The following is a 50,466-nucleotide window of genomic DNA, read 5'->3' as shown; positions in this document are numbered from 1 at the left end:
ACCCCCCCCCCCAAACGTGTCGCCGCGCGGTTCCCCCATATCTTTAAAAAAAAAAAAAGATCGCGAGCAAGCTCGCTCCTACAGGGGTTTACAGCTCTAGCCGTTAAGCAACGCCTTGAACTCGGCCTGCTGCGCCGGGGCGATGCAGATCTTGATCAAATGCTCGATTTGCCGGGCGGTTGCGTGCTTTTGCTGCAGCAACTCAATCGCCCTGACCCACAGGGCTTTGCGGCAATAAGGCTGCAGATACTCCGCCGTGGCCACTTTTTGCCCCTGAATCATCAATTTGGCCGCTGGCCTGAACGCTTTGTTGACAGCGATCAGGCGCGGTTGCGCCTTGACCTTGGCAAGCAAGGACGGCTTGGGGAAGTGCACCGGCACCGAGGCTGCCAGGGTCGGCAGGTCGGCGTGGTAGCGTTCACCGTGATGCTCGAAGAACCCTTGGTTCATCGTGTGGTGATAGCGTTTTTTGGAGTAGTAGTGGTGGATGCAGTCATTGGCGGTCACCACGTTCGTGCCGGCCATGGCAAAGGACACGGCGATCTGCTCGATGGTGTGCAGCTTGGCGTAATGCTGGTTCCATTCATCGATCAGCGCGATGGCCTTGTCCAGCAACCCGGCATTGGCGCGGGTCATGCCGCAAATGCCGCTGTTATACAGCTTGAGGCTGTCGGCAGGGGCTTTGCCGTTGGCGATCAGCTCATCTGAAAACGCCACGTAGTCGGCGCGCAACTTGGCCTCAGCCCACTCCCACTCAAATTCATCCATTAAGTACTGCTGATCGCTGATGCGTTCAAACAGCAGGGCCGGGTCTTTGAAAAACACCGTGTCGGTGTCGACGAAGATGGTTTTGTCCGCGAGTTTGGCCCCAGCGGCGATAGCGCAGGCTTTGCGGCGATGGGTGTAGCCGTAGGCGCCTTTCCACTGTGCCAGTGTCTCGGTGCTCAGGGCGATGACTGTGACGGGCCAGCCTTCAAAGGTCTGGGGCTCGTCGGTCATTAACGTGATGGTGAAACTGTCGGGCACGCGGCGTTCGCGCAGGGCCGACAGAATGCTGAGTTTGGCTTCTTGGCGGTAAACGGCATTACCGCCGTACAGCAGATACAACAGGTGGGAGGAATCCATACATCCATGCTTTTTAGTGTGCGTTAGCCCAAGGTCGGGTTGTCCAGCGGTGCACATTATGCCGTAAACGTGCAGGGCTCGATAACCCGCCAGCCGCTGCCCCGGGGCGGCGGCTGGCAGGACTTGATCAGGCGCCGATCAGCTCAACGCGCTCAGGAACGCGGTTCATCAGCACCTTACCGGCGCGGATCGAGACGCGAGCCTTGGCCTGGCGGCGCAACACTTCGTAATCATTTTCTGCGTCGAGGATCACCAGATTGGCCGGACGGCCGACGGCAATGCCATAGCCTTCGCCCAGGTTGAGGGTGCGCGCGCTGTTGTCGGTGACCAGGTCCAGGCAGCGCTTGAGGTCTTCAAAGCCCATCATGTGGCAGATGTGCAAACCGGCATCCAGCACGCGCAGGATGTTGCCGTTGCCCAGCGGGTACCACGGGTCTTTGATCGAGTCCTGGCCCAGGCAGACGTTCATGCCGGCGCGGTCCAGTTCGGCCACGCGGGTCACGCCGCGGCGTTTGGGGAAGGTGTCGAAACGGCCCTGCAAGTGGATGCTTTCGGTCGGGCACGAGACAAAGTTGATGCCCGAGGCCTTGAGCAGGCGAAACAGCTTGGAGCAGTAAGCGTTGTCGTAAGAACCCATGGCGGTGGTGTGGCTGGCCGTGACCCGGCTGCCCATGCCGCGCACGCGAGCTTCTTCGGCCAGCACTTCGAGAAAGCGCGAGTGCGGGTCGTCGGTTTCGTCACAGTGCACGTCCACCAGGCAACCGGTGCGCTCGGCCAGGTCCATCAAAAACTTGATCGAGCTGACGCCCTGGTCGCGGGTGTTTTCAAAGTGCGGAATCCCGCCCACCACGTCTGCGCCCATCTCCACGGCGCGGGTCATCAGTTCGCGGCCATTGGCGTACGACTCGATCCCTTCCTGGGGGAAGGCCACGATTTGCAGGTCGATCAGGTGGCGCGCTTCTTCACGCACTTCGAGCATGGCCTTGAGCGCTGCGAGTGTCGGGTCGGTGACGTCGACGTGGGTGCGCACGTGCTGAATGCCGTTTTCGGCCAGCATGCGAATGGTGGTGTGGGCGCGCTGCTTGGTGTCTTCGTGGGTGATGGTTTCTTTGCGCTGGGCCCAACGCTCGATGCCTTCGAACAGCGTACCGCTGAGGTTCCATTCGGGTTGGCCGGCGGTGAGCGCTGCATCCAGATGGATATGCGGCTCAACCAGCGGTGCGATCACCAATTGGCCTTGAGCGTCGATATCGCCGGGTTGTGCCGCGACGCTGCCGGTTTGCAGGGTGATGGCGCTGATGCGCTCGCCTTCACAGCTGACCGTGTACAGGCCTGGTGTTTTGCGCAAGGTGGCGTTGATGATGTTCATGGTCGGTCCTGTCGTTGGGCTTCGGTCATGCGCCATACCAGCAGGGCGACCGAAGCGTTCATTCTAAAAAGTGGATCATCGAGCGATTGCCCGCTGAGCTGCTCGATACGTTGAATCCGTTGGTTCAGGGTGTTGCGGTGGATGGTTAAACGCTGCGCGGCCTTGAGGGCGTTGCCGTTTTCCTGGAGCAGGGCGTCCAGGGTGTCGATCAAACTGTTGGGCTGTTTGCGGCGGCTTTCGATCATTCGCCCGAGGGTTTGCTTGACGAACAGGTCGATCACCGAGCGATCGCCAATGGCCTGCAGCAAGCGCAGCACGCCCAGTTCGTTGAAGTCGCACAGGCCGGTGGCCGGGCGCAGGTTCTCGGCAACGTCCAGCGCCTGACGGGCCTGATTGAGGGCTTGAGGGTAGTGCTCACAGGCGTCGACCTTGCTTGCCAGCCCCATAAACAGCGCCAGGTCGCCGATCACCGGTTGCAACTGCTGAGAGAGGCGGGCCAGGTCGGCGCGAACGTTGTCGTGGTCTGCCAGCAGCAAGATAAACAGATCGCCTTGCACCACCACTGGCAGCGCATCCGGCAGGGCACGACTCCAGGCGTCGAGGTGGTCCTGGACGCCCTGACGAATCAGTTGCAGCAAGCGCTCGGCTTCATCCGGGGCGTGGCTGTCAAACAGCGTAGCAACCGCCGACAGGCGCAACGCTACCAGGCGTCGCGGGCTGTCCAGCGGCAGCTTTAAATGCGCGGCACGTTGGCGGGCGGTGGCGAGGCTCGGGTAATCGCCGCTGAGCAACTGCGCCAGAATGTCATGGCGCGAGCGCTTGGCCTGGGTCATTTGCACAAGCGCCGTGCCGATCAGGTGCGTGACGATGACCATCTTCAGCAGGTACGGCTGCTCAATCAGTGGCAAGCCATAGTGCTCGGCCAGTTCTACAACGGCCTGGGGGATGCGCCGGATAAACGCCTCGCCGGTCAGAATCACCAGCCCGGCGATGCCGCTGGCATCACCTTCGTGCACCAAGCGCAGCAGGTTGGCTTCATCGCGGGGGTGGTTGATCCCCGTGACAAACACCAACTCGCCGCCCATCACCCATTCGCCAATGCCTTCGTTCTCGGCCACGTACGACCAGCGCACGGTGCGATGCAGGTTACGGGCGCCTGCCCGGACGGCCATTTCTTCAAGGCCGGGCAGCGCCAGAATTTCTTCAACGGTGAGGCTCAAACCGCCTCCTGCGTGCGGTGTTTGCCAATCTCAAGCAGCACCACGTAGCACAGGGCCGAGGCGGCAATGCCCACCAGCGGCGCGATCCAGGGTGATGAGTAGGCCAGCACGGCGCCCACGGCATACGACACCAGACCCCGCAGGTTGTAGCGTGGCAGGCTGACCGAGGCCAGTTGCGGGTACTTGCCGTGATGGCGATACCAGAAGTCGGCCATGATCACGCCGCCGATGGGCGGGATCACCGAGCCGAGCAGCACCAGAAACGGAATCAGCATTTCATACATGCCGCCGATGGCCAGCACCACGCCGATGGCGGCGGCAATCAGGGTCATGGTGCGGCGACGTTCAGTGCGCACCAAGTGGCAGGCAGCGGCCGACACGTTGTAAATGGTCGGGCCCTGAATGGTCCACAAATTGAGGCACAGCATAATCACCGCGGCGAATGACAAGCCTTGCAGCATCATCACTTCAACGATATCGGCCTGTTGGTAAACGATGGCGCACCAGGCACCGGCGACCACCATCAGGCCGTTGCCGAGCAGAAAGCTGACCACGCTGGCGATGACTGCAACCCGCCCGGTGCGCGACAGGCGCGTCCAGTTGGTGGCTTGCGTCGCGCCGCTGGCGAAGGTGCCGAAGACCATGGTGATCGCGGCCGAGAAGGTCATGGTTTCATGCGGGATCACCGCTGCCAGCGCCTTGAAGCCGCCGACGTGCTGGGTGGCGAGGGCCATCGAGACAATCATCAGCACCAGCATCAACGGCACTGAAATGCGCGACAGCACATCCAGCCCTTTAAAGCCGATGATGGCGGTGATGCTGAAGCCAAAGCCAAACACGATCATCAGCGGGACGGTAAAGCCTTCGGCCAGGCCGAGCATTTTGACCAGCACAATCGCCACCGTCGCCGCGCCCCAGGCGTACCAGCCCAGTTCGGCGAACCCCAAGATAAAGTCCGAAAGACGGCTACCGGCCTCGCCAAAGCAAAAGCGCCCCATCAACACCGTATTCAGCCCGCTGCGCGATGCGATCAGCGCCAGCGCGGCGGCATACAGGGCTAGCAAACCATTGCCGATAGCGGCAATCCACAGCATGTCGACAAAATTGAACGCCATGCCCAACTTGCCGCCGGCGAACATGGTGCCGGTGAAAAAGGTAAAACTGAACAACACCATCGATATCGGTAGCAGGCCCTTGCGAGCAGTGCTGGGTGCTTCGCTCAACGCAAATTCACCGTGTGAACTCATGAGATTTTCTCCGCCTTTAGTGGGTTGGCCGTGGTCCGTGGCCTGGCTGGGCCAAAGCAATTACCGGGCCTAGTTTACTAGGTGGCAACATGCTGAATAAAAGCGGGCAGAAGTAATAATGATGGCTGTTCAAAGTGCACATACTGAGTTGTATTTTTATAAGGATGGTGTGCATTTTGCTTTATTTTGAAGCGCGCGTGCACTGTTTTAGGCGGGGGTAACATTCTGCATGAGGCCATGGACCTCAACGGTAGGAGCTGCCGAGGCACGAAGGCTGCGAGCTTTTAAGATCAAAAGATCGCAGCCTTCGGCAGCTCCTACAGAGGTGGCAGGGTTATGTGGCTCACGATTTTCCGGGATGTTTCGCACAGTTTTGCCAATTGCCGGGCTAAGGGGGCGACGCCTATAGTCGTTGCTCGCCGTTTGGCGACCGGGTTTGGCGACTTGGGAATGAACAATGGTTGCGTGTAGTTGTTGTGATATATGGCAGAGCGTGTATTTTGCATCGCGCTGCTTTATGGCAGCTGTGCGTGGGAGATCTTTGGATCTGCCGGTATTCCTTGTTCTACCGGTTCGCCAACCTGCGTACAGCTGCCACCTACCTTTGTTTGGCGACGAATGTGGATGGCTCCAATCAGCAACAAGGAGCTTTACTCATGACTGCATCCCCCTACATCCCGTTAACTGCTATCGACTGCACCATTCCCGCCTTACTGATTGACCGCAACGCGCCGCTGGATGTGTTGCATGCCAACGCCATGGCCCGTGTGCTGGCGGTTACCCAATTGATGGAAACCTTTTCCTGCCGCGAGATGGAGCAGGCCGACGCGGTCGACCTCAAACACCTGGCAACCACGGCCATGCTGTTGCTGCGTGATGGCTGCGACCTGATGAATGTGATGAGCTGGCGTTTGCAGCCTGCCTGAAACCGCTGTAGGAGCGAGCTTGCTCGCGATCTTTTGATCTTGGAAGCTCGCAGCCTTCGTGCCTCGTCAGCGACTACAGGGTTGAAGCGTTACATCGTGACAACCCCAAAAAACAAAACCCCCGCTAAACCCAACTGTATCCAGGGTTTAACGGGGGTTTTTAGTCAGGCGGTCAAGCCGCCTGGCCATTCAGCTTATTGGCAAGCTTCGCAATCCGGCTCATCAATCGCGCAGGCTTTTGGCACGGGGGCCGGGCCAGCAGGCGCTGCTGCTACGTCTTCACTGTTTTTGCCGCTCGATACTGCGTTGAGCTTGCCCGTGTTAACGGTGGACTTCTCGGTGCTGGTCGCCGCCAGGGCACGGAGGTAGTAGGTGGTTTTCAAACCACGGTACCAGGCCATGCGGTAGGTGACGTCGAGCTTCTTGCCCGATGCGCCGGCGATGTACAGGTTCAGCGACTGAGCCTGGTCGATCCACTTCTGACGACGGCTGGCTGCGTCAACGATCCACTTGGTGTCGACTTCAAACGCGGTGGCATACAGCTCTTTGAGCTCTTGCGGGATGCGTTCGATCTGCTGCACGGAACCGTCGTAGTACTTCAAGTCGTTGATCATGACCGAATCCCACAGACCGCGAGCCTTGAGGTCGCGAACCAGGTACGGGTTGATCACGGTGAATTCGCCCGACAGGTTGGATTTCACGTACAGGTTTTGATAGGTCGGTTCGATCGACTGTGACACGCCAGTGATGTTGGCGATGGTGGCGGTCGGTGCGATGGCCATGATGTTGGAGTTACGAATGCCTTTTTGTACACGGGCGCGAACCGGTGCCCAGTCCAGGGATTCGTTCAGGTCAACGTCGATGTACTTCTGGCCGCGCTGCTCGATCAGGATCTGTTGCGAATCCAGTGGCAACACGCCTTTGGACCACAGCGAACCCTGGAACGTCTCGTAAGCGCCACGCTCGTCAGCCAGGTCGCAGGACGCCTGGATCGCGTAGTAGCTGACCGCTTCCATCGACTTGTCGGCAAACTCAACAGCTGCTTGCGAGGCATAAGGGATGTGCTGCAGGTACAGCGCGTCCTGGAAGCCCATGATTCCCAAGCCTACCGGGCGGTGCTTGAAGTTCGAGTTGCGCGCTTGCGGCACCGAGTAGTAGTTGATGTCGATCACGTTGTCGAGCATGCGTACGGCGACGTCGATGGTGCGCTTGAGCTTGGCGGTGTCCAGCTTGCCGTCCACGATGTGGTTAGGCAGGTTGATCGAACCCAGGTTACATACAGCGATCTCGTCCTTGTTGGTGTTCAAGGTGATCTCGGTGCACAGGTTCGAGCTGTGAACCACGCCCACGTGCTGCTGCGGGCTGCGCAGGTTGCACGGGTCTTTGAAGGTCAGCCATGGGTGGCCGGTTTCAAACAGCATGGACAGCATTTTGCGCCACAGGTCTTTGGCCTGGATGGTCTTGAACAGTTTGACCTTGCCCGGGTACTCGGTCAGGGCTTCGTAGTACTCGTAACGCTCTTCGAAGGCCTTGCCGGTCAGGTCGTGCAGGTCCGGTACTTCGGACGGCGAGAACAGGGTCCACTTGCCGTCATCGAAGACGCGCTTCATGAACAGGTCAGGGATCCAGTTGGCGGTGTTCATGTCGTGGGTACGACGACGGTCATCACCGGTGTTTTTACGCAGCTCGATGAACTCTTCGATGTCCATGTGCCAGGTTTCCAGGTAGGCACAGACAGCGCCTTTACGCTTGCCACCCTGGTTGACGGCGACGGCGGTGTCGTTCACAACCTTGAGGAACGGAACTACGCCCTGGGACTTGCCGTTGGTGCCTTTGATCCACGAACCCAAAGCACGGACCGGGGTCCAGTCGTTGCCCAGGCCGCCCGCGAATTTGGACAACATGGCGTTGTCGTGGATCGCGTGGTAGATGCCCGACAGGTCGTCCGGCACGGTGGTCAGGTAGCAGCTGGACAGCTGAGGACGCTGAGTACCGGCGTTGAACAGGGTCGGGGTCGAGGCCATATAGTCGAACGACGACAACAGGTTGTAGAACTCGATCGCGCGGTCTTCTTTTTGCTTCTCTTCGATCGCCAGGCCCATGGCCACGCGCATGAAGAAGATCTGCGGCAGTTCGAAACGCACGCCATCCTTGTGGATGAAGTAACGGTCGTACAGGGTTTGCAGGCCCAGGTAGGTGAACTGCTGATCGCGCTCGTGGTTGATCGCCTTGCCCAGTTTTTCCAGGTCAAAGGTGGCCAGCACCGGGTTCAGCAGGTCGAATTCGATACCTTTGGCGATGTAAGCCGGCAGTGCCTTGGCGTACAGGTCGGCCATTTCGTGGTGGGTAGCGCTTTCGGCAACGTTCAGGAAGCCCAGGCCTTCACCGCGCAGGGTGTCCATCAGCAGGCGGGCGGTCACGAACGAGTAGTTGGGCTCACGCTCAACCAGGGTACGGGCGGTCATCACCAGGGCGGTGTTGACGTCGCTCAAGGCCACGCCGTCGTACAGGTTTTTCAGGGTTTCACGCTGGATCAGGTCGCCGTCGACTTCTGCCAGGCCTTCGCAGGCTTCGCTAACGATGGTGTTCAGGCGGGCCATGTCCAGCGGCGCGAACGTGCCGTCGGCGCGGGTGATGCGGATGGTCGGGTGAGCAACCACAGCGCTTTCGGCCGGGGCGCGAGTGGCGCGTTCTTTGGCGCGCGAGTCGCGGTAGATCACGTAGTCACGCGCGACTTTTTGCTCGCCGGCGCGCATCAGGGCCAGTTCAACCTGGTCCTGGATTTCTTCGATGTGGATGGTGCCACCCGATGGCATGCGACGCTTGAAGGTCGCGGTGACTTGTTCGGTCAGGCGCGCAACGGTGTCGTGGATTCGTGACGAGGCAGCGGCATTGCCACCTTCAACTGCGAGAAACGCTTTGGTGATGGCGACGGTGATCTTGTCGTCGGTGTAAGGAACCACGGTTCCGTTACGTTTGATCACGCGCAATTGGCCTGGCGCGGTCGCAGACAGATCCAGATTTGAATCGGAACCCTGCGAGTTCTCGCGAGCTGTGTCGGTTTGCATGGGGGGGTGTCTCCACATTCTCTATGTTTATTTGGGCTCCTTTTGGGGGCCCACCGTTCCGTCCTGAAGCACTACAACCGATCATGAACCGGGCATAACAACCTCGGGACGTACAGAAAGGGGGGGTTAAGCCGCTTCCGTGCCGAAGTCTTGGTCTGTGCGTGCAGCCTCAAACCGTATTCCTCGTGGGTGACAGTATTTTTACTGCAACACCCGGGCCGCTTTCCTGCTGTGGAGCCGGAAAACGGTTGCCATCCGCATGAGCGGTTTGGACTTTGAGAACTGCGTTTGGTTTAACCCGACAGGCGCGAGAAAAGGGCTTGAAATTCTCGTCTGAGTTGTGTTGGGTTATTGGCCTAAAACCCTATATGTAGGTGTTTTTGGCGCGACAGATACAAGATATGCGTTTTAGTGGCGCTGTGCAATGTACGACCTGTGGATAACTCTGTGCGTAAAGTGTGTATGAAGGGTTGATAAACCATGTAGGCCGCATAGGCGCTGGATTGAACCGCTTGTCACTGAATTTTGCAGCACCCAATCGAGCCGTCTGAATTTTGAGGGCGCGAACCCTACCACAAAAAACTGCCCTGTCCGAACGCATTTTCAGGCGTGCGCAAAGATCATAAAGGTCAAGCACAAAATGCTCGAAAGAGGGGCCGAAAAGGCCCTTGCAGACCTTTTCGGTTATTGCGCGTGGTTACAACAATTCGAAGCTGTTTTGCTGCACGTTTTGTGAGTCGAGGCCGATTTGCACGTCGAACTCGCCCGGCTCGGCGGCGTACTTCAATTGCGCGTTGTAAAACTTCAGGTCGTCTTCGCTGAGGGTGAAGCGCACCACTTTCTGCTCGCCTGCCTTGAGCATGACTTTTTCGAAGTTCTTCAGCTCCTTGACCGGGCGGGCCATGGAGGCGGTGACGTCACGCAGGTACAACTGCACCACCGTCTCGCCATCGCGCTTGCCGGTGTTTTTGACCGTGACGCTGGCGGTGAGGGTGCCCCCGGGCTTCAACATTTTCGACGACAGCGTGACTGGCGACAGGCTGAAGTCGGTGTAGCTCAGGCCATAGCCGAACGGGTACAGCGGTGAGTTCTCGGCGTCGAAGTACTGCGAGGTGTAGTTGCCCGGCTTGCCCGGCGTAAAGGGCCGTCCAATGCTCAGGTGGCTGTAGTAGCTAGGAATCTGGCCAACAGAGCGTGGGAAGGTGATCGGCAGCTTGCCAGACGGGTTGTAGTCACCGAACAGTACGTCGGCAATCGCATTGCCGCCTTCGGTGCCGCTGTACCAGGTTTCCAGCACGGCATCGGCGTGCGCCTGTTCTTGCTCGATCGACAGCGGGCGGCCGTTCATCAGTACCAGAACCAAAGGCTTGCCGGTGGTTTTGAGTGCGCTGATCAAGGCGCGCTGGCTGTCGGGAATGTCCAGCGAGGTGCGGCTAGATGACTCGTGGGACATGCCTCGCGACTCACCCACCACGGCGACGACCACATCAGCGTGCTGCGCGGCTTTGACCGCTTCGTCGATCATTGTTTGGGCCGGGCGTGGGTCGTCTTTGACGTCGATCCCGCCGGTGTTGATGTGGTTCAGGTACTCGGCGATTTTTGGATCGTCGGAGATGTTCGCGCCCCGCGCATAGGTGACCGAGCCTTGCTGGCCCATGGCCTTTTGCATGCCCTCATACACGGTCACCGATTGTGCAGGCACCCCGGCGCCGGACCAACTGCCCAGCATGTCGACCTTGGAGTTGGCCAGCGGGCCGACCAGGGCAATGCGTGTCTGCTTGTTGAGCGGCAGGGTCTGGTTGTTGTTTTTCAGCAACACCAGGCTTTTGCGTGCCACGTCGCGGGCCTCCTGGCGGTGCAGGCGGTTTTCGGCGTTGGTGTCGGCCGGGTCATCTTCGGCCTTGCCGATGCGCAGGTACGGGTCGGCAAACAGGCCCATGTCGTATTTGGCCCCGAGCACTTCACGTACGGCATTGTCCAGATCGCTCTGCGGCACTTCGCCCGACTTCAGCAGGCCCGGCAACTCTTCGCCGTAGGCCTTGTCGTTCATGCTCATGTCGATACCGGCCTTGATCGCCAGCTTGGCAGCTTCGCGGTTGTCTTTGGCCACGCCATGCTTGATCAGCTCGATAATCGCGCCGTGGTCGCTGATGGCCACGCCTTTAAAACCCCAGTCTTTGCGCAGCAGGTCTTGCATCAGCCACATGTTGGAGGTGGCCGGCACGCCGTTGATCGAGTTGAGCGCCACCATCACCCCGCCAGCCCCGGCTTTTATCGCGGCATGATAGGGCGGCAGGTAGTCCTGGAACATGCGTGTCGGGCTCATGTCGACGATGTTGTAGTCCCGTCCGCCTTCAATAGCGCCGTACAGTGCGAAGTGTTTAACGCTGGCCATGATGTTGCCGGGCAAGGCGGGGGAGAGGCCCTGATAAGCCTTGACCATGACGTCAGCGATGCGCGAGACCAGATAAGTGTCTTCGCCAAAACCTTCCGAGGTCCGGCCCCAGCGCGGGTCGCGGGCTATATCGACCATCGGCGCAAAGGTCATGTCGATGCCGTCTGCGCTGGCTTCCTGGGCAGAAACACGCCCGCTCTGGGCTATGGCGTCCATGTCCCAGCTGGCCGCCAGGCCCAGGCTGATCGGGAAAATCGTGCGATGGCCGTGAATCACGTCGTAGGCAAAAAACATCGGGATCTTCAGGCGGCTGCGCATGGCAGCGTCTTGCATGGGCCGGTTTTCGTCGCGGGTCACCGAGTTGAAGGTGCCGCCGATGTGCCCTGCAGCAATTTCCTTGCGAATCAGCTCGCGCGGCATGTCGGTGGCGATACTGATGAGGCGCAACTGGCCGATTTTTTCGGCTTCGGTCATTTGCTTCATCAGGTCTGCGACAAAAACGTCTTTGGGCGGGAGCGGCGCTGCCGGGGTTTGGGCCCATACCGAAGGACTGGCCAGGCTGATGGCCAGGCCCAGCAAACACAGGTTTCTCATGAGATTCTTCTACGCGGCCGCTCGGTGAACGCGAAGGGAGGCCCGCGCTTTCGTAGCGATATTGTTCTGGGAAAGGCGCATGAGCTACTCAACTTAAGGAAATATCCTATCGTTAAAGTGAGTATTCCTGCGCAGGATGCAGTCTTTTAGCTGATTCGCCGTGCGCAATCCAGTGGTGCCGGGAGATATTGGCGCGCGGTCCGGGAGTTTTAAGCGGGTTGGCGGGTCAATGAACGCAATGGAATTAAAACGGAGTGTCGATGCATGCACATACAGAGCGTAAAACGGATGGGCTGGAAGGTTGTCGCATTGCTGGCCCTCAGCAGCGTGCTGGCGGGGTGCGGGATCAATACCATCCCGACGCTGGATGAGCAGGTCAAGGCGGCCTGGTCGCAAGTGCAGAACCAGTACCAGCGGCGTGCCGACCTGATCCCCAACCTGGTCGAGACGGTCAAGGGCGCGGCCAAGCAAGAACAGGCGACCCTCACGGCAGTGATTGAGGCGCGGGCCAAGGCCACGTCGATTCAGGTCGATGCCAGCACCCTGGACAACCCGGAAAAACTCAAGCAGTTCCAGGACGCGCAGAACCAACTGACCGGGGCCTTGAGCCGTTTGATGGTGGTGTCTGAGCGTTACCCGGACCTCAAGTCCAACCAGAACTTCCTGTCGTTGCAGTCGCAACTTGAAGGCACTGAAAACCGCATCAGCGTGGCCCGTCGGGACTTTATTCTCGCGGTCGAGCGTTACAACACCGAGATCCGCACCTTCCCCGGTCGCCTGTGGCATGCGGTGATGTACAGCGACTTGCCGGTGCGTGCGACCTTCGAAGCCACCACCCCGAATGCCGACAAAGCCCCCGAGGTGAAGTTCTAACAGCTTATGCCTGTAGCCGCTGCCGCAGGCTGCGATGGGCTGCGTAGCAGTCCTGAAGGTCCTTCGGCCCTTATCGCAGCCTTCGGCAGCGGCTACAAAAGTTAACTATGAGGTGCTGATGCGCGTATCAAAACTGGGCGTGGGCCTGCTGCTTTGGCTATTAATAGCCAGCGCACAGGCGCTGACTTTTCCGACACTGAGCGGGCGGGTGGTGGACGATGGCCAAATGCTCGATCCCGCCACGCGTCAACAACTGACACAGACCCTCGAAGCTCACGAAAAAGCCACCGGCGAGCAAGTGGTGGTGGTCACGGTGCCGAACCTGCAAGGCGAACCCATTGAAGACTTCGGTTACCAATTGGGGCGCGCCTGGGGCATTGGCAAAAAGGATGAAAACAACGGCGCGTTGCTGATCGTCGCCCGGGATGACCGTAAACTGCGCATCGAAGTCGGCTACGGCCTGGAAGACCGCCTGACCGATGCGCAAGCGTCGGTCATCATCAACCAGGTGATCACCCCGGCGTTTAAAGCCGGACAGTTCAGCCAGGGCATCAGCGACGGCGTGGCGGCCATGCTTCAGGTGCTGGGCGGCGCGCCGTTGGCTGAGCCTGCCTACGCCAGCGGGCAGGGCGGTGGTGATGACTTTTTGGCTGAGCATCCCGGCGTGGTGCTGTTGTTGTTTCTAGCGTTTATCGTCGTGGTCGCGGCCTGCCAGTTCTATGGCATTTGCAACTCCGGGGGAGGCGGCGGCTCGCGTTCCGGTGGTTTTGGCGGCGGTGGTTTTGGACGTGGCGGTGGCGGCGGTGGTTTTCGTGGAGGCGGCGGCAGTTTTGGTGGCGGCGGCGCTTCGGGCGGCTGGTAATTCATTTTTAAACGGGCATCGACACTTATGGCTTTACTCACGCAAGAGCAAAAACGGCAGGTTGAAGAGGCCGTGACCCGCGCTGAACAGCGCACCGACGCCGAAATCGTCACCGTGCTCGCACCGCGCGCCGACGATTACAGCTACATCCCCTTACTCTGGGCCAGCTTGATCGCCTTGGTGGTACCGGCGCTGGTGCACTTTATAGACAGCGACATGACGATCTACACATTGCTCATGCTGCAATGGGCCACTTTTGTCTTCCTCAGTTTGATCTTTCGAATTCCGGTGCTGACCACGTTTATGATCCCGGCGCGGGTTCGCCACTGGCGGGCCAGCAACCTGGCGCGGCGCCAGTTTCTCGAACAAAAACTGCACCACACCCAAGACCGCACCGGGGTGCTGATTTTTGTCAGTGAAGCCGAGCGTTACGTCGAGATCATCGTCGACGAAGGCATTTCCCAGCGCCTGGACAACAGCGATTGGGGCAACATCGTCAGCGATTTTGTACGCCGCGTTGCACTGGGGCACACCGCAGAAGGCTTTATCGCCTGCATCGACGCCAGTGCCGAACTGCTTGAAAAACACGTGCCCAAAACCGCTACGCGTAATCAATTGCCGAATCGGTTAGTGGTGTTGTAACTGTTTGAAGGCGCCTGTACGGCGCCTTCATCACACTGACTGGACCGCCAGGAACAGTTTTTCTGCAAGCGCCAGAGAGATCTTGCTGCGGTAAATCTGAATCACATCGGAGGTTGAGCCCGCTTGGGCATACAAGGCCTGAGCACTCATAAAGCGTTGCGCCTCTGTTTTCAAATGCGCTGCCGTGAATGCCGTCGGCGCAGCCTGGGGTGAGTCGTAATGAAAATGTGCGTACCACAGCGCTTTGCCATCGCGACTGCGAATCTCGTATTCCTGCATGTAATCTTTACGCGGCCCGCTGAGTGGGCGGCGCCTGCCCCGGCGCGCAATATCCACCTGGCCCTGGTCCTTGAGGTAGTCGATATGCGCCGCGGTGGGAGGCAAGTCGGTAATCAGGCTGATACGCAGACGTTTACCCTCGGCGCGCAGCCGCACCGAGTTGAGCTCTAGCTGGGCAACCAACCCATTGGCTATGCCCCTTTGGCTGCGTGACAGAGGCTCGACATCCGGGCCTTCAGCGGACAGCAGGCCTTGCATTTGCTTCGCGGTTTCGTCCAGTGACTGGCTTTTGAATTCGAGGATTTCTTCGATTTCCACCGGGATTTTCGAGGTCTTGGCAAACGCGCGTGCTTGCTGAATGCTGGCCTCGACCCGATCCAGCAATTTGATGGCGTCAGCTTCCAGCCGGGAAAGGGATTTGGCATGAGAAACCGCAGAGGGCGTGGCGGGCCTGAGGTTTTCGATCTGCTCCCATTCATCGCTCGCACCACGCCGGTAAGAACTGACTTTCATCTGGCTGAAGGCATCGACCACATCGACAATTTCGGTTGGATCGTCAGGGCTGGGCTCGCGGACCACCCCCACCAGCACTTGTTTTTCTGTGGTCTTGAAGACTTTTTGCCGAAGGGCGCCGGCTTTTGGCTTGGTGGGCGGCAGTGCTGTTTTCCAGCTGGGGCCGGGTTGCGGCTCATCAGATTCGGAGCTTGAGCTTTCAGACTCCCATATCACCTTTGACAGTTGCATTTCGGCAAACATCTGCAGCGGTTTGATTGATGCAACTAAAGAGGGCAAGTATTCGTTGCGAAAATGTTCCGATTTGAGAGCGATCAGGTTTTCGCAGGTTGCCGTCAAACTTTGGTAGAGCGTGATGGCCGACTCGTAAAACTCGATGTGTTCTACGCTCGCTTCCCCCCCCTGAAGACGCAGTCTTAACTGCGACCAGCCCATGTTGACGAAAGCATCGGAGTTCAGATGATTAAAGGCGTGCATCTCTTCGGCGTTGAGGTCGCTGGCCGCCCGGTTCAAGACCAGTTCCAGCAGCGTTTCCATGTAGATGACAGCCCAGTGGCGGTCGAAAAAGTGTTTGTCTCTTTTCAGGAACAGGTCTGCCAGCGGTGAGTCGCGCGGTATGGGCAACTTACTGGTTTCTTCGATCCCTTCAGACTCCATTAATGCGATATCAAACGCTTTGTGTTCAAGCAGCTCGGCTTTTTTGAGGTGTTCGATGATTTCCAGGTAAGGCTGCTGATTGTCAGAGGCCAGTTGGTTAATGGCATAGCTCAGGCGTATTTTGAACTCTGCGCTAAAAGTGGCGAGGGGCAATTCCTTGCGTTGTTCTTCAAGGAAGTTTTGCATCTTGAATAACTTGAGGGTTAATTCAGCCCACAAGCCTTGCATCTTGGCTTCAAAGGAAGGGACGGGGGTGATGTCGTTCATCTTCTGCAAGGTGTTGATCAACGCACGGGCACTGACTCTCCATTCAGCAAATTCTGTTTCGTAACGCTCGAAGAAGGTTGTCTGGCGACCGGTTGGCGTCGCCATCAGTTTTTCCGTGAGCGTCAGTACCCGGTCACGGGTCTGTTTTTCAGTCATCAGTCGAGCTTCTTCGGCGACCAATTGCATCAGTGCCTGTTTTTTTTCTTCGCGCATGACAGCAATGCGCTTTTTAGGCCCTCCGCCGCGCAGTTTGAGTCGCAGATCGAAGTCCCAATGACCGGCGTCATCGCTCATTAACCAAGGCCCGAAGCGGATCGGTTTTTTGGCGTCCTGGATGACCACGCCATCATCCTGGCGACTGACGCGATAGGTTTTTCTATCGATGACGGCGTACGTGTTGTTCTCAAAGTTGATCAGGCCTTTTAGCGGACCGACTTCAATGGTTGTGCCGCTGCTCACATCGAGATCGCTGATGAAGGTGTCCAGGGCGGCACGTTGACTGGCTGATGGGCGGGGTTGAGCGTTGAACCAGGAGAAGTCCAGTGCCGAATAGGCCCTGACGGCCTGGGCATCTGGATCCGGGCCGGTTTTACGGCTCACGGCCTGTGCTGGCGTGCTGGGTGCCCGAGGTTTCAAGGCAGATTGAGCGGGCAGCTCCAGCGGTGCAGGCATGGGCAGGTCAGGAGGTGCTTGCAGGCGTGAGTGGACATTGAGGGCTGCGTGAAAACTCAGCCCTTCGTATAGCAGCGTCTGGCTCAGATTGAGCAGCAGGCTGATCACGCTTTGTTTGGCCGCCTCGGGGTCGCCTTCGATTCGGGCTTGCAGCGTTTCGTCGATGCTGACCAGGGTCTGGAAAACCCAGGCGGCTTTTTGCAACGGGCCGCTGACAAAAAACGTCAGGCCGTTGAACAGCATCCAGGCGTAGCGCTTGAACAGAATCCAGCGCCGCTCGGAACTGGACACAGTCTGTTTGTCCGACAGCGTGATCAGGGCCTCTATATGGCTGTCGAAAGCATACGCCAGCGCATCGTCCTGAATGATCAGATCCGCCAGTTGGGCAGGGCTTATGGGCAGCAGCGCCAGCAACCCGGCATTGACCACGCTTTCGAGGTGCGGGCGTTCAAAGCCCTCCTCGGCGTAATAACTGCGCACCGAATCAGGCAGCCAGGCCACGACCAGGTCCTGAAGTTCGCCGGGTTGCTGGATAGCCTTCATCAAGGCCTCGCGGTCAGCAAATTCGAGCAATGAATCAGTGGCGAAAGGGCGGTAGAGCACTAAGGGGCCGCTGCTCAGGTCTCTGGGGCCGAGCACAAACATGTTGCCCACGATGTTGGCGGAGGCGCCGTCATATAAGGTGAAAGCCAGTGGCCGAATGCAGTCCTGATTATTCAGGGGCACGGCATTAGACCTCATCAGGCGTGCGACGAGCTGCCAGCCCGCTTCAGTGAAGCCGAACCTGTCGCGGATTTTATGCTCCAGCGCCAGCAGTGGCAGTTGCGCCTGCAACTGGGACTTGAACAGCGCCTTGCGCTTCGTCACTTGCTCGGCATCGTCCACCAGATTGGCTTTAAGCAGGCTGATGTACAGCGAGCCGATGTCGATTTCCTCCAGCAAATTTTTGATATAGCTGGCGTTCAGCCAAGTGGGCAGAGGCAGGCCGCTGCGCTCTTTAACCTGGATAAACGCCGCCGGTTTACCGCCCACGTAGGTCAGTGAAAACTCGGTCAGCGGCATGACGTCTTCTGTCAGCCAGGCCATTTGCAGGTCCTGGATGGCAATGTCATGGATGTCGATCCGGGCCGCGTCCACCGGGTCGTCCGGGTGATCTTGCTGCATTCGGGCATTGAGGGTTTGCAGAGCGAAATCCAGCAGCGTGGGAATGTCATCGAGGAAGGTTTTGCCCTCTGCACTCTGTTGTTGCGCCACTTGATTGGCCAGCAGGCGGCTATAGGCGCGAATGTCTGCGCGTGCAGCGGTGGTCAACCATTGAGGGAGTTTGCTGACCAGTTGCTCAAAATCTTTGGATTCCTGGGCGCTGAAAAAATGAAACATCAACGCCTCTTCATCCAGCGCCAATGCCAGCCGGCCAGCGCTCCAGCGTTCAGCCCGGGCGGTTTGGCCCAGTGCAGTGAGCGTGCGCAAGGTTTTGTCGAGCAGAGTTTGGGCCAATGCCTGAAAAAAATGGCCTTCGGGCTCATACGCGCTCCAGACCACCGGGCTGTCATCTGCCAGTCCCGGTATGCGCCGGGGCAGTGACTGGGCGAAGTCTTGCAGTGAATCAAACAGCTCTATGCCGTCGGCCAGTGACCAGGCCATGACGATCAGGCGCTCACCGATGCTGCGGGTAATCAGTGCCAGCCCCGGGATCTGCAAGCGCCGTGGGCCTTGGGCATCGGTGGTGTCGATGTTGACCAGATAAGCGTGCAGCGGGGTTTCCATCGTGAGCTTTAATCGCTGCTCTTTGTCCGCGAAGCCTGACAAGGCGCCCAGCCCGGCTGACTGTTCCTGAGTCAATGCGGGCTGGCGATGGGTGTCGTTGTGGGTAGCGCTCAAGCCCACTTGCAGCACCCGGCTCAACCATAGCCAGGGGCTGACACCGGCGGGTGAGGGGGTGCTCCAGAAATGGATCAAGGCTTGGGCGAAAACATCGATCACCTGAGGTGCCCACTCATTGAGCAGCTTCTCAAGGGTTGCCATGCTCACGCTCAAGGGCGCGGGATTTTCGACTTTCTGATCAATGGTGAGGCGGTGTCTGTCCGCTGACAGGTTGAGTGTGCGCTGATCGATAAAACCTTGAATCAGCAGGGTCGATGGCGCGATCAGTCGCCAGGTGCTGGGTGGATCGGGTGCCGGGGCGGGTTGAGCATCGGCCGAGGGCAGTGACTCGCTAATGTGCGCGTGTGACACATCGGCCTTGAGCCCGGGGTATGCCTCCAACATGGCCTGCTTGAAGGCTTCGGCGACCACGTTTTTAAAGGTTGGGCGCGGTAAAAACTGGTCTTGAGGGAAGCTGCCAAGGGCGACAAAACGCGCCAGGAAATCCGGTGTCGATGAGAGTGTTTTCATGAGGTGCCATTGCGTCAGGGATCAAAAAAAAAGGCTTCTGCGCCGGGATTCATCCGGCGAAGATCGAGGCCTTGATTTAACGCAATGGCCGGTGCATAGACGCGGTACATAGCTATGCACGGGTCGGATTGCGAAATAACCCCGTGCCCCCGGCCGTCAACACGCCTAAAATGGCGGCCATTGCGAATTCCTCTTCTGCACCCCTCGAGGCACCTTTTTAAATGTCAGTGACTGCTACCACCGCCCCGTCTGTGCCGGATCATCGTGCGCAATTTTTGAACCTGCTGGAAACCGGTCTGGCGCAAAACTCGTTTATCAAGCTGGTGCTGGCCAAATATGTTGGCCCGGAGGCCGAGTTGCAGCGGGTCATCATCAAGCAGGTCACGGTCAAGGATCAGCCTTGCCTGTCGTTTGTGTACCGCTACAAAACCCGTGACATCACCAAGAACTTTGCGCTCGACGAGGCCGTTGTAACGATTGCCGGTCTGTTGCCGGAAGCGTTCAAAAACGCGCATCTGCTGACGCTGACCGACGAAGTGCAGCTGGAGTACAGCAAAAAAGGCAAAAGCTCGCTGTTTAAAGGCAAAAGCCAACAAGCGCGAGAAGTGCCGTCGGCTGAGCATAACCGTGAGAAAAATCGCTTTCTGGACCTGACACGGCCTTTTTTGGCGGACCTTGGCGTCACCAACAAGCAGCAAGAACTGATCCCGGCGATGTCGCGCAAGTGGAAGCAGATCAACAAGTTTATCGAGGTGTTTTCCCACGCCTTGAGCAGCTCGCCGCTTAAGCTCGATCAGCCGGTCAAGGTGGTGGACTTCGGTTCGGGCAAGGGTTACCTGACGTTTGCCATCCACGACTACCTGCGTCACAGCCTGCACGCTGAAGGCCTGGTCACCGGCGTTGAATTGCGCGAAGACATGGTCACGCTGTGCAACAACGCCGCTCAGCGTCTGGAGCATCCGGGCCTGAGCTTCCAGCACGGCGATGTGCGCAGTTTTGCGCCGACCCCGATTGACGTGATGATCGCGCTGCATGCTTGCGACATTGCCACCGACTATGCCATTCACATGGGCATCCGTTCCGGGGCCGCGATCATCATGTGTTCGCCGTGCTGCCATAAGCAGATCCGCCTGCAAATCCAGAGCCCGGCACTGCTCAAGCCGATGCTGCAATACGGCTTGCACCTGGGCCAGCAGGCCGAAATGGTCACCGACAGCCTGCGTGCGTTGTTCCTCGAAGCCTGTGGCTATGAAACCAAGGTGTTTGAGTTCATCTCGCTGGAACACACCAACAAAAACAAAATGATCCTCGCGGTCAAACGTGCCGAACCTCAAGACCCGGCGCAGTTGTTGGTGAAAATTCAGGAACTCAAGGCGTTCTACCACATTCAAGAGCACTGCCTTGAAACCTTGCTGCAGGCTGATGGCTTGTTGACGTAAGCGTGCGCGAAGCGTCTGCTCGGGTACGTAGTAGTTGGCTATTACCTGTGCAGGCGCATAGGGTTTACCTTGGCTACTCTTATTGGCCCAAGGTCTTACCTGTAAGGAGCACGCACCATGGCGGCAAAGAAAATTCTGATTCTGGCTGGCGATTACGTCGAAGACTACGAAGTCATGGTGCCATTTCAGGCGCTGTTGATGGTCGGTCACCAGGTGCATGCCGTATGCCCCGGTAAAACAGCTGGCCAGACCGTGCGCACCGCAATCCATGATTTCGAGGGCGACCAGACCTACAGCGAAAAGCCCGGCCACCTGTTTGCCCTGAATTTTGATTTCGACAAGGTCAAGGCCAGCGACTATGACGCGCTGGTGATACCGGGCGGCCGTGCGCCGGAATACCTGCGTTTGAACGAAAAGGTTCTGGAGCTGGTGCGCGATTTCGACAAGGCGGGCAAACCGATTGCTGCGGTCTGCCATGGTGCGCAATTGCTCGCTGCCGCAGGCACGCTCAAAGACCGTGAATGCAGCGCCTACCCGGCCTGCGCCCCAGAAGTGCGTCTGGCGGGCGGGACTTACATTGATATCGACGTGACCAAGGCCCATGTGCAGGGCAATCTGGCCACGGCACCGGCCTGGCCTGCGCATCCAAGCTGGTTGGCGGCTTTCCTGGGGTTGTTGGGCACCCGGATCACTTTGTAAGAAGAGGGCGTGACCATGTGTGAGCTCTATGTAAAAGCCGACCCGATCTTGTATGAATCGCGCTCGCGCTCATTGCGTATCTGTGGCGTGGTCACCACCTTGCGCCTGGAAAACCAGTTTTGGGACATCCTCACCGAAATCGCAGAAGCGGATGGCCTGACCACCAACCAATTGGTGGCCAAGCTGTATGAAGAAGTGATGGATTATCGCGGCGAAGTGGTTAATTTCGCCTCGTTCTTGCGGGTCAGTTGCACACGTTATTTGAGCCAGCGCCGGGTGCAAGCCCCGGAATTGACAGTGGTGCCGCGTAGCAGCGGGCATGCGTAGAGCACCGGTTTACGACTGCTGCGCAGCCGTGCTACGGGCGTTGGGGTGTGCACGCAATTGTAGGAGCGAGCTTGCTCGCGATCTTTTAACGATGAAAAGATCGCGAGGTATGGATGGCTCAGAAGAACCGCGTGATGCTGATTTTGGCGTTGCGGCCCTGGCTGTAGGCGTTGGCGCCGCTGAGCATCGGGCGATAGCTTTTGTTAAACATGTTATCCAGGGTGAAGTTGACTTCGGTGCCTTTGAGGTACGGTTGCTGGGGTTTCCACTCAGCGAACAGGCCCTGCACGTTGTAGTCGTCGTTGGCGTATTGGTTGTAGTAGCTGTCCCCCACAGCGGTCAACGGGCCAGGGCCGTATTTGTCGCTTGGCAGGCGGTCGGTCTTGCGCACGAATTCACCTTTCCAGCCCACGCGAGTATCGAGGCTCGGGATTTTGGTGCCTAGCACGGCAATCCATTTGGGTGCCGGAATGTCCCGCGCCCACACATCAGGCCCCCACGGGTTGGTGTAAGCACCTTCGTGTTTGCCGGTCATCCAGGCGTATGACAGCGATCCAAAAACGTAGGTCGAGTCGTAAAAGCTCTCAACTTCAAAACCCTTGATGGTCACGCTGCCGATGTTGCGGTAGTTGGACATGGGCAGCATGCCCGCGCACTCCTTGGACATGCCGCCTGTCGTGGTTTGTTGGGCACAGCCGACGCCAGTGGCCTTGAAGATTTCGTTGTCGATTTTGTTGCGGAACAACGTGGTGCGGATCAGCGCATGGTCGCTGTCGCTAAAAATATGATCGAAGTTGGTGATGTTGCCTGCGCGCCAGCCGGTGATGCGCTCCGGGTCCAGATCCAGGCTGGTGGTGGTGCGGTTGCCCGTGCCTTGAACTTCATACTGCTCATCAATCACCGGCGCACGCCAGGTCTTGCTGTAGTCGACAAACAAGGCGGTATTGGGGGTGACTTTCCAGAAGGCTGACAGCCGCGGCGACCAACCTGTATAGGTTTGGTTGCTGTAGTCGTGGCCCAGTTCGGCCTGGTTATACAGGGGTGCGTCGTTTTCATGGCCACGGTTGCGTACATGGTCGTAACGCAATGACGGGGTCAGGGTGAAGTCGCCCCAGGTAATGGCGTCCTGAACATAAAAGCTGTTGGTGTCGACTTTTCCCCTGGGCATAAAGCCCGGCTGGTAGTGGCCGTAGTTGTATTTCTCAGACTCGTAAATCCCGCCCGGCATCCACATGTCGACGTCGCGTTGGTGCTTGCGCACTTGCACGCCCGTGGTCACCGCATGGTTCAACGGGCCGGTGGGGATCAGGCTGACGTTTTCGATCTGGAGCATGTTGTCGGTGTAGGAGGTGTCCATTTTGCGACCGCCGCTGGCGGGTTGGAAGAAGGCGTTTTCGCCGCGCTTGTCGGTCTGCTCGGTTTTGGAGTGCGAGAGCTTCACTTCCAGATCAATCAGCGGGTTGTTGACGGGCTGGTACTTATATTGGCTCGTCCAGGTGTTGTCGATGGTCGAGCGGTTAGACAAGAACCTGCGGGTGGCGCCGTCATAGCCGTATTTCTCGATGTTGGCCTGGCTGGGCGGAGCCGGGTAGCTGATCGCCGAAAAGGGCACCCATAGCGCATTGTTCACGTGGGAGTAGGTCATTCCCAGGCTGTGTTCTTCGTTGAAGTGCAGGTTGACCTTGAGCAGTTGCGCGTCCAGGTCCTGAGCGGTATTGGGCAAGCGCTTGGGGTTGACCGGGTAGTTGTTGTTCGGGTCGGGCATGCGGCCTGCCAGCTTCATGTCGTCGCCGTCGCGCTTGGTGTAATACACCAGCGCATCGGCGCGGCCATCGTCGGTGCGCCCGTACACGGCGCCGCTGTACACCTGTTGGTGGTCGTTGCTGCTGTAGCCGTATTTGAGCATGCCGCCGGTGTTTTTGCCGTCTTCGAGCAGGTCCGGGGCATCTTTGGTGATCATGCGCACTGCACCGGCAAAGCCGCCATTGCCGGTGCGCACGTCGTGGGGGCCTTTTTCGACTTCGAGACGCTTGATCAGCTCGGGCTCGACAAAAATCGTGCCTTGCATGTAGCGCTCAAAGTCGCTTTTGGTCGCACCGTCGACGGTCAGTTGCACGTCTTCGGCTTCGCCCAGGCCCCAGATATTGATGGTCTGGCCACCCGGTTTGAGCGAGCCGCCGAGGTAGATACCGGGCAACGTGGACAGCAGGCTCGGGATGTTATTGGCCTGGTAGCGGTTGATTTCGGTCTGGGTCATGGTCGACTTGCCGACGTTGCTGGAGTCGACCTCGTTACCGCTGCCCACCACGCTGAGCGCGCCGAGTTCGAGGCTGTTGCTGGTGGTGGTGCCTTGCTCTTTGGGCTGCACCACGTAGGTTTTGTCGACCAGGATCAGGTTGAAATCGGTGTCTTTGAGCAGTCGCTGGATGGCGTCTTGCGGGCTGTAGTCGCCGCTCAGTGCCGGGGCTTTGATGTTGCGCAGCAGCGCTTCGTCGAACAGCAAGGCGATGTTCGCTTGTTGCGCGATGTCACTCAACGAACTGGCCAGCGATTGCGCAGGCAGTTGCAGCTGGATCGAGTCGGCTTGGGCATACAGGCTGAACGTCATGCACGCGGCGAGCAAGGTCGGGCGGGTGCACAAATACGAGAAGTGATGTGGTGCGCGAAACATGAAATCCCCCAGAGCGGCAACAAAGGCCAAAAAAGGCGTGCGTTAGCAACGCAGACCGGAGGAAGACGCGGCAGGCATGAAAAACCACATATGCGAATGCAAAATATTCGCAGTTGTTTTTTTAGCGCGGCTCAATGCGGATTTTTCCGCTGTCCAGCAGCACGGTTTTCACCGGGATCAGGGCGGGCAGGGCTTTGACCAGCGCAAGTGGGTCGGCGGTATTGAGGTTGCCCGAGACTTTGTAGTGTTCGAGTGGCCCGCTCGCCAATTCAATGACCCCAGGGCGATACAGATCCAGTTCATCCACCAGGCTGGCCAGCTCGCGATTGCGAAAGGACAAGTGGCCACTGCGCCAATTGCCCACTTCATTGGCATTCAACGTGTGCGTTTGCAGAGTGCCTTTGGCGTAGTCATAGGTGGCTTGTTGTTGAGCGCCGAGCAAGGTCGAGGTCTTGGCATCGGGCATAAACGCCACCTGGCCATGGGCAACGCTGACTTCCAGTTGGCGCTGGCTGCGGCGTACATCAAAACCGGTGCCCACCACTTTGATCTGCGCGTCACCGGCATGCACCACCAGCGGATGCTCTTTGTTGGGCGCCACGTCGATGTAGAGCTGGCCTTGTTCCAGGTAAATGTTGCGCACCTGAGCGGTGAAATCGATTCGCAACTGGGTATTTGCGTTGACGTTCAGCGTGCTGCCGTCGGGTAGCAGCAGGGTTTTTGCCCCTTCGCGGTACGTGGCCACTGGCTGCTGATAAAGCGCAACGGGCGCACCGAGGTTGAGGGCGAAGAGGGCACATACAATCGCGGCCGCCGTGGCCACGGCAAAGCCGAAGCCTTTGCGTGGGTTTTTTTTAACGGGCAACGGCACGGGTTTGTTCAGGCGTTCAAGTTCACCCAGGTCGGCCCACAAGGCTTCGAATTCGGCGTAGGCCCGGGCATGCGCCGGGACCGCGTGCCAAGTGCTGAACGCGGGGTCTGCCGGGACGTTGTGCGCGTCACGGTTACGGGTAAACCACAGGGCGGCTTGCGCGTCGATGCTGTCGGTGTCGCTTGTGTGAAAAGGGCTCATTTTGGCTGTTCCTTGCCGCTATCCCGGTGTAAATGCTGCTTGCAGTGCAACAAGGCAAAGGCAATGTGTTTTTCCACCATGCTGACGGAGATCCCCATGCGTTCGGCTATCTGTGCCTGACTCAAGCCTTCAAAGCGGTGCAGCATAAGGGCTTCGCGGCGTCTGGGCGAGAGTTCGGCGAGTACGCTTTTGAGTTGCTCAAGGCGTTGCAGGCGCTGGGCAGCGGCCATGGGCTCATCCCTCTCGTCGCTTAAAGGCTCGGTTGCCGGTTGCAGGTGCTCGCTGTGTGCCTCATGGCGAACCTGCTGACGGCGCCAGTGATCGCGCAGCAGGTTGCGCGCCACCTGAAACAGAAACGCCCGCGGTTGCTCGACCTTGGCCCGGTCCTGGTAACCCAGCCATTGCGTGAACACATCTTGAGTCATGTCAGCGGCATCGCTGGCGTTGTCGGTACGCTTGCGCAGGAAGTGCAGAATTTGCGTATAGAACTCGCGAAAGGATTCGGCCGCCAGCGGGTCGGGTTTGAGGCGAGACATGTACATCCCTGTAGGAAAACGATGCAATAAGACGCGAATGGTATCGAGAATTATTGCTATTTGTCTCGTTTTTTAAATACCGCACACTCTGTAGCCGCTGCCGCAGGCTGCGATAAGGGCCGAAGGACCTTCGTGCTGGGTGAAAAAACAGGGCCGCTGCGCAGCCCATCGCAGCCTGCGGCAGCGGCTACAGGGAACTCAGTGTTCCACCGGGACTGAATGCTTGCTGGAGCCCAGCGGGTGAGTTTTTGAATTATAGAAACGCAATGTCAGCTTTTTGTCGGCAAATAGCGCCGCGTAGTGGTTTTTCTGGAAGCGGATAAACGCTTCGCTGCGCGGGTAGATCGAGATACACAGGGTTTTCAGCGGTGCCTGGCGCAGGGCGTTGATCAGGTGCTGGTCTTGCTCGCTCAAGCTGTGGCCAAAGAGGCACAGCGCGTCTTTGTGGGTCATCAGTTGTTCGTGGCAAAAGCTCAGGTAGTCGCAGTAGCGAATGGATTTGCGCTTGTCATCACTGCTGCCTTCGCTGACAAACAGCGGCACATCATCCAGGGCGCTGATCGAATGGTTGACTGCAAAGCTGCTGAGTAAGGTGGCTTCATCTGCGTTGAGTTTGCGTGCCTTGCCTTCCTGGTTTTTTACCAGGTGCATGGCGCCGTGCAGGTACAGCACCCGCGTGGCTTTGCCTTTGCCCAGGGCGTTGCCCAACTCAAAGGTGGCGCTTGGGGTGTCGAACAGGTCATTGAATTGCTTGGGCGCCTGCATCACCGCCCACGGGGTGAGTAGGTCGTAGTTGGAGCAGTACACGGTGGCGTAGCGAGCCAGTTCCTGCTGCCAGCAGCGCAAGGTGTCGGCCTGCATCAAGCGCCACGGGATGTGCACATCCTGGGTGCAGTTGATCAGGGCTTCCTTGATCGCGTAATAGCGTTTGCGCGGCGAGGCCGAGCTGATCGCCAGCGCTTTGTTGACCTTGCTCGCGGTTTTCAGGGCACTGAGCACGTGTTCGAAGTTGCGCGTGCCCAAGGCGTCAAACACGCTGAGTTCGGTCTGGCTCAGGGGCTTTTCGCTGACGCTTTTGGCTTTTTCAAACAATGAGTCGTAATAAAAGTCATGCCACACGGCCATGCTCGCGCCGTTACCCAGCAGCAACCCGCTGCAAGGCTGGCTGGCGCTGAGCGTGTTCCAGTCTTCTAGTTCGGCATCAAATTCCTGGAAGGGGGTCATGTCTATTGGTGTCTCGATACTGGGGCGGTGCGGGACTTTATCACGCCCAACCGTTGAGCCAAGTCAACATCTGCGCCATTTGATTGGAGGAAGCTACCCGCACCGACAACAAGCGTTGCGGGCAGTGCCCGCGCTGAGGACTCTCGATGACCAGCACCTTTTTCATCCCTGCGGTAAACATCATGGGCAACGGCTGTCTAGACGAAGCCATGGCCGCGATTCGCAATTATGGTTTTCGCAAGGCGTTGATTGTTACGGACGCGGGGTTGGCCAAGGCCGGGGTGGCGACGTTGATTGCTGAAAAGCTGGCGTTGCAGGACGTGCAATCGGTGATTTTTGACGGGGCCAAGCCCAACCCGAGCATTGCTAACGTCGAAGCCGGTTTGAAAGTCCTCAAGGAGCACGCGTGTGATTTCGTGGTGTCACTGGGCGGCGGCTCGCCCCATGACTGCGCCAAGGGCATTGCCCTGTGCGCCACCAACGGTGGGCATATCCGTGACTATGAGGGCGTCGATCAGTCGGCCAAGCCGCAATTGCCGCTGGTGTCGATCAACACCACGGCCGGTACGGCCAGTGAGATGACGCGTTTTTGCATCATTACCGATGAAGAGCGCCACGTAAAAATGGCCATCGTCGACCGTAACGTGACCCCGCTGTTGTCGGTCAATGACCCTGAATTGATGGTGGCGATGCCTAAAGGTCTGACTGCCGCCACTGGCATGGATGCCTTGACCCACGCCATTGAAGCCTATGTGTCGACGGCGGCCACGCCGATTACCGATGCCTGTGCGATCAAGGCCATGGAGTTGATCAGCCAGAACCTGCGTCAGGCGGTGCGTGACGGCAAAGACCTGGTAGCGCGTGAAAACATGGCGTATGCGCAGTTCCTGGCGGGCATGGCGTTCAACAACGCGTCGTTGGGTTTTGTGCATGCCATGGCGCACCAGTTGGGCGGTTACTACGACCTGCCGCACGGTGTGTGCAACGCCGTGTTGCTGCCCCACGTGCAAACCTTTAACGCCAATGTCTGTGCGCAGCGCCTGACGGATGTGGCCCACGCGCTGGGCGCCGACGTGCGCGGTCTGAGCCCGGAAGAGGGCGCGCAGGCGGCCATTGCGGCGATTCGTACCTTGGCCAAGGACGTAGAAATCCCGGCAGGCCTTCGTGACCTGGGCGCTAAACTGGATGACATCCCGGTCCTGGCCACCAATGCGCTGAAAGATGCGTGCGGCTTCACTAACCCGCGCAAGGCTGATCAGGCGCAGATTGAAGAGATCTTCCGTAACGCGTTCTAAGCGCAGGGCAGGTTTGGACTGTTGAAAACCTGTGGGAGCGGGCTTGCTCGCGATGGCATCGCCGCAGTTCATCAGGCAAACCGTATCGCTTGAATCGCGAGCAAGCCCGCTCCCACAAGGAGCCGCGCATAAAAAAACGGCCGGGTTATTCACCCGGCCGTTTTTGTGTCTGGCGTGGACGTGCTTATTGCACTTCTACGGCCAGGCTGTCGTGGATCTTTTGTTGCCAGATCGCCGGGCCGGTGATGTGCACCGACTCGCCTTTGCTGTCGACTGCCACGGTCACTGGCATGTCTTTAACGTCGAACTCGTAGATCGCTTCCATGCCCAGTTCGGCAAACGCCACCACGCGCGATTTTTTGATCGCCTGGGCAACCAGGTAGGCTGCACCGCCCACGGCCATCAGGTACACGGCTTTGTGTTCCTTGATCGCTTCGATGGCAGTCGGGCCGCGCTCGGATTTACCGATCATGCCCAGCAGGCCGGTTTGATCGAGGATCTGGCGGGTAAATTTGTCCATCCGCGTAGCGGTCGTCGGGCCTGCCGGGCCAACCACTTCGTCGCCTACCGGATCAACCGGGCCAACGTAGTAGATGAAGCGGCCTTTGAGGTCGACCGGCAAGGTTTCACCCTTGTTGAGCATTTCGACCATGCGCTTGTGCGCCGCGTCGCGACCGGTGAGCATTTTGCCGTTGAGCAATACGGTTTCGCCCGGCTTCCAGCTTTGTACATCTTCCGGGGTCAGGGTGTCGAGGTTGACACGGCGGGCCGACGGGCCGGCTTCCCAGACGATTTCCGGGTAGGCGTCGAGCGGCGGCGCTTCGAGTTCGGCAGGGCCGGAACCGTCGAGCACGAAGTGTGCGTGGCGGGTGGCCGCGCAGTTCGGGATCATGCACACCGGCAGGGAAGCGGCGTGGGTCGGGTAGTCCATGATTTTAACGTCGAGCACGGTGGTCAGACCGCCCAGACCCTGGGCGCCGATGCCCAACTGGTTGACCTTCTCGAACAGCTCGATACGCATCTCTTCGATACGGTTGCTCGGGCCGCGCTTGATCAGGTCATGAATGTCGATGGACTCCATCAACACTTCTTTGGCCATCACTGCCGCCTTTTCAGCCGTGCCGCCGATGCCGATGCCGAGCATGCCCGGTGGGCACCAGCCCGCGCCCATGGTCGGAACGGTCTTGAGCACCCAGTCAACGATCGAGTCGGACGGGTTGAGCATGGCCATTTTCGACTTGTTCTCGGAACCGCCGCCCTTGGCCGCCACGTCCACTTCCACGGTGTTGCCCGGGACGATGGAGTAGTGGATGACCGCCGGGGTGTTGTCCTTGGTGTTGCGGCGAGCACCGGCCGGGTCGGCCAGGATGGAGGCACGCAGGACGTTTTCTGGCAGGTTGTAAGCGCGACGCACGCCTTCGTTGATCATGTCGTCCAGGCTCATGGTGGCGCCGGTCCAGCGCACATCCATGCCCACACGCACGAACACGGTGACGATGCCGGTGTCCTGGCAAATCGGGCGGTGGCCGGTGGCACACATGCGCGAGTTGATCAGGATTTGCGCCATCGAGTCACGGGCCGCTGGCGACTCTTCGCGCAGGTAGGCTTCGTGCATGGACTGAATGAAGTCAACGGGGTGGTAGTAAGAAATGAATTGCAGGGCGTCAGCAACGCTCTGGATCAGATCGTCTTGCTTGATCACGGTCATGGGTCGCGCTCCTCTATAAGACGGGAACATTCAATCAATAAGGTGTTTGCGACCTGGGTGTTTCGGTCTGTCGTAAACAACTTGAGAGATGTACCGGGCACGCATGACCGGTACAAAAAAGGCGCGGCAGTATAACCCGCCCCTGTCTTTGTTACACCTGAGCAGGCAAAACTTGTAGCCGCTGCCGAAGGCTGCGATAAGGGCCGCAGGACCTTCGCTTTTCGGGGGCTGGGCGCACTGAGGTGGGTCAAGCGACTCGCCCGGCCCTAGCGGGCTATAAGACTAATTACCCACAGGAGGCCAGAAGTGCCCGAGTTACACGTCGCTGACAAACGCTGGTCAGTTGCTGATGGCTGCAATTTGCTGGATGCCTTGAATCAGGCGGGCGTGTCTGTGCCTTACAGTTGCCGGGCGGGCAGTTGCCATGCCTGTCTGGTGCGTTGTGTACAGGGTGAGCCCCATGACCTCAAGCCTGAGGCGCTGAGCCGTGCGCAGCGCGAGCAGGGCTGGCGCCTGGCGTGCCAGTGCCAGGTGAGCGCTGACCTGCATATAGAAGCCTTCGACCCGCAACGCGACGGCCTGCCCGCCGAGGTGGCGGCAGTCGACTGGCTCAGCACCACGGTGTTGCGCCTGCGCTTGGTGGCGCAGCGCCCTGTGCGTTATCGGGCGGGGCAGCATGTGGTGCTGTGGACGTCCGGCGGCATCGCCCGGCCTTATTCGTTGGCCAGCCTGCCTGATGAAAACCGCTTTCTGGAGTTCCATGTCGATTGCGCACACCCCGGCGAATTTGCCGATGCGGCCCGGCAGTTCAAGGTGGGTGACCCTGTGCGTTTGGGCGAGTTGCGGGGCGGGGCGTTGCGTTACGACCCGGACTGGCAAGAGCAACCGTTGTGGCTAATGGCGGCGGGTACCGGGCTGGCGCCTCTGTTTGGCGTGCTGCGCGAGGCGCTGCGCCAGGATCATCAAGGGCCGATCCGGCTGGTGCACGTGGCCCGCGATGACAGCGAGTTTTATCTCAGGGCGCAGTTGCAAGCATTGGCGGCGGAACATGCCAACCTGACGCTTGAGTGGGTGCTGCGCAGCGAGTTGGCAGACTATCTGTTGCAATTGCGTGTGGTAGCGCGGCAGACCCACGCCTTGGTCTGCGGCCATCCGGACACGGTTGAAGCGTTTGCCAAACGGCTGTTTTTGGCCGGGCTTTCGCGCAATCAACTGTTGGCCGATGCCTTTTTGACCCGCAGCTGACGTAGGCGCTCTCGAGGCGCGAAGGCTGAGATCTTTTAGGGTCAAAAGATCGCGAGGCAAGCTCGCTCCTACACAGGAACGGTGCGGGTTGTTATAAAAAAGCCCCGCCGGATTGCTCGGGCGGGGCTTTGGGTGTGGGGCCGGTTAGGGCTTACACCATTTTGTCGCCGACATGCAGGATCTTCATGCCGTTGGTGCCACCGATGGTGTGGTAGCTGTCGCCCTTGGTCAGGATGACCCAGTCACCTTTCTCTACGACGCCGCGCTTGAGCAGTTCGTCGATAGCGGCCTGGCTGACTTGTTCTGGCGGCAGTGAAGCCGGGTCGAACGGTACGGTGTAGACGCCACGGAACATGGCCGCACGGGCCTGGGTTTCGCGGTGCGGGGAGAACGCGTAGATCGGCACCGAAGAACGGATGCGCGACATGATCAACGGCGTGTAACCGCTTTCAGTCAGGGCGATGATCGCTTTAACACCAGGGAAGTGGTTGGCGGTGTACATGGCCGCCAGCGCGATGCTCTGGTCGCAGCTTTCGAAGGTCTTGCCGATGCGGTGGCTGGAGGTTTTGCTGGTCGGGTGCTTTTCAGCACCGGCGCAAATACGCGCCATGGCCTGCACGGCTTCCAGTGGGTAAGCACCGGCAGCACTTTCGGCCGACAACATCACGGCGTCGGTGTAGTCGAGAACGGCGTTGGCAACGTCGGACACTTCGGCGCGCGTTGGCATCGGGTTCTGGATCATCGACTCCATCATCTGGGTCGCCACGATCACCGCCTTGTTGTGGCGACGTGCGTGCAGGATGATTTTTTTCTGGATACCCACCAGCTCGGCGTCGCCGATTTCAACGCCCAGGTCGCCACGGGCAACCATGACCGCGTCACTGGCTTTGATCAGTGCGTCGAGGGTTTCGTCGTCGGCCACGGCTTCAGCGCGTTCGATTTTAGCCACCAGCCAGGCGGTACCGCCGGCTTCGTCACGCAGTTGACGGGCGTATTCCATGTCAGCGGCGTCACGCGGGAACGACACGGCGAGGTAGTCGACTTCCATTTCGGCAGCCAGCTTGATGTCAGCCTTGTCTTTTTCAGTCAGCGCAGGGGCGGTCAGGCCACCACCACGGCGGTTGATGCCTTTGTGGTCCGACAGCGGGCCGCCGATCAATACCACGCAGTGCAGGGCGTCTGCAGTGGCGGTTTCAACGCGCATGACCACGCGACCGTCATCGAGCAGCAGTTCGTCACCGACGCCGCAGTCCTTGACCAGATCCGGGTAATCGATGCCAACAACGTCTTGGGTACCTTCGGTCAGCGGGTGGCTGGTGGAGAAGGTGAAACGATCACCGATTTTCAGTTCGATGCGTTTGTTGGCGAATTTGGCGATACGGATTTTCGGGCCTTGCAGGTCACCCAGCAACGCGACGAAACGGCCGTGCTTGGCGGCGATGTCACGCACCAGCTTGGCGCGAGCCTTGTGCTCATCGGGAGTGCCGTGGGAAAAGTTCAAGCGGGCGACGTCCAGGCCAGCGAGGATCAGCTGTTCAAGCATCTCCGGGGAATTGCTGGCAGGGCCAAGTGTGGCAACGATTTTAGTTCGACGAACGGACATGCAAAGACTCCTGAGTTCAAGCGCTGCCAAAGGCTACTATGGTCTTTGGCTGTAGTCATTGTTCCTCTGCACTACTTTCGACTTAAGTTGTGGTGCACAGGCTATGAAGAATTTGGCGCAGGGGTCGATACACTGTTGAGAACAGGAGATGCCCATGCGCTTTTTACTTATTTTAGTGGCAGTCGGCTGTGTTGCTGGCTGTACCCGCTGGTCAATGAACCATCATTTGAACAATGCCTACCGGGCGTATGACCGCGGTAATTGTGAAGCGGTGATGCTTGAGCTGTCAGAAGTAGACCGTGACAGCCGCAGCCGTCCTTATATCTGGCCACAAACGGCAATGTTGCGCGGGCTGTGTCTTGAGCGTACAAAGTTTTACCTGGATGCCGCCCAGACCTATCAATACATCATCAACGAGTTCCCGAAGAGCGAGTACGCCTATCGGGCCAAGGCTCGGATCGAAACACTGCGTATTCTCAAGTTCATTCCTGGCCCCAGTCAGGCTCAAGCCCTGCCGGCGAAGATCTGAGGCGTGTTGAGTGTTGAGTGCGTGCCACAGGGCCATAACCCCTGCGTGCCGGGATCTTGGCGGCAATTGATGGCGCATGGCTATCACTCGATTATTTATTGACTATGCTTTACCTGAATCGGTACGCAGCACCGTAAGACTCAGTGCCTGGTCGGCAGCCCTTTGGTGTGCGGCCTTCCGGGCAGTTACCCCGGGCCTTTACAAGTGAATCCAATATGGTTACTGAGCGTCGCATCCAGCGTCACGAATTGACATCTTTCCTGAAGGTCTTCAATCGCTTCACGGACAAGCCCATGGGGTATTTGGGCAATGCCTCCGAGGGCGGTCTGGTGTTGATCAGCCACTTGCCTCTGCTGGTCGAGGCCGACTTTCAGCTGCGCTTCAAGCTGCCCGGCAGTGATGGCCAGGTGCACTTGATCGACCTTGTTGCCCGATGCCTGTGGTGCCGGGAAGATGTCACGCCCAACGTCTATGACTCCGGTTTTATCCTTTATCAGCCGCCTGAGGAGTACCTCGCGCTGATCGACGACTTGCACCACTATTTCAGCTTTCACCCCAGACAAGCCTCTGCCTGACGGGCTGGCGCAGGCAAGACCAGCGGCTTGACCTGATGGCTTCGGGCTGGTCTTGCCTGGCGTTGAACGCCTAGACTGAGCGGGAATACTGCTCAGGAACACCCCGTGACTTCCATTTTTTGGTACGACTACGAAACCACCGGCATCAATCCGCGCAATGATCGTGCGGTGCAGGTTGCCGGGATCCGCACCGACTTTGCGCTCAATGAGATAGACCAGCCGCTCAATCTGTATTGCCAGCCCAGCGACGATATCCTGCCGCACCCCATGGCTTGCCTGGTCACCGGCATTACGCCGGGCGTTCTGGAAGACAAAGGCCTGGGCGAAGCCGAGTTCATGACCCGCACCCATGCGCAATTGGCGCAGCCAGGCACTTGCGGGGCGGGCTATAACACCTTGCGTTTTGATGACGAAGTCACGCGATACAGTCTGTACCGCAACTTCTTCGATCCTTACGCGCGTGAATGGCAAGGCGGCAACAGTCGTTGGGACTTGATTGATGTTGTGCGTGCGGCGTATGCGCTACGCCCTGAAGGCATTGTGTGGCCCGAAGAAGACGGGCGGGTGACGCTCAAGCTTGAGCGTTTGACGGCCGCCAACGGCATTGATCACGGCCAGGCACACGATGCGCTGTCCGATGTGCGTGCAACCATCGCATTGGCGCGTCTGATCCGTGAAAAACAACCGAAACTGTATGACTGGTTATTTCAATTACGAACTAAACAGCGGGTGCTGGATCAAGTTCGATTGTTGCAACCCATGGTGCATATCTCAGGGCGTTTTTCGGCGGCGCGGCATTATATCGGTGTGGTTTTACCCTTGGCCTGGCATCCCAAAAACCGTAATGCATTGATTGTCTATGACCTGCATTTTGATCCGCAGCCTTTAATGGACCTGGAGGCTGAATCGCTTCGTGCACTGCTTTATACGCGGCGCGAAGAATTAGCCGAAGGTCAATTACCCATTGGACTTAAGCTGATTCACGTTAATCGTTGTCCGGTCGTCGCCCCGTTAACTGTTGTGCGTGCACAGGACCAGCAGCGTTTGCAGTTGGACATGGCGGATTATCAAGCACGTGCCCGGGTGCTGACAGAGGCTCAGGAAGTTTGGCAGCAAAAGTTAAATGTTATTTATGCCCGTGAAGACTTCACTCCCAGTGAGGACCCGGAGCAGCAACTGTATGACGGTTTTCTCGGTGACCGCGACCGCCGGTTGTGTGAGCAAGTACGCTTAAGTGATCCGGAACAGTTGGGTAAAGATACGTGGCCTTTTGATGACGAACGGTTGCCTGAATTATTATTCCGTTACCGCGCGCGAAACTTTCCAGCGACCTTGAGTGAGCAAGAACATGAGCGTTGGCAATTGTTTTGCCAACAGCGTTTGACGGATCCGGCCTTTGGCGCGCCGTTGACCCTGAGCCAGTTTAACGAGGCCGTAGAAGGCCTGGCACGCAGCGCAACACCTGCGCAACTGAAGCTGCTGGAGCAATGGCAGCGTTACGCCCAGGACGTGAGCCGGCGAGTAGGGCTGGTAACTCCGGCCACTGAAACAGACTAAATGCCGGGCAATAAAAAACGCCAGCAAGCTGGCGTTTTTATGGGTGCTGCTGAACACGCTGGGTGTTCGCAATCACTTAGCCGAGCAAAGTTGCCCAGCCTTCAACCACGTCGCTGCCCCACTTGGCTTTCCACTCTTTCAGAGTTTTGTGGTTGCCACCTTTGGTTTCAATCACTTCGCCGTTGTGCGGGTTTTTGTATTGTTTAACCTTACGGGCACGTTTGGTGCCGGTGGTTTTAACAACACCACGTGGCGCTTTGCTTGCTTTGGCTTCTGGGTCCAGCAGCGCGATGATGTCACGCAGCGATTTTTGGTATTCGCCCATCAGCGTACGCAGTTTGCCTTCAAATTCCAGCTCGGTTTGAAGTTTGTCGTCTTCCGACAGGTTCTTCAGGCGAGCTTGCAGTTCTTTGATGGCTTCTTCTGTAGCGCGGTATTCGTTGATCAAGGACATGAGGCTTACCTTATGCTGAAGTGGTGACAGGGAGACAGTGGCGCAATAATAGTCAGACAGTTTCAGCAAGTAAATATCCAATGTCAGATTAATTTAAATTTTTATTCATTAACTTTTGTCTGTCTGCACTATGTAGCCGGTTAAATAGGTCGATACCCAGGCTTAATCAAAGTCATTAATAAATAGTATCAACGGATCGATAAATTCAATGCAGGCCACGGCGCTGTTGGCGCCGACGCTTTTGCACCGCGACCCCGTGGCACAGGCAATAAGGCTCAACGAATACTGTAGTTTTGCTGCGCACTCGCTAGAATGGCGGCCTTAGTAAAGTTTTGGAGTTTTCCCCTCATGCGCACTTTTCGGTTGGTGATCGCCTGCCCCGACGGCGTCGGCATTGTCGCCAAGGTCAGTAATTTCCTGGCTTCCCACAATGGCTGGATCACTGAAGCGAGCCACCACTCGGACGACCAAAGCGGTTGGTTCTTTATGCGTCACGAAATTCGTGCCGACTCTTTGCCGTTTGGCATTGAGGCGTTTCGCGAGGCATTTGCCCCGATCGCTGAAGAGTTTTCGATGCAGTGGCGTATTACCGATACAGCGCAGAAAAAACGCGTGGTATTGATGGCCAGCCGTGAATCTCACTGCCTGGCAGACTTGCTGCACCGCTGGCACAGCGATGAGCTGGACTGCGATATTTCGTGCGTTATCTCTAACCACAATGACTTGCGCAGCATGGTGGAGTGGCACGGTATTCCGTTTTATCACGTGCCGGTTGACCCGAAAGACAAGCAGCCGGCGTTTGCCGAAGTCTCGCGTCTGGTCAAACACCACGAGGCTGAAGTTGTAGTATTGGCGCGTTACATGCAAATTCTGCCGCCCGACCTGTGCAGCGAATACGCCGGTCAAGTCATCAACATCCACCACAGCTTCTTGCCGTCTTTCGTGGGTGCCAAGCCTTATCACCAAGCGTCCATGCGCGGTGTGAAGCTGATCGGCGCGACGTGCCATTACGTCACCGAAGAGCTGGACGCAGGTCCGATCATCGAGCAAGACGTGGTTCGTGTCAGCCACAGTGACAGCATTGAAGACATGGTGCGTTTCGGCCGTGACGTCGAGAAGATGGTGCTGGCCCGTGGCCTGCGTTATCACCTGGAAGACCGCGTTCTGGTGCACGGCAACAAAACCGTCGTGTTTTGATGCGAGAAGGTTTTTGTGGGAGCGGGCTTGCTCGCGATAGTGTCTGCCCGGTGCGTCTGACAAACCGAGTCGTTTGCATCGCGAGCAAGCCCGCTCCCACGGATTTTCTACAGATTGGACGCTGGAGGATTCGCCATGACTGATCCACTCGACAAGGCTACCTCCAGCGCGCCCGCCACGGTGGGTGAGGGCTGTTTGAGTCGTTACGACCCGGACGCCCTCAGCCCCGAGGATGGCACTGATTTTCCTGACGCCGCCAGGCTGTGGGAGCAACTACAGCAAGACGCTGAAGCAGATCCCAAGCCGTAAGGCCAGACAGTGCTTAGATACGGAAACTACCCACCAATTGCTTGAGGCGAGCGGCCTGTTGTTCGAGGTCAGTGCAGGCGCGCAAGGTGGATTGCAGGTTTTCAATCCCTTCCTGATTCAGTGTATTGATCTCGGTAATGTCCATGTTGATCGACTCAACCACCGAGGTTTGCTCTTCGGTTGCGGTCGCCACGGACTGGTTCATGCCGTCAATCTCACCAATACGTTCGGTCACGCTGACCAGCCGCTCACCGGCCAGGTTGGCGATTTCGACGCTGTCTTCGCTGTGGCGCTGGCTTTCATCCATGGTGCTGACCGAGGCGCGGGCGCTGACTTGTAGCTCTTCGATCATTGCCTGCACTTGCTGCGCTGACTCTTGAGTGCGGTGTGCCAGGTTGCGCACCTCATCGGCCACCACGGCAAAGCCGCGCCCGGCTTCTCCGGCACGGGCCGCTTCAATGGCGGCGTTAAGGGCCAGCAGGTTGGTTTGCTGCGAGATGCTGGTGATCACTTCGAGGATCTGCCCAATGTTCACGGTCTTGCCGTTGAGCGACTCGATATGGCCACTGGACGTGCCGAGCATTTGCGACAGTTGCTGCATGGAGCTGATGCTGCGCTCAACCACTTGCTGGCCTTCGGTCGCCAGGCCGCGGGCGTCGCTGGCCTGTTGTGAGGCCTGGGCGGCGTTACGGGCGATCTCTTGGGCGGCAGCACCCAGTTCGTTGATGGCGGCGGCAACACTGTTGGTGCGGCTGGCCTGCTCGTCGGAGTTGAGCATTGACGAGTTGGAGGCGCTGACCACGCGCAGGGCCACTTCGTTAACCTGCGCGGTGGCAGATGACACTTCGCGCATGGAGGTGTGAATGCGCTCTACAAAGTCGTTGAACGCACTGCCCAGGGTGCCGAATTCGTCGTTGGAGGTTACATCGAGGCGGCGGGTCAAATCGCCTTCACCTTCGGCAATGTTCTGCATGGCGCGGGTCATGACGTGCAGGGGCTGCAACAGCAAGCGGATCAACAGGCCGAGCAGGGCGATGATCGAAATCACGGCAATCACTGTGGCGATCACCGCTGATGTCCGGAATGTGTTCAGTGCGGCAAAGGCCTTTTCTTTGTCCACGGACAGACCGATCGACCAGTTGACGTTCCCCAGCCCTTTGACCGGGGTAAAGGTCACGATCCGGGTTTTGCCGTTGGCCTGGATCTCGCTGAACGCGCTGCTGATAGGCGGCGTGTCCTGCGGGTAAATATCCTTCAGGTACTGGGTGACCAGGGTTTTGTCCGGGTGAACCAAGACTTTGCCGTCGCCACTGATCAGAAAGGCATAGCCCAAACCATTAAAGTTCAAGGCATTGATGGTGTCCGTGATGGTTTGCAGACTCAGGTCAGCCCCGGCCACGCCCAGTGTCTGCCCGGCTTTTTTCACGGCGCTGCCAATCGAGATGATCATCTGACCGGTGACCGCATCAATGTACGGTTCGGTCAGGCTGGCGCTGCTGCTGTTGACGGCGTCTTTGTACCAGGGGCGGGTTCGCGGGTCGAAACCGTCGGGCATTTTGCTGTCAGGGCGAATGGTGAATGCGCCCTGGTTGTCACCAAAGTAATCGGCCATGAAGGTGCTGGTCAGCGCCTTCTGCTCCAGCAAGCTGGCGGCTTGGGCGGGCTCGGGATTGATGGCCAACGATTGTGCGAGGTTTTCGACCAGCAGAATCCGCCCGCCGAGCCATGTCTGAATCGTATTGGCGGTGACACTGCCCATCTCATGCAGGTAGTTGTCGAGGTTGTTGCGGATGGCATTGCGCTGCAAGTAATCGTTGTACAAGGCAAAGAGCGAGAACGCGGCTATGACAATCAGGGACGCAGCCAGCAGGATTTTATGGCTGAAACGCAGGTTTTTATTCATGGCTAGAAGGGTCCGCTAAGTTCTATAAATGTGAGGCCTACACGCTGTAAAACGCGCACTCTACAAATCACGGCTAGAACAGAAGCGATTTGAGTATTTATAAGTGGGCTTTCCTACGCTAAATCAGGAATTTTCTGGTCTAGCATTAAGAGGGTATCGACGCGGACCCGTGAAAGATTAATCAAAGGTGGCAAAATGCCTGACTCTTCTGCTCTTGTACTCGGCGCTGACCTTGCGGGTCAGCCCATTGCTCAGTCATTACGTTTGGCCAATCGCCATGGTTTAGTGGCGGGTGCCACGGGGACCGGTAAAACCGTCACCCTGCAACGTTTGGCTGAGCAATTCAGCGATGCGGGGGTTGCCGTGTTTGCCGCCGACATCAAGGGCGACCTGTGTGGGCTGGGTGCGGCGGGCAATCCCCAAGGCAAAATTGCGGAGCGCATTGCCAGCATGCCGTGGCTGAATTATCAGTCCAAGGCGTACCCGGTCACCCTGTGGGACATCCAGGGCAAAACGGGCCATCCGTTGCGCACAACCCTGAGCGAAATGGGGCCGTTGCTGCTGGGCAGTTTGCTTGAGCTGACCGACAGCCAGCAGTCTGCGTTGTACGCGGCGTTTAAAGTGGCTGATCGCGAAGGCTTGTTGCTGCTGGACCTCAAAGACCTCAAGGCGCTGCTCGGGCATTTGCGTGAGAACCCGGACGTGCTGGGCGAAGACGCAGCGTTGATGACGACGGGGTCCAGTCAGGCGTTATTGCGCCGTTTGGCCACGTTGGAGCAGCAGGGCGCCGAGTCGTTGTTTGGTGAGCCTGCGCTGCAACTCGAAGACCTCTTGCAGCCTGCCAGCGATGGTCGCGGGCGCATCCATTTGCTGGATGCCAGCCGCCTGGTGCATGAAGCACCCAAAGTGTATGCGACCTTTCTGTTGTGGCTGTTGGCCGAGCTGTTTGAGCAATTGCCGGAGCGTGGCGACGCCGACAAGCCCTTGCTGGCGCTGTTTTTCGACGAGGCGCATTTGTTGTTTGCCGATACGCCCAAGGCGCTGCAAGACCGTTTGGAGCAAGTGGTTCGGTTGATTCGTTCCAAAGGCGTGGGCGTGTACTTTGTCACGCAATCACCGGCGGACTTGCCTGACACGGTGCTGGCGCAATTGGGCTTACGTATCCAGCATGGACTGCGTGCTTTCACCGCTAAAGAGCAAAAGTCGCTGAGGGCGGTGGCCGACGGGTTTCGCCCGAACCCGGCATTTAGTGCCTTGGCGGTGTTGACCGAACTGGGGACGGGCGAGGCGTTGGTGGGCATGCTCGAAGAAAAAGGCACGCCAGCGATGGTTCAGCGCGTATTGATTGCGCCGCCGCAATCGCGCATCGGGCCGCTGAGTGAGGCCGAGCGGGCGGCCTTGATTGCCAGTTCGCCGTTGCAGGGGCGTTACGACAAACCCATAGACCGCGAATCGGCCTACGAAGTGCTGCAGGCGCGCAAGGGTCAGGTGCCAGAAGGGCAAGCACCGTCGGCGCCCCATGAGCCGAGCTTGCTGGATCAGGCGGGTGAGTTTTTGGGGGCGAGTACCGGCAAAGCTCTGCAATCGATGGCACGCCAGGCCGCGAGCCAGATGGGCCGTCAATTGGTGCGCGGGTTATTGGGGTCGTTGCTGGGTAATGGCAAGCGTAAATGAGGCGGCGGTCCTGCGGCCCGTATCGCAGCCTCGTTCCTCGTCAGCGACTACAGATGGTGGGTTTATTTTGGTCGGGCGTGGCTGGCCAGGCGTTCAAGGGCTGCGCGCAGTGCCGGGTCGCTGATGCCTTCGGCGGTGGCCTGGATGGTTTGCCCGGCATCCACTGACAGGTCATGGGTGTGCCCGCCGACTTTGGCTTGCACGGTCGGCGGCTGCACTTTAAACAAAATCCGGGTCAGGCTGGCGAACTCGTCAAAGGCTTGCAATTGACGCTGCAGGCGTTTTTGCTGGTAGCGCAAACGCGTGGCCCAATGGCCGTCGGTGACGATCAACAACAAGCTGCCTTCACGCCAGGACGCCACGTGGCAATGTTCGCGGGCGGCAGGCTGGAGTTGGCTTTCAAGCAGGCGTTGCAGGTGCGCAAGGCGCTTGGCATGGCCGAAGATGGCTTTTAGGGGCTTGGCCTCGCGGAGCAGAACGGCGGGTGCACGTGCTGGGTGTGGGCGAAATGCCATGATCAAACACCTGAGAAAACTGAATGGCAATCCTAGCAGAAACCGCCATTTCCCTCGACACAGACCTGAAACGGTTAAGTTTATTTGCAAAATCAATAGGTAACTTCTGCACCGCATGGGTTGAAGTTCCGCAAAAAGGCCTTATTTTAGTCAGGCCCCGTCACAACGCTGTACCAGTATCGTGGAATAACGCCACTTTCCTCACCGCCGTTTCCGGGTAGAATGCTCGCTCGCATGCGGCCATCAGGGCTGCTCGGGCGACTCTCGGGGCCGCCCTCCATCCCTATGTGTGGAAGATCCTGCCGATATGTTTGCGCCTTTGTTAAAGAAACTTTTTGGAAGCAAGAACGAGCGCGAAGTTAAACGCATGCTCAAGACGGTACAGGTCGTTAATGCCTTCGAAGAGCAAATGGTTGCTCTGAGTGATGAGCAATTGCGCGCCAAGACCGAAGAGTTCAAGGCCCGCATAGCTAAAGGTGAGACCCTCGATCAATTGTTGCCTGAAGCGTTCGCGGTCTGCCGTGAAGCCGGTAAGCGCATCATGGGCATGCGTCACTTTGACGTACAGCTGATCGGTGGCATGACCTTGCACGAAGGCAAGATCGCAGAAATGCGTACCGGTGAAGGTAAAACCCTGGTTGCAACCTTGGGCGTTTACCTCAATGCATTGTCCGGCAAGGGCGTGCACGTGGTCACCGTGAACGACTACCTGGCACGACGAGATGCCAACTGGATGCGCCCGCTCTATGAGTTCCTGGGGCTTTCGGTCGGTGTGGTGACACCTTTCCAGCCACCACAGGAAAAGCGTGAAGCCTACGCCGCCGACATCACCTACGGGACCAACAACGAGTTTGGCTTCGATTACCTGCGCGACAACATGGCTTTCAGCATGGAAGAAAAATTCCAGCGCGAGCTTAATTTCGCTGTCATCGACGAAGTCGACTCCATCCTGATCGACGAAGCGCGTACGCCGTTGATCATCTCGGGTCAGGCCGAAGACAGCTCCAAGCTGTACACCGAAATCAACAAGCTGATCCCGCGTCTTGAACAGCACATCGAAGAAGTGGAAGGCGAGGTCACCAAGCCTGGCCACTACACCATCGATGAGAAGACCCGTCAGGTCGAGCTGAACGAATCCGGTCACCAGTTTGTAGAAGACATGCTGACCCAGATTGGTCTGCTGGCCGAAGGCGAAAGCCTGTACTCGGCGCACAACCTGGGCCTGTTGACCCACGTTTACGCTGCTCTGCGCGCTCACAAGCTGTTCCATCGCAACATCGAATACATCGTTGAAGACGGTCAGGTATTGCTGGTCGACGAACACACCGGCCGTACCATGCCGGGTCGTCGTCTGTCCGAAGGCCTGCATCAGGCGATTGAAGCGAAGGAAGGCCTGAACATTCAGGCAGAGAGCCAGACCCTGGCATCGACAACTTTCCAGAACTACTTCCGTCTGTACAACAAGCTGTCCGGCATGACCGGTACCGCAGACACCGAAGCGTTCGAATTCCACCAGATCTACGGTCTGTCGGTGATGGTTATCCCGCCGAACAAGCCGCTGGCGCGTAAAGACTACAACGACCTGGTGTTCCTGACCGCAGACGAGAAGTACGCCGCCATCGTGGCCGACATCAAGGACTGCATGGAGAAAGGCCGCCCGGTACTCGTCGGTACTGCCACCATCGAAACCTCTGAGCACATGTCCAACCTGCTGAAGCAGGAAGGCATCGAGCACAAGGTACTGAACGCCAAGTTCCACGAAAAAGAAGCTGAAATCATTGCCCAGGCCGGTCGTCCGGGCGCACTGACCATCGCCACCAACATGGCCGGTCGTGGTACCGACATCCTGTTGGGCGGTAACTGGGAAGTCGAAGTGGCTTCGCTCGAGAACCCGACACCAGAGCAAATTGCCCAGATCAAAGCCGATTGGCAAAAACGTCACCAGCAAGTGCTGGAGTCGGGTGGTCTGCATGTCATCGCTTCCGAGCGCCATGAATCGCGCCGTATCGACAACCAGTTGCGTGGTCGTGCCGGTCGTCAGGGCGATACCGGTTCCAGCCGCTTCTACCTGTCGCTGGAAGACAGCCTGATGCGTATCTTCGCTTCTGATCGAGTGAAGAACTTCATGAAGGCCCTGGGCATGCAGTCTGGCGAAGCGATTGAACACCGCATGGTGACCAACGCAATCGAAAAGGCTCAGCGCAAGGTTGAAGGTCGCAACTTCGATATCCGTAAGCAATTGCTGGAGTTCGATGACGTTAACAACGAACAGCGTAAAGTGATTTATCACATGCGTAACACGTTGCTGGCGGCTGAAAACATCGGCGAAACCATTGCCGACTTCCGCAAGGACGTTCTCGACAGCACCGTCAGCGCGCACATCCCGCCGCAATCGTTGCCTGAGCAGTGGGACATTGCCGGTCTGGAAGCAGCCATTGAAAGCGGCTTCGGGGTGAAATTGCCGATCCAGCAATGGCTCGACGAAGACGATCACCTGTACGAAGAAACCCTGCGCGAGAAGCTGCTGAACGAGCTGCTGGCGTCGTACAACGAGAAAGAAGAACAGGCCAGCGCGCAAGCCCTGCGCACGTTCGAGAAGCAAATTGTGCTGCGTGTGCTGGACGACCTGTGGAAAGACCACCTGTCGACCATGGACCACTTGCGTCACGGTATCCACTTGCGCGGCTATGCGCAGAAGAACCCGAAGCAAGAGTACAAGCGCGAGTCGTACAACCTGTTCTCCGAGCTGCTTGATTCGATCAAGCGTGATTCGATCCGTGTACTGTCCCATGTACAGGTTCGTCGCGAAGATCCGGTTGAAGAAGAAGCCCGTCTGCGTCAAGAAGCTGAAGAGCTGGCTTCGCGCATGCAGTTCCAGCACGCCGAAGCGCCAGGCCTTGATCAGCCTGATGCCATGGCCCAAGTGCTTGAAGGTGCAGACATCGCTGACATCGACACGTCGTCCGAGCCGGTCCGTAATGACCAGAAGCTGGGCCGCAACGAGCTGTGCTACTGCGGCTCGGGCAAGAAATACAAGCACTGTCACGGGCAAATCAACTAAAGCCCGTTTCATTTGCTGATACACCTGCGCCGCGACCGGCTTTAGCCGTCGCGGCGTTTTACCATTGAATTCCCGCCCATTGGCGGAACTGTCATTTCTATCTAGGAGCGCGTCATGGCTGTTGGTCTTGGTCCTTTGCCTGTTTTGCACCCGGTGGCCGGTTTTGAGCTGGGTATTTCTAGCGCCGGTATCAAGCGTCCTGGGCGTAAGGATGTCGTGGTCATGCGCTGCGCTGAAGGCTCGAACGTCGCAGGCGTGTTCACCTTGAATGCTTTTTGCGCCGCGCCGGTGATTTTGGCCAAGCAACGTGTTCAGGGGCCTGTGCGCTACCTGCTGACCAATACCGGTAATGCCAACGCTGGTACCGGCGAGCCGGGCCTGATCGCGGCCACTCGCACCTGCGCCAAGTTGGCTGAACTGACGGGTGTGGATGCCAGCGCTGTGCTGCCGTATTCCACGGGTGTTATCGGCGAGCCGCTGCCGGTTGAGAAAATCGAAGGCGCTTTGCAAGCCGCGCTGGACGACCTGTCGGAAAACCATTGGGCCGAAGCAGCCACCGGCATCATGACCACAGACACCTTGCCTAAAGGTGCGAGCCGTCAATTTCAGCATGAAGGCGTGACCATCACCGTCACCGGCATCAGCAAAGGTGCGGGCATGATTCGGCCGAACATGGCCACCATGCTGGGTTACATCGCGACCGACGCCAAAGTGTCCCGTGATGTCCTGCAAAACCTGTTGCTTGACGGTGCCAACAAGTCGTTCAATCGCATCACCATCGATGGCGATACCTCGACCAACGATTGCTGCATGCTGATTGCCACCGGCAAAGCCAACCTGCCAGAAATCACCGAACCCAGCGGCCCGCTGTTCGCGGCCTTGAAGCAGGCGGTGTTTGAAGTGTGCATGGACGTGGCCCAGGCCATCGTGCGTGACGGCGAAGGCGCGACCAAGTTCGTGACCGTTGAAGTGAATGGCGGTGGCAACCATCAGGAATGTCTGGATGTTGGTTACACCGTGGCTCACTCGCCCTTGATCAAGACCGCACTGTTTGCTTCTGACCCGAACTGGGGCCGTATTTTGGCGGCCGTTGGGCGTGCCGGTGTGCCGGATCTGGACGTGAGCAAAATCGACGTGTTCCTCGGCGAAGTGTGCATTGCCAGCGGCGGCGCACGCGCAGCCACTTACACCGAAGAGCAGGGCTCAGCGGTGATGGCTCGCGAAGAAATCACCATCCGCATCGAACTGGGCCGCGGCACCGCCAGCGAGACCATCTGGACCACAGACTTGTCCCACGAGTACGTGAAAATCAACGCTGAATACCGTACCTGATCACTGTTCTGCGCGAGCATGCAGGCCATGCTCGCGTCGATCATTGGAGGGAGCAGATACCAAGGCTTGGCGTTTAAAGCCTGGCAGCAGGCCGGATTAGAGGAAGTACAAGGGTGAAACGAATTCATGTGGCTGCGGCCGTTATCCGTGGCGAAGGCGGCAAGGTACTGATTGCCCGTCGCGCTGATACTCAACATCAAGGCGGGCTCTGGGAGTTCCCTGGTGGCAAGGTCGAGGCAGGGGAGTCGGTCGAGGCTGCGTTGAATCGTGAGCTGCAAGAAGAACTGGGGATTACGGTGAGCGCTGCGCGACCGTTGATCAAGGTTCAGCATGATTACCCGGACAAGCAGGTCCTGCTTGATGTATGGGAAGTTTCGCAATTCACGGGCGAGCCTCATGGTGCTGAAGGTCAGCCATTGGCGTGGGCTTCGGCGCGAGACTTCGCCAGTTATGAGTTCCCGGCGGCGAATCAGCCGATAGTGGCGGCTGCGCGTTTGCCGGATCAATACCTGATTACCCCGGATGGGCTGGAAACCCCGGAGTTGCTGCGCGGTTTGCAGAAGGCCATTGCAGGCGGTATCAAGCTGGTTTCATTGCGTGCGCCCAATGGTTATGACCCCAAGTACCGAGATTTGGCGGTGGATGCGACCGGGTTGTGTGCAGGCAAAGCGCAACTGATGCTCAAAGGTCCGCTGGAATGGCTGGGAGATTTTCCTTCGGCGGGTTGGCATTTAACCGCAGCGCAATTGCGCAAATACGCCGCCAAAGGCCGGCCGTTGGCCAAAGAGCGCTGGTTGGCGGCCTCGTGCCATAACGCAGAAGAACTGGCGTTGGCCGAGCAGATGGACGTGGATTTTGTGACCTTGTCGCCGGTATTGCCGACCCAGACCCACCCGGATACGCAGCCTTTGGGCTGGGAACAGGCGCAGGAGTTGATCGCCAACTTCAACAAGCCGGTGTTTTTGCTGGGCGGGTTGGGGCCGGACGATTGCCAGCAGGCGTGGTATATCGGCGCACAGGGCGTTGCCGGAATCCGCGCGTTCTGGCCGCAGGAATAGCCTCTGTGCGGCGTTGAAGATCAAAAGATCGCGCGGCGCGGCGCGATCTCTGTAGCAGTTGACGAGCATTGCGAGGCTACGTCCGGTTGCGAAGCAGCCGTAAAAAGCTCGCAGCCTTCGTACCTCGTCAGCTCCTACCAGATGGGTGTAGAAAATCAAAAGATCGCGAGCAAGCTCGCTCCTACATTAGGGGAATACGGTTTATCCGGCGGGCTTGGCCGCCGCCTGCCACAAGATCTCGGCTATCCCCTGGCGTTTGGCAATCAAACGCGCGGCCACGAACAGCAGGTCTGACAGGCGGTTGATGTACGCCAGACCCACCCCGGCCAATGGCTCCAGAGCATTGAGTTGCTGGCAGCGGCGTTCGGCGCTGCGGGCCAGGCTGCGGCAGATGTGGGCTTGGGCGATCAGGGTGGAGCCGCCAGGCAGGATGAAGTTTTCCAGTGGGCCCAACTCTTCGTTCCAGCGGTCAATCGCCGCCTCTAAACGCTCGACTTCAGCGCTGTTGAGCGCCTGATACACCGGCATGGCCAGTTCGCCACCCAGGTCGAACAGTCGATGCTGGCAAGGTTCAAGCACTTCAATCACCTCATTTAGCCCCGAACACTCGACGCTGTGGGCGCTGAGCCCGGCCAGCAGCAGGCCCAGTTGGCTGTTGAGCGTGTCGACTTCGCCGATGGCTTCTACCCGCGGGTGATCCTTGGGCACACGTCGGCCGTCGCCCAGGCCTGTTTCGCCTTTGTCGCCAGTGCGGGTGTAGATTTTTGACAAGCGAAAACCCATGTTTACAGCTCCACGGTGGTTGATTCGTGAGAAGGCAGCAGGTTGCCCGCCAGCGGCAGGCGTAGGGTAAAGCAGGTGCCCTGGCCTAATGTGGAGTGCACTTCCATCTGCCCTTTATGGTTGTTGGTGACAATAAAGTACGAAACGGACAGGCCAAGCCCGGTGCCTTGGCCGACCTCTTTGGTGGTGAAAAACGGTTCGAAGATGCGTTTGCGCACCTGTTCGGGCATGCCGACGCCGTTGTCTTCCACCTGGATTTCCGCCCAGGGCGGGTTGAGTTTTGTACGCAAAATGATGCGCCCGGGCTCGGTGTTGACGGGGCGCTGATGAATGGCCTGGGCTGCGTTTTTCAGCAGGTTGAGCAGCACTTGCTCCAGTTCGTTGGGGATGCCGGGCACGGGCCCCAGCTCGGGGTCGAACTGGCGAACAATGTCGTGGCCCCTGAAGTCGAAACCCAGGGCCAGGTCAAAGTCATTGCTGGCAATGTCTACCGCCTGATCAATCAACGCCGATAAATCGCACGGGCTCATCTGCCGGTTGCTGCGGCGGCTGAAGCTGAGCATGTGGGTGACGATTTTCGCTGCGCGGGCGCCTGCCTGCTGTATGCCGTCGAGCAACTGCGGTACTTCGCGGGCCTGCAAGTAGTGGCTGATTGCGTCCAGGGTAATGCCGGTCTGTTCGGCGACCTCCAGGTTTTTTGGCAGGTCACTGGACAGGCGTCGGCGAATGTTTTGCACGTTGTGCAGAATCGCCCCCAAGGGGTTGTTGATTTCGTGGGCCATGCCGGCCGCGAGTCCGCCCACCGAGAGCATTTTCTCCGACTGCACCATCATGTCTTCCAGTGACAAGCGCTGGGTAATGTCGTCGATCCGGATTACCACGCCGCGCCCGCTGCTGCCGGTCAGCGGGTAAAAAGTCAGGGCATAGTGGCGGACTTCGTCGTTCTGGGTCCAGGTCACCCGTTCGATCTTGGCCACGCGATGGGTTTCGATGGTGTCTTTAAGCTGCGGCAAAAAGGGTTTGAGCGGTTCGAAGACAAGGTAGATCGGCTGGTTCATGGCCTCATCCAGTTTCGTACCGGACAGGGCGCTGGCTTCCTGGTTCCACTGGGTGACGTAGAGCTGGTCGTCCAGCGCAATCAGGGCGGAGGGCATCGAGTCGATGATGTTGTTGAGGTAGTTCTGGAACCCCGTCAGTTTTTTCTCGATTTTGCTCCGAACTTGTACTTCAAGCTCCAGCTTGCGGTTGGTGTGGCGGGTTTCTTCGGCCAGGGTCTGGGCCTGGTCGTAAGCCGCTTGTGCCTCGTCGCGGGCGCGTTTTAGCTCGTGTTCGCGTGCTTCGATACGCGACAGCATGGTGTTGAATGCTTCCGCCAGGCTGCCGATTTCATCGTGATTGCCGGGTGCTGCGCGCAAGGCATAGTTTTCTTCGCGGGTGACCTGGCGCGAGAGTTCTTCAAGGCGATGGATGGGGTGGGTGATCAGCCGCTTGATTTGCCGTGAAACCACCAGCCACAGCAAAATGCTGAAGATCAAAATCCCCAGGCTCGCGGTGAGTGTGCCGGTGTAAAACGCTGCGGGTAATTCGCTGCTGGCGATCAGCAACAAGTGCCCTGCGGGTTTATCTCCGTGGTGCAAGCGCGTAATCAAATGGCTGCGCAGCTCGGTCAGGCTCCAGGCTTCAAGCTGACGGTAGTGCTCGGGCAGTGGCAGGTGCTCGCCATGTTGCAGTTGTGCCAGCAAATGCCCTGAGCTGTCGTAAATGGCCGCCGCGCGCAGGGGCGCGTAGCTGCCTATTTCATCGAGCAGCGCATCAGCCTGTTGCGCAGAGTCCAGAGACTCAAGGATCAGATGGGGGTTGGACGCCAGTCGACCCAGGGTTTGCAAGGCCTGCGGGGCGGTGCTTTCGTGTGAAATCCAGTACGCGGCGGTGATGAAGGTCAAGTTGGCCACCACCAGTACGGTCGCCAGCAGGACGAGGAGGGCGGCCAGCAACTTCTGGCCGACCGGAAGGTTTTCGAGGCGCTGGCGCAAGGGCATCACATTAACCGCATTAAGAAGAACGAAGTCGCAGGGTAGCGCGGGCCTCAGTTGCAGGGCAATCCGTGCTGCTTCAGGTGGTCGATCAGTCGCTGATGCAGGTCGTGTAAATGCGGCGCGGCGAACTGTCGCTGGCGTGCCGCTTCGCAGGCGTAACCCAGCAAGTAGCTGATTTCGGTGCGCCGGCCTTGGGCGACATCCTGATGCATTGACGAATAGTTGTTGGCCGTGGCCTGGATCACCCGATGCACCTCGGCGTTCAGGTTGTCTGCCGCCTCGGCCTGGTCGCAGCGCTCAAGCAAGGCAGCTAACTCGTCACACAGGGTGTCGACTTCGGCGCGGTGCGCCTGCAAGCCGCCGTTTCGGCAGTTGTACAGCACCGTCAGGGGATTGATCGCACAGTTCAGCGCCAGCTTGCGCCACAAGCGGCTGAGAATCGTCGGGCTCCATTCGTGGGCGATGTGGCTGCGTTGCAGGTCTTCGAGCCAGTGCGGTGCGTCGTCCTGGCGGGTATCGCCCAGCCAGGTGTGGCCTGCTCCGGCAAAGACCACGCGCCAG

37 protein-coding genes and 1 pseudogene (1 of these 38 cut by a window edge) are annotated in these 50,466 nt (G+C 58.4%); 18 read left to right on the top strand and 20 right to left on the bottom strand.

Annotated elements, in window-relative coordinates; all coding sequences use genetic code 11:
• Nucleotides 1-96: 96 nt before the first annotated feature.
• From AAEZ03_RS03150 to codB, 4 genes are all read right to left on the bottom strand, one after another.
• Nucleotides 97-1,125 (bottom strand): hypothetical protein, encoded by a 1,029-nt coding sequence (locus tag AAEZ03_RS03150; protein WP_350575957.1) that lies wholly within the window; start codon nt 1,123-1,125, stop codon nt 97-99.
• A 127-nt stretch (nt 1,126-1,252) separates the two neighbouring features.
• Nucleotides 1,253-2,494: a cytosine deaminase gene (codA, locus tag AAEZ03_RS03145; protein ID WP_048370657.1), complete on the bottom strand. Its 1,242-nt coding sequence runs from the start codon at nt 2,492-2,494 to the stop codon at nt 1,253-1,255.
• Nucleotides 2,491-3,714 carry a PucR family transcriptional regulator gene (locus AAEZ03_RS03140; RefSeq protein ID WP_350575954.1) on the bottom strand — a complete coding sequence of 408 codons (1,224 nt, stop codon included), beginning with the start codon at nt 3,712-3,714 and terminating at the stop codon, nt 2,491-2,493. Before AAEZ03_RS03140 ends, codA begins: the two co-directional genes overlap by 4 nt.
• Nucleotides 3,711-4,961, bottom strand: coding sequence for a cytosine permease (codB, locus tag AAEZ03_RS03135; RefSeq protein WP_048370653.1), 1,251 nt, complete (start codon nt 4,959-4,961; stop codon nt 3,711-3,713). The genes AAEZ03_RS03140 and codB overlap by 4 nt, the downstream gene beginning before the upstream one ends.
• Nucleotides 4,962-5,617: 656 nt before the next feature.
• Here codB and AAEZ03_RS03130 point away from each other — a divergent pair.
• Nucleotides 5,618-5,887, top strand: coding sequence for a short-chain dehydrogenase (locus AAEZ03_RS03130; protein WP_350575950.1), 270 nt, complete (start codon nt 5,618-5,620; stop codon nt 5,885-5,887).
• Between the two features lie 194 nt (nt 5,888-6,081).
• Here AAEZ03_RS03130 and AAEZ03_RS03125 read toward each other — a convergent pair whose 3' ends face one another.
• Both AAEZ03_RS03125 and bglX read right to left on the bottom strand, forming a co-directional pair.
• Entirely contained in the window at nt 6,082-8,955 is a 2,874-nt protein-coding gene (locus tag AAEZ03_RS03125) for a ribonucleoside-diphosphate reductase subunit alpha (protein ID WP_048370638.1), read from the bottom strand.
• A gap of 697 nt (nt 8,956-9,652) precedes the next feature.
• Nucleotides 9,653-11,944 carry a beta-glucosidase BglX gene (gene bglX, locus AAEZ03_RS03120; RefSeq protein ID WP_350575947.1) on the bottom strand — a complete coding sequence of 764 codons (2,292 nt, stop codon included), beginning with the start codon at nt 11,942-11,944 and terminating at the stop codon, nt 9,653-9,655.
• A gap of 264 nt (nt 11,945-12,208) precedes the next feature.
• Between bglX and AAEZ03_RS03115 the strand changes: the two genes are divergently transcribed.
• The 3 genes from AAEZ03_RS03115 to AAEZ03_RS03105 all read left to right on the top strand — a co-directional run bounded on the left by AAEZ03_RS03115 (nt 12,209) and on the right by AAEZ03_RS03105 (nt 14,321).
• Nucleotides 12,209-12,817 carry a LemA family protein gene (locus tag AAEZ03_RS03115; protein WP_048370634.1) on the top strand — a complete coding sequence of 203 codons (609 nt, stop codon included), beginning with the start codon at nt 12,209-12,211 and terminating at the stop codon, nt 12,815-12,817.
• A gap of 118 nt (nt 12,818-12,935) precedes the next feature.
• Nucleotides 12,936-13,679: a TPM domain-containing protein gene (locus AAEZ03_RS03110; protein ID WP_123749899.1), complete on the top strand. Its 744-nt coding sequence runs from the start codon at nt 12,936-12,938 to the stop codon at nt 13,677-13,679.
• Between the two features lie 27 nt (nt 13,680-13,706).
• The gene (locus tag AAEZ03_RS03105) at nt 13,707-14,321 is read left to right on the top strand and encodes a TPM domain-containing protein (protein ID WP_048370631.1); all 615 of its coding nucleotides are present in this window, start codon (nt 13,707-13,709) and stop codon (nt 14,319-14,321) included.
• 30 nt (nt 14,322-14,351) lie between these two features.
• On the opposite strand, the gene AAEZ03_RS03100 is transcribed toward AAEZ03_RS03105, so the two are convergent.
• On the bottom strand, nt 14,352-19,103 hold the full coding sequence (locus tag AAEZ03_RS03100; RefSeq protein ID WP_350575942.1) for a dermonecrotic toxin domain-containing protein: 4,752 nt from the start codon (nt 19,101-19,103) through the stop codon (nt 14,352-14,354).
• A gap of 221 nt (nt 19,104-19,324) precedes the next feature.
• Here AAEZ03_RS03100 and AAEZ03_RS03095 point away from each other — a divergent pair, with 221 nt between their 5' ends.
• From AAEZ03_RS03095 to AAEZ03_RS03085, 3 genes are all read left to right on the top strand, one after another.
• Nucleotides 19,325-20,542, top strand: a complete 1,218-nt coding sequence (locus AAEZ03_RS03095) for a class I SAM-dependent methyltransferase (protein ID WP_350575939.1) — start codon at nt 19,325-19,327, stop codon at nt 20,540-20,542.
• Between the two features lie 117 nt (nt 20,543-20,659).
• On the top strand, nt 20,660-21,241 hold the full coding sequence (locus AAEZ03_RS03090; RefSeq protein ID WP_123749902.1) for a DJ-1/PfpI family protein: 582 nt from the start codon (nt 20,660-20,662) through the stop codon (nt 21,239-21,241).
• A 15-nt stretch (nt 21,242-21,256) separates the two neighbouring features.
• Complete coding sequence (locus tag AAEZ03_RS03085) at nt 21,257-21,568, top strand: ribbon-helix-helix domain-containing protein (RefSeq protein ID WP_048370622.1); 312 nt, start codon at nt 21,257-21,259, stop codon at nt 21,566-21,568.
• 118 nt (nt 21,569-21,686) lie between these two features.
• Here the strand turns inward: AAEZ03_RS03085 and AAEZ03_RS03080 are convergent, their stop codons facing one another.
• From AAEZ03_RS03080 to AAEZ03_RS03065, 4 genes are all read right to left on the bottom strand, one after another.
• Nucleotides 21,687-24,239 (bottom strand): TonB-dependent receptor, encoded by a 2,553-nt coding sequence (locus AAEZ03_RS03080; protein WP_350575935.1) that lies wholly within the window; start codon nt 24,237-24,239, stop codon nt 21,687-21,689.
• 121 nt (nt 24,240-24,360) lie between these two features.
• The gene (locus tag AAEZ03_RS03075) at nt 24,361-25,311 is read right to left on the bottom strand and encodes a FecR family protein (protein ID WP_350575933.1); all 951 of its coding nucleotides are present in this window, start codon (nt 25,309-25,311) and stop codon (nt 24,361-24,363) included.
• A complete protein-coding gene (locus AAEZ03_RS03070) occupies nt 25,308-25,847 on the bottom strand; it encodes an RNA polymerase sigma factor (protein ID WP_350575930.1) in 540 nt (179 codons plus the stop codon). Before AAEZ03_RS03070 ends, AAEZ03_RS03075 begins: the two co-directional genes overlap by 4 nt.
• Before the next feature lie 198 nt (nt 25,848-26,045).
• Nucleotides 26,046-27,071 carry a DUF4917 family protein gene (locus tag AAEZ03_RS03065; protein ID WP_350575928.1) on the bottom strand — a complete coding sequence of 342 codons (1,026 nt, stop codon included), beginning with the start codon at nt 27,069-27,071 and terminating at the stop codon, nt 26,046-26,048.
• 146 nt (nt 27,072-27,217) lie between these two features.
• On the opposite strand from AAEZ03_RS03065, the gene yiaY reads away from it, so the two are divergent.
• On the top strand, nt 27,218-28,366 hold the full coding sequence (yiaY, locus tag AAEZ03_RS03060; RefSeq protein ID WP_048391502.1) for an L-threonine dehydrogenase: 1,149 nt from the start codon (nt 27,218-27,220) through the stop codon (nt 28,364-28,366).
• A gap of 184 nt (nt 28,367-28,550) precedes the next feature.
• Here yiaY and AAEZ03_RS03055 read toward each other — a convergent pair whose 3' ends face one another.
• Nucleotides 28,551-30,074, bottom strand: coding sequence for a fumarate hydratase (locus AAEZ03_RS03055; RefSeq protein ID WP_048391500.1), 1,524 nt, complete (start codon nt 30,072-30,074; stop codon nt 28,551-28,553).
• A gap of 306 nt (nt 30,075-30,380) precedes the next feature.
• Between AAEZ03_RS03055 and AAEZ03_RS03050 the strand changes: the two genes are divergently transcribed.
• Entirely contained in the window at nt 30,381-31,319 is a 939-nt protein-coding gene (locus tag AAEZ03_RS03050; protein WP_350575924.1) for an iron-sulfur-binding ferredoxin reductase, read from the top strand.
• 151 nt (nt 31,320-31,470) lie between these two features.
• Here the strand turns inward: AAEZ03_RS03050 and pyk are convergent, their stop codons facing one another.
• Nucleotides 31,471-32,922: a pyruvate kinase gene (gene pyk / locus AAEZ03_RS03045; RefSeq protein ID WP_281852643.1), complete on the bottom strand. Its 1,452-nt coding sequence runs from the start codon at nt 32,920-32,922 to the stop codon at nt 31,471-31,473.
• 154 nt (nt 32,923-33,076) lie between these two features.
• On the opposite strand from pyk, the gene AAEZ03_RS03040 reads away from it, so the two are divergent.
• The 3 genes from AAEZ03_RS03040 (at nt 33,077) to sbcB (ending at nt 35,583) form a co-directional block, all read left to right on the top strand.
• Nucleotides 33,077-33,451, top strand: coding sequence for a tetratricopeptide repeat protein (locus tag AAEZ03_RS03040; RefSeq protein WP_350575921.1), 375 nt, complete (start codon nt 33,077-33,079; stop codon nt 33,449-33,451).
• Nucleotides 33,452-33,666: 215 nt separating this feature from the next.
• A complete protein-coding gene (locus AAEZ03_RS03035; protein ID WP_123749911.1) occupies nt 33,667-34,026 on the top strand; it encodes a PilZ domain-containing protein in 360 nt (119 codons plus the stop codon).
• 105 nt (nt 34,027-34,131) lie between these two features.
• The gene (gene sbcB, locus AAEZ03_RS03030; RefSeq protein WP_350575917.1) at nt 34,132-35,583 is read left to right on the top strand and encodes an exodeoxyribonuclease I; all 1,452 of its coding nucleotides are present in this window, start codon (nt 34,132-34,134) and stop codon (nt 35,581-35,583) included.
• Nucleotides 35,584-35,659: 76 nt separating this feature from the next.
• Here the strand turns inward: sbcB and mvaT are convergent, their stop codons facing one another.
• A complete protein-coding gene (gene mvaT / locus AAEZ03_RS03025; protein WP_048370601.1) occupies nt 35,660-36,037 on the bottom strand; it encodes a histone-like nucleoid-structuring protein MvaT in 378 nt (125 codons plus the stop codon).
• 348 nt (nt 36,038-36,385) lie between these two features.
• Between mvaT and purU the strand changes: the two genes are divergently transcribed.
• Together purU and AAEZ03_RS03015 are read left to right on the top strand one after the other, a co-directional pair.
• Nucleotides 36,386-37,234 (top strand): formyltetrahydrofolate deformylase, encoded by an 849-nt coding sequence (purU, locus tag AAEZ03_RS03020; protein ID WP_048370599.1) that lies wholly within the window; start codon nt 36,386-36,388, stop codon nt 37,232-37,234.
• A 135-nt stretch (nt 37,235-37,369) separates the two neighbouring features.
• Entirely contained in the window at nt 37,370-37,543 is a 174-nt protein-coding gene (locus AAEZ03_RS03015; protein ID WP_173430627.1) for a hypothetical protein, read from the top strand.
• 13 nt (nt 37,544-37,556) lie between these two features.
• Here the strand turns inward: AAEZ03_RS03015 and AAEZ03_RS29235 are convergent, their stop codons facing one another.
• Nucleotides 37,557-38,321 carry a methyl-accepting chemotaxis protein gene (locus AAEZ03_RS29235; protein ID WP_410174167.1) on the bottom strand — a complete coding sequence of 255 codons (765 nt, stop codon included), beginning with the start codon at nt 38,319-38,321 and terminating at the stop codon, nt 37,557-37,559.
• A 93-nt stretch (nt 38,322-38,414) separates the two neighbouring features.
• A pseudogene (locus tag AAEZ03_RS29230) lies at nt 38,415-39,446 on the bottom strand (HAMP domain-containing protein); the annotation flags it as partial.
• A 195-nt stretch (nt 39,447-39,641) separates the two neighbouring features.
• Between AAEZ03_RS29230 and AAEZ03_RS03005 the strand changes: the two are divergent.
• Complete coding sequence (locus AAEZ03_RS03005) at nt 39,642-41,120, top strand: helicase HerA-like domain-containing protein (protein ID WP_350575911.1); 1,479 nt, start codon at nt 39,642-39,644, stop codon at nt 41,118-41,120.
• A 62-nt stretch (nt 41,121-41,182) separates the two neighbouring features.
• Here the strand turns inward: AAEZ03_RS03005 and AAEZ03_RS03000 are convergent, their stop codons facing one another.
• Nucleotides 41,183-41,635: a DUF721 domain-containing protein gene (locus AAEZ03_RS03000; protein ID WP_048370590.1), complete on the bottom strand. Its 453-nt coding sequence runs from the start codon at nt 41,633-41,635 to the stop codon at nt 41,183-41,185.
• A 307-nt stretch (nt 41,636-41,942) separates the two neighbouring features.
• Between AAEZ03_RS03000 and secA the strand changes: the two genes are divergently transcribed.
• The 3 genes from secA to AAEZ03_RS02985 all read left to right on the top strand — a co-directional run bounded on the left by secA (nt 41,943) and on the right by AAEZ03_RS02985 (nt 47,086).
• Nucleotides 41,943-44,696, top strand: a complete 2,754-nt coding sequence (gene secA / locus AAEZ03_RS02995) for a preprotein translocase subunit SecA (RefSeq protein WP_048390720.1) — start codon at nt 41,943-41,945, stop codon at nt 44,694-44,696.
• Nucleotides 44,697-44,810: 114 nt separating this feature from the next.
• Nucleotides 44,811-46,028 (top strand): bifunctional glutamate N-acetyltransferase/amino-acid acetyltransferase ArgJ, encoded by a 1,218-nt coding sequence (gene argJ / locus AAEZ03_RS02990; RefSeq protein ID WP_278939344.1) that lies wholly within the window; start codon nt 44,811-44,813, stop codon nt 46,026-46,028.
• A gap of 113 nt (nt 46,029-46,141) precedes the next feature.
• The gene (locus AAEZ03_RS02985) at nt 46,142-47,086 is read left to right on the top strand and encodes a Nudix family hydrolase (protein WP_350575904.1); all 945 of its coding nucleotides are present in this window, start codon (nt 46,142-46,144) and stop codon (nt 47,084-47,086) included.
• 201 nt (nt 47,087-47,287) lie between these two features.
• Here AAEZ03_RS02985 and AAEZ03_RS02980 read toward each other — a convergent pair whose 3' ends face one another.
• The 3 genes in view from AAEZ03_RS02980 to AAEZ03_RS02970 are tightly spaced (at most 47 nt apart) and all read right to left on the bottom strand, a layout consistent with a single transcriptional unit that may run on beyond the window.
• Nucleotides 47,288-47,869 carry a cob(I)yrinic acid a,c-diamide adenosyltransferase gene (locus tag AAEZ03_RS02980; RefSeq protein WP_278939346.1) on the bottom strand — a complete coding sequence of 194 codons (582 nt, stop codon included), beginning with the start codon at nt 47,867-47,869 and terminating at the stop codon, nt 47,288-47,290.
• A 2-nt stretch (nt 47,870-47,871) separates the two neighbouring features.
• Entirely contained in the window at nt 47,872-49,908 is a 2,037-nt protein-coding gene (locus tag AAEZ03_RS02975; protein ID WP_350575901.1) for a sensor histidine kinase, read from the bottom strand.
• A gap of 47 nt (nt 49,909-49,955) precedes the next feature.
• Nucleotides 49,956-50,466: the 3' portion of a putative 2-dehydropantoate 2-reductase gene (locus tag AAEZ03_RS02970; protein WP_350575898.1), read on the bottom strand. The gene runs 371 nt beyond the window's last position; only the last 511 of its 882 coding nucleotides appear in the window; its start codon lies beyond the right edge, outside the window; its stop codon occupies nt 49,956-49,958.

Source organism: Pseudomonas sp. HY2-MNA-CIBAN-0224 (assembly GCF_040310285.1).
In the GTDB taxonomy this organism is placed as follows: domain Bacteria; phylum Pseudomonadota; class Gammaproteobacteria; order Pseudomonadales; family Pseudomonadaceae; genus Aquipseudomonas; species Aquipseudomonas helleri.
The sequence above is the reverse complement of the archived record's forward strand: the minus strand, read 5'-3'. Positions and strand labels throughout refer to the sequence as shown.

Coding starts and splice junctions, on each gene's coding strand:
- yiaY (WP_048391502.1), top strand. CDS start 27,218: ATGACCAGCACCTTTTTCATCCCTGCGGTAAACATCATGGGCAACGGC.
- AAEZ03_RS02975 (WP_350575901.1), bottom strand. CDS start 49,908: ATGCCCTTGCGCCAGCGCCTCGAAAACCTTCCGGTCGGCCAGAAGTTG.
- mvaT (WP_048370601.1), bottom strand. CDS start 36,037: ATGTCCTTGATCAACGAATACCGCGCTACAGAAGAAGCCATCAAAGAA.
- AAEZ03_RS03105 (WP_048370631.1), top strand. CDS start 13,707: ATGGCTTTACTCACGCAAGAGCAAAAACGGCAGGTTGAAGAGGCCGTG.
- codB (WP_048370653.1), bottom strand. CDS start 4,961: ATGAGTTCACACGGTGAATTTGCGTTGAGCGAAGCACCCAGCACTGCT.
- AAEZ03_RS03065 (WP_350575928.1), bottom strand. CDS start 27,071: ATGACCCCCTTCCAGGAATTTGATGCCGAACTAGAAGACTGGAACACG.
- AAEZ03_RS03005 (WP_350575911.1), top strand. CDS start 39,642: ATGCCTGACTCTTCTGCTCTTGTACTCGGCGCTGACCTTGCGGGTCAG.
- AAEZ03_RS03130 (WP_350575950.1), top strand. CDS start 5,618: ATGACTGCATCCCCCTACATCCCGTTAACTGCTATCGACTGCACCATT.
- AAEZ03_RS03070 (WP_350575930.1), bottom strand. CDS start 25,847: ATGTCTCGCCTCAAACCCGACCCGCTGGCGGCCGAATCCTTTCGCGAG.
- AAEZ03_RS29235 (WP_410174167.1), bottom strand. CDS start 38,321: ATGCTCAACTCCGACGAGCAGGCCAGCCGCACCAACAGTGTTGCCGCC.
- AAEZ03_RS03055 (WP_048391500.1), bottom strand. CDS start 30,074: ATGACCGTGATCAAGCAAGACGATCTGATCCAGAGCGTTGCTGACGCC.
- AAEZ03_RS02980 (WP_278939346.1), bottom strand. CDS start 47,869: ATGGGTTTTCGCTTGTCAAAAATCTACACCCGCACTGGCGACAAAGGC.
- AAEZ03_RS03125 (WP_048370638.1), bottom strand. CDS start 8,955: ATGCAAACCGACACAGCTCGCGAGAACTCGCAGGGTTCCGATTCAAAT.
- pyk (WP_281852643.1), bottom strand. CDS start 32,922: ATGTCCGTTCGTCGAACTAAAATCGTTGCCACACTTGGCCCTGCCAGC.
- AAEZ03_RS03085 (WP_048370622.1), top strand. CDS start 21,257: ATGTGTGAGCTCTATGTAAAAGCCGACCCGATCTTGTATGAATCGCGC.
- AAEZ03_RS03100 (WP_350575942.1), bottom strand. CDS start 19,103: ATGAAAACACTCTCATCGACACCGGATTTCCTGGCGCGTTTTGTCGCC.
- AAEZ03_RS03080 (WP_350575935.1), bottom strand. CDS start 24,239: ATGTTTCGCGCACCACATCACTTCTCGTATTTGTGCACCCGCCCGACC.
- AAEZ03_RS03000 (WP_048370590.1), bottom strand. CDS start 41,635: ATGGCATTTCGCCCACACCCAGCACGTGCACCCGCCGTTCTGCTCCGC.
- AAEZ03_RS03015 (WP_173430627.1), top strand. CDS start 37,370: ATGACTGATCCACTCGACAAGGCTACCTCCAGCGCGCCCGCCACGGTG.
- purU (WP_048370599.1), top strand. CDS start 36,386: ATGCGCACTTTTCGGTTGGTGATCGCCTGCCCCGACGGCGTCGGCATT.
- AAEZ03_RS03040 (WP_350575921.1), top strand. CDS start 33,077: ATGCGCTTTTTACTTATTTTAGTGGCAGTCGGCTGTGTTGCTGGCTGT.
- secA (WP_048390720.1), top strand. CDS start 41,943: ATGTTTGCGCCTTTGTTAAAGAAACTTTTTGGAAGCAAGAACGAGCGC.
- AAEZ03_RS03075 (WP_350575933.1), bottom strand. CDS start 25,311: ATGAGCCCTTTTCACACAAGCGACACCGACAGCATCGACGCGCAAGCC.
- AAEZ03_RS03090 (WP_123749902.1), top strand. CDS start 20,660: ATGGCGGCAAAGAAAATTCTGATTCTGGCTGGCGATTACGTCGAAGAC.
- AAEZ03_RS03110 (WP_123749899.1), top strand. CDS start 12,936: ATGCGCGTATCAAAACTGGGCGTGGGCCTGCTGCTTTGGCTATTAATA.
- argJ (WP_278939344.1), top strand. CDS start 44,811: ATGGCTGTTGGTCTTGGTCCTTTGCCTGTTTTGCACCCGGTGGCCGGT.
- AAEZ03_RS03115 (WP_048370634.1), top strand. CDS start 12,209: ATGCACATACAGAGCGTAAAACGGATGGGCTGGAAGGTTGTCGCATTG.
- AAEZ03_RS03150 (WP_350575957.1), bottom strand. CDS start 1,125: ATGGATTCCTCCCACCTGTTGTATCTGCTGTACGGCGGTAATGCCGTT.
- codA (WP_048370657.1), bottom strand. CDS start 2,494: ATGAACATCATCAACGCCACCTTGCGCAAAACACCAGGCCTGTACACG.
- AAEZ03_RS03035 (WP_123749911.1), top strand. CDS start 33,667: ATGGTTACTGAGCGTCGCATCCAGCGTCACGAATTGACATCTTTCCTG.
- bglX (WP_350575947.1), bottom strand. CDS start 11,944: ATGAGAAACCTGTGTTTGCTGGGCCTGGCCATCAGCCTGGCCAGTCCT.
- AAEZ03_RS03095 (WP_350575939.1), top strand. CDS start 19,325: ATGTCAGTGACTGCTACCACCGCCCCGTCTGTGCCGGATCATCGTGCG.